This is a genomic window from bacterium, assembly GCA_035549195.1.
GTDB lineage: Bacteria > Oederibacteriota > Muellerivitia > Muellerivitales > Muellerivitaceae > DASZRK01.
The window spans coordinates 1-55,180 of the sequence record DASZRK010000069.1; the positions used below are offsets into that span (position 1 = coordinate 1).

Consider the following 55,180-nt stretch of genomic DNA (forward strand, 5'->3'; position numbering starts at 1 on the left):
GTTGGTCGGGGTGTTGGTGGGGGTGTAGGTGAACACAGGGGTCCAGGTGTCCGTGGGCGTACGGGTGGGCGTATCGCTGGCCGTTGGGGTGGGCGTGTTGGTGACGGTGTGGGTGTTCGTGGGCGTGCGGGTCGCCGTGGCTGTCGCGGTGTTCGTGGGAGTGTTCACGTAGGTATCGGTGGGGGTCGCGGTGGGCGTCCGGGTTGCCGTGGATGTCGCCGTATTCGTCGATGTTGGCGTAGCCGTCCTTGTGTTCGTCGCGGTACTGGTGGCGGTATTCGTCGCAGTCGAAGTGACCGTATGGGTATTCGTGGCTGTCGAGGTCGCGGTGGAAGTGGCGGTCGAAGTGGCGCTGTTGGTATTCGTGGGAGTACTGGTCGGGGTAAAGGTAAAGATCGGGGTCCAGGTATCCGTGGGAGTATGGGTCCGGGTCGCCGTCGCGGTCGAGGTCGTGGTGTTCGTGCTGGTCACCGTGGAAGTGGCCGTGGACGTGGTGGTATTCGTCGAAGTACTGGTCGAAGTAGCCGTCGAAGTGGTGGTATAGGTCGAAGTACTGGTGGCGGTCGCGGTCGAGGTGGTGGTATGGGTGAAAGTGCTGGTGGAGGTGCTGGTGGAAGTGGCGCTGGAGGTGGCCGTGTTGGTCTTGGTCGCCGTGGCGGTGGGGGTCTGGGTCGCGGTGGAAGTGGTGGTGTTCGTCGAAGTACTAGTGGAGGTCGCGGTCGATGTCGTGGTGTTGGTCCGGGTGGCCGTGGAAGTGGCTGTCGAAGTCGTGGTATAAGTCGAGGTACTGGTGGAGGTGGCCGAAGAGGTCGCGGTGGAGGTAGTCGTGTTCGTCCGGGTGGCCGTAGCGGTGGGGGTGGGAGTAGGGGTATTGCACCCACCGGTCACGTTCACATTGATCACCGCCGAGTTCTCGACCCCATACTCGGTCGAATAAAAGGTCGCCTGGTTGGGAATGACGCAGGTCGAGGGTGAGGCGTTCACGTTCACCCAAAACTTGATCGTCTGGGTCGTGGCACAGGACACCGAGCCCAGGTTCCAGACCAAGGGGTTCGGGCCACTCGAAGGCGCCGGCGAAGCCCCGACGTAGGTGACATTGGTACTGAGGGTATCGGTGATGGAGACGTTGGTGAGTGTGTTGCAGGCGCTCCAGCGGTATTCGTCGTAGTACATGTTGGCGTTGTAGTCGGTCTGGTAATAACCCGAATAGCCGTTGGCATAGGTGCAATCCGTCACCGTCCCCACAGTCACATAACCCGATCCCGAGTCATAGGCGATGGTGAAATTGCAGTTGGTCATGGCGACCTGGACCCAGGAAAAGGAATTGATGCTGTTGGGGATCGGATCCCCAGAGAGGGTGAAACTCTGGACCAGGGTATTGTCACGATAGAACTGCAATTGGTCGCCTCCGGACCCACCGTTAAAGACCCGCAAGGTGTAGCCGTTGGAGCCGTTCCACCGGAAGGCGATGCCATCCGCGGTCTGCCACTGGGCCTGGGAGAGGCGCACCTGCAGGAGCCCGTTGTTGCCGTAGGAGGACCCGTTCACGATGACCGAAGGGACCGTCCCGCCGACGATGGGCGACACATAACCGCCGCTCGTCTCGCTCCAACGCTGGTTCCCCATCACCTGCATCCAACCCACCGGGGGAAGGCTTCCGTCGTTGTCATTGTGCGTGTCGGTGACGCCCTTGGAGGACGGGTTGGAGTAGGTCAGGGTGTAGGTGATGGGCCCGCCGGGGGCCTGCGAGGCCCGGTCGGCGCTTTTGGAGAATGTCGGGGTAACAGGGGTCGGCGGGCAGGAAGTCTTGAAGGCCAGGACGTTCACCCAGTGGGTGGTCTTGCTGGTTTGCAGCGCGTTCCCCAGGTCATAGCTGAACTTGGTCGTTCCCGGCGTGAAAGCGGAGATCCCATAGTAGGTGTCGATATCGGCCCAAGGCGAAGGTCCCGGGGAGGTGAGCACTCCGGGGGCGCTCTGCCATTGCACCACGGGGGAAGAAACGCTGCTGGAATAATTCACGATCTGGTCCGTGAACTGGTCCAGGTGGGACTCCAGGTCCTTGGATCCGCCGATACGGGTGAAACGGGTGTCCGGGGTGCTGCAGACCGGGTTCCCCTCGCAGGTCCAGTCGATGTTGGTCTTCTGGGGCGGGAACCCGTATTCATAGGTCCCCTCGGCCACATGCCAGACATAGAGCCCATCGGCCAACGCCACGGTGGTGAGGTTGTTGTCGCTGGGATCGACGTACATCACAACGAGGGAAGAAGCGATGAAGCCGGCCCCGATGGTATAGACCCCGTTCCCCGGCGACGAGACCAGGGAGGTCACGTCATAACGGGTGGAGCAGTAAAAATCGCTCCAGCAGCTCGAGCCCGTGGTTCCGTAGACCGGATGGACCCAGGAGTGGTTGAAATCCCCTTGCCCGGTGATGGTCCCCGTGATGGGCGAACCATTGAAGGTGGTGGTGTTGGTGCAGGCGCCATAGCTGGACGTTTCCTTCACGGTCCAGAGATAGACCCGGTAAATGCTCGCGCCCGCCGGGATCCCGCCAATGGTCACCAGATTCGAGTTGCTGGTGTTGGCGGCGTAGTTCGCGCCCGTGGCCGTCCAGTTGATGAAGTGGGTCATGTTCTGAAGATTGGGATAACCTGAACCCACCGGGGGACAACCCGAAGTGACCGGTGGTGAATAAGGCCCCAGTCCTAAGCATTGGGCTTGAAGAACGGATGGAAGCGAAGCCAGGAAGAAAGAGGACAAAAGAACAACAACTCGTATCCTGCTTAGGGATCGGGAATGAGGATCGATCGATTTTTGATCCGTCTGTAAGTTCTTCATTACCATCTCGAATCGTTTCGAGAGGACTAAATGGACCTATCCCCTCGAATTCTTGACGTTAAAACAGGTATTTATTTTATTTATTAAGTATTTTTGTTCGGAAAAGGACCCTTGGCAGAGGGCCAGGCGTAGGTTCGATGCTAAAAATATAACAGAGTTTACATGTTAAACCAGTTAATTTTTGGGCTTTTTCGGTTAAAAAGCCATTTCTACCCCAAAATTAAAGGCATAGAAACTCGATCAAAAAAGTTCACTTTTTTTCCAAAAAAGCCTTATTTCTTGGCCTAAAAAAATCTGATCCTCGAGGACCTGAAAAAATAAGAGTTTTTAACCCCTCAACCACCTTTGCCTTAATGTATATGCAGAAAATATGCCCATTCAACCACCCACCCGCCTCAAAGCCACTGTACTTCAGCCCTGGACCCTCACTTGGGTAGGCACCGGCGTTCTGTTGGTCCTGCTTTCGCTCAAGAAGATCGGCTCCTACGACCTTGGTTTCCACCTCACGATCGGGGAGTGGATCTGGCGGAACCGCCAAATCCCCCACCAGGACCTTTGGACCCAAATGGGTGGGGATTACTTGGACCCCCATTCCCTCTTCCAGGTCCTTCTTTTCTTGTTCCACCAATGGGGCGGTTTCCCGCTGGTCTCCATTGTCTTGACCCTCCTGCTCTTGGGGATCTTTGGGCTCCTGGGTTCACGTCTCCGGGCCACCCAAGCCCCCTCCGGGATCCGTTGGCTCCTCTTCCTCCTTGCCCTGCTCATGACCGAACGCCGTTTCATTCCCCGCCCCGAGGTCGCGAGTTGGTTGTTCCTCAGCTGGAACCTTTGGGTCCTGGGAAACCCCCGGCAGGACCGCCGGTGGGCCTGGAGCTTGGCCCTTACCCAGTGGCTCTGGACCTGGACCGAAGGGCTTTTCATCCTGGGCTTCCTTATCCAAGCTCTCTTCTGGATCGGCGGACGGTTGGACCAAAAAAAATGGGACCCCATACTGGGAAAGGTCCTGGGCCTGGGCTTCCTGCTCTCTTTCCTGAACCCCAACGGTTGGAAGGGCCTGCTTTTCCCTCTCACCCTTTGGCAAAGGTTCCAGGACCCTCTTTACCAGGGTTCCATCTCGGAATTCCTTCCACCCCTTAAGGTCCTGGCCACCCAGAACCTCCACTATGACTCCCAACTGCATGTCTGGTTGTTCCTGGTCCTGTCCCTGGCCTGCCTGGCCGGCTTCCTTTGGACCTGGTCACGCAGGACCGCGACCGAGTTCCTACTTCTTATTCCCTTCCTTTTCCTCGGCTGGACCTCGGTACGGAACATCCCCCTCTTCACCTGGGTCGCCATTCCCCTTTTGGCCCGGATCTACCGGGACCTGGAACCCCGACCGGTCGGTCATTGGGTCCGTCACCATGGGGCCCCTTGGGTCGCGGTGTTGATCACCCTCTTCCTCGGCTTTCGTGTAATGACCGATGCCTTTTACGTGAAGGACCGCAGGTTGGACCGTTTCGGGATCGGCCTTGATCCCGAACGGCTGCCTTTAGCCGCCGCGAATTTCCTGAAGAAGGAAAAGTTGAACGGGGAGATGCTCAATTCACTGGACTGGGGCGGATGGCTTTCCTGGGAAGGGGCGGGCCAACCCTTCATCGACGGAAGGCTGGAAGTCCCTTCCCGCGACCGCTTCGCGGATTACCTCCAGAGCTTCCGTTCCGGGGGCTTGGAACCCTTCCTGGAAAAGGTCCGGCCGGACCTCCTGGTGATGGAATACAACACGGCCCGGCCCTGGGTCCAACAACTGATGGCCATGCCCGACTGGCGACTGGTCTATTTCGACGAGAATTCCGCTATTTATCTCCGCAAAGATTACGCCCCCCAGGTCCCCCGGCTGGATATGTCCCTTTGGCTTTCGGCCAGGAGATTGGCGCCCATTCCCGAAGCGGAACTATCGGAACAGGTGCGTTCGACCATTCCGTCGGGCCCCTTCGCCCGCAAGGAATACCCGATCGGGCTCGGGAGCGAGGGTCTCTTCGCCCTCAGTTTGGGGGAGTATCCGGCCTCCCAGGCGCTTTTCGCGCGCCAACTCAGGATCGCCGGCGGGGGCTTCGAGGAGATCTTCTACAACCTGGGTATCACCTGCCTGCACTTGAAACAATGGGGAACGGGCCGGGCTTGCCTGGAGAAGGTGCTCCAACTGGACCCAGGGAACGCCGAAGCCCTGCGGATGCTGGGCCAATTGCCCTGAGCCGGCTCCGCTTCCAAAGGCGGACCCTTTGGGATAAACTCGCTGCCGCCACAAACCCGAAAAGGACACCATGGAAAACCAACCATTCCCCATGGCCGAGGCCAAGAAGATCGTCGAGGACCTCTTCGAGCCCAGCCACTTCATCTACTGGACCGATCTGCTGCTGAACGCCGGCATCGGTTGGGCGGCCTTCTATGCCGCCTGCGTCCTGCCGGACCTTTCGACCCTTCAACTGCTGGCGGTGGCGGTCAGCGTCGTGACCCTCTATCGGGCCGTCATCTTCATCCACGAACTGACCCACTTGAAGAAGGACACTTTCGGGGTCTTTCGCGCGGTCTGGAACCTGATCTGCGGGTTCCCTTTCCTGGTCCCTTCCTTCACCTATATGGGGGTCCATATCGACCATCACAAGCAGAAGCTCTATGGCACCCGGGAGGACGGTGAATACCTGCCTTTCGTGCTACTGGGGCGCTGGCGCATCGTGAGCTTTTTCCTCATCATGCTCGTTGTGCCCGCGGTCTTCGCCTTGCGCTTCCTCTTGACCCCCCTTTCCTACGTCATCCCTCCCTTGCGGAAACTTTTATGGGAATACCTCTCCTCCCTTTCCATCGACCCCGAGTGGAAAAGGCCCGCACCCGCGGAACGGGACGGCAAATGGTGGCGGCTGCAGGAATTCGCGACCTTCCTCTTCATCGCGGCCTTCCTGGCGGCCCTCTGGAAGGGCTTCCTGCCTTGGAAGATCTTCATCCTCTGGTACCTGGTGGCGGCCCTCATCCTGGTCCTGAACGGGGTCCGCACCGTGGCGGCCACCCATTGCTACCGCAACCCCGCCGACCACGTGTTGGAATTCTCGGAACAGTTCCTGGACTCGGTGACCATCCCCGGTAACGACCTCGTCTCGCCCATCTGGGGCCCGGTAGGCCTGCGCTTCCATGCGGTGCACCACCTCTTTCCGGGCATGCCCTACCACCACCTGCAGGAAGCGCATAGGCGCCTGATGAAGGAATTGCCCGGGAATTCGGTCTATCGTTTGAGCCTGCGAAAGAGCCTGTGGGACGGTTTCATCCGGCTTTGGGACGAGGCTGGAAAAAAGAGGCCCGCGTAGCCGGCCCTTACGAGATGTAATAATCGAGGGAATATTCCAAGGCCAGGATCACCTGCAGCACCGTACTGGCCGCCAAAAAGATCCCCTCCCGCCCGCTCCAACGCCGGGCCAGGAACGCGAAGAACGGGAAAAGGACCAGCGCGTAGCGGGAATAGGGGATCAGGTTGCCGCTGAGGGCGGGGACCAGCACCATGACCGCCAGGTAGACCCATTCGGCCCTTCCCATGGAACGCCATCCCGCGACTAGGACCGTTAGTAACCCGAGGAACAGGACCCGGTTCAATAACGCGCACTCCAAGCCTATGTTCCCCTCTCCCAGGTTGAAGAAACCGTGCAGGAAGACCCCCCAGGGTTGGAAGAAGTGGCCCACCGAGAAATTCCCCACGAAATATTTTTGGGCCGCAAAGGACGCAAAAGGATCCCCTGTCCAATAACGCATGAGCCCCAGGTAGGTCAAGAATCCCAGGAGGATGCCACCCAAGGAAAAAGACGCGGCCCGTCGCCCGCCCGCCCGTCCCCGCTCCCAAAGGAGCACCATCAAGGGGGGTATCAACAGTATCCCCGTGGGCCGTGTCAAGGGAAGCAGGAAGGCGAAGAACAGGGCCGGCTTCCAATCCCCCCGGCGTGCATGGAACCAAAGTCCACCGATCAGGCAAAGGAACAGGGATTCCGTATAGATGAGCCCCATGAAGAACGCGGTCGGGAAGGTGAGGATGAAAAGGCAGGCCAGGAAAGCCTCCCGTGCATCAAGCGTCTCCCGGAAAATGAGGAAAAGATAAGCCATCGCCCCGAAGGTCAAAAGATGAGAAATCAGCAACGCCGCCAGAAGGTCATTCCCGCCCAAAAGGCGACCCATGATCTTGATCAAAAAGGGGAATAAGGGATAAAAAGCATTGGCCATGTGCCCAGGGCGGTAGCCTTCCTGGGACAGGTAAAGATAGATCTGGCCGTCCCAGGTCTTGTAGTGGGTCCAAAGGTCGGGAGGCGCTTGAAAGGGATAGGTGAAATTGGCGTAGTAATTGGCGCTGTTGAAGGGGAACAGGAAGGCCCCCGCCGCGATCACCAGCAGGACCAAAACCTTCAAAACCGCCGTCAAGAAGAGCAGGTTCTTCAGGTTATAGCGCGCGTCGCCCTTTATCCTTTCCAAACCACATCCTTCCAGACGGGGGCCGCGAGCCCCAAGGCTTGGACCGCTGCCGTGAGGTCCTCCGGCGGAGGGGCGAAAAAGGACAGGGCCTTCCCCGTCTTCGGATGCTGGAAACTCAGCCGGAAGGCATGGAGCATCTGGCGCCCAAAACCCCCATGGGAGGAGCCATAGACGACGTCCCCCAGGATGGGATGATGGATGAACTGGAGGTGCACCCGGATCTGGTGGGTGCGTCCGGTCTCCAACTTCAAGTGGAGCAGGCTGGCCTCGTCGTTGGCGGACAAAGGGACAAAATGGGTCTTGGCCGACTTGCCGCCTTCGGCTTGGACCGCCATCTTCTTGCGGGCCGAGACGTGCCGCCCAATGGCCGCGTCGATCAGGCCCGGTTCAGTGACCTTGCCTTTGACCAAACCCAGATATTCCCGCGACATCTGCCGGTAGCGGATCTGCTTGACCAGGGATCGGTAGGCCAGGTCGGTCTTGGCGACCGCCAGGAGCCCTGAGGTGTCCTTATCCAGGCGGTGTACCAGGCCCGGCCTTTGGACCCCGCCGACCCCCGCGATCTCGGGGCAATGGGCTACCAGGGCATTGATCAGGGTGGAATCGGGGTTCCCCGCCCCGGGATGGACCACCAGTCCCGCGGGCTTGTTGAGCACCAGCAAATGGTCGTCCTCGAACACGATATCCAGTGGCAGGGATTGAGCCGGGATCTCGGAGGGTTTGGAAGCGGGGATGACCACCCGGAAGGCTTGGCCCTCGGTGACGGGCAGGCTGGCCTTGAGCGGCTTGGCGGCGAAGAGGGGCGTTACGTGGCCTTCCTTGATGAGGTTCTGCACTTGGTTTCGAGAAAAGGAAGGCAGGTGGGAAGCCAGGAAGACATCGAGCCTTTGGCCTCCTTCGCCGGCCTGGACGGTCCAGTTATTGGATTGGGCGCTGAGGGACGAGGGTTCCATGGGTGGATTGTAACCGAATTCAGGCGAGGCTTTTGCCCTTATTGGCCTTGAACAGGATCCAAACGATGGCCAGCAGGGACAAGGCGATGAGGATGCCGCTGACCGCCTGGGACGCCGAGTTGAAGATCACCAGGTAGTGTTTGTTCCAATCGCGCCGCCAGAACTCGATGACCAGGCGTAGGGTGCCGTAAAGCAGGCCATAGAGGGCGATGGACAATCCCGGGAAGCGCATGATCCAACGACGCAGCAAGAGCAGGAGGAAGAACAAGACCAGGTCCCCCGCCAGTTCCCAAAGCTGGGTCGGCAGGTGCGGATGGTCGTCCGGGGCGCCCGGGAAGATCCATCCATGGCCCCAATCCAGGAAACCGCTGTGGGGTTCGGCCACGTTCCCGTAACAGCAACCGTTGAGGAAACAACCCACCCGACCGACGGCCTGTCCCAGGAGGATGTAGGGCGCCACCAGGTCCAGGCAACGGACCGCCGGCCACTTCTCATGGCGCACCCAGACCAAGGCCCCGGCCACCGCGCCGAAAAAGCCGCCGTAATAGACCAGCCCGCCTTCCCAGACCTTGATCGCGTCCAACCAATGGCCGTTCTGGAATTCGGTGTAGTTCTCCAGGACATAGAAGATTCGGGCGCCCACGATGGAGGAAAGGATGACCACCACTCCCAGGTCGAAGGCCTTCTGGAAACCCTGGTGGAAGGTCAGCCCCAGGTCGGGGGCGATATATTTCCCGGTGTCCCGGGCGAAGAGGTAGATGCTGAAACCCAGCGCCACCGCCAGGCAGAGGCCGTAGGAATAGAAGTGGAGGGGCCCGATCGAGCCCAGGACGGGATACATCAGCGGCTCCTTTGCGGCGGGCGTTCCCGCCAATAGGTGAGGATCAACAGGGCCAACCCGACGGTGATGCAGGAATCAGCGACATTGAAAATATACGGGAACCACTGGTGTTGATGGAAGCGCACGTCGATGAAATCCACGACCTGCCGGTAAACCACCCGGTCCACGAAATTGCCCATGGCGCCTCCCCAAATGAGCCCTAGGGCGAAACGTTGGAGCACCTTCTCCTTCGGGATGAAACGTTGGAAGGCATAGACCACGACCCCCGCCCCCAGGGTGATGATAAGAAAAAAAGGGACCCTGGCCCAGGCGGGAGTATTGGCCATGAAGCCAAAGGCCGCGCCGGGGTTCTGGATATGGGTGAAGTAAAGGTATCCGGGGATGACCGTCACGGAACGGCCCAGCTCTAAGTGGTGAAGGACAAGGAATTTGGTGAACTGGTCGGCCAGGAGGGCGGCGATGGAAACGTCCCGCAGCCTCATGCGGAGGCTTTCTGCCGCCGACTGGAAAGGAACTCGTACAGGAGATAACCCAGGCCGATGGTGATACAGGCGTCCGCCAGGTTGAAGATGTAGGGGAACCATTGATAGTCCTCGAAACGCATGTCGATGAAATCCACCACTTTGCCGTAGAGCACGCGGTCCACCAGGTTGCCCAAAGCCCCGCCCCAGACCAGCCCCAGGGCCACCCGGGTCGCCCAGCGGTCATGTGGAAGCATCCTCTGATACATATAGACGATGGCAGTAGCCCCCAAAGTGGCGACAATAAAGAGGGGGATCCGCACGAGGGCATCCATCTGGGCCATGAAGCCGAAGGCGGACCCCGGGTTCTGGGTATAGGTGAAGTAGAGGTATTTGGGCAGGAGCGGCACGGACTCGTTGAGTTCCATCGTCCGGAGGACCATGAACTTGGTCAATTGGTCCAAGGAAAGGACCAAGAGGGAGACCCCCGCCAGGGCCATCATCCCTGGGCCGCCATGGCCGGGTGGACCTTCACGACAGGCGCACAGCGGTGGCAAAGATCGGCGAGTTCCTTGTCCATCTGCCCGGCCGGATAGTAGTTCCAGCAACGGGCGCACTTAACACCATCGGATTTACGAGGATCGACATCGATTGCGCTACCCATTTCTTTTCCGCGAAATGCCGACTCTGGAGCTTGCCCAGATTTAAAATCAACTTTCGAAACCAAAAAGAAATAGCGAAGATTCTCCTTGTGCTTTTCAAGTGCGGCTCTAGTTTTCTCATGGGCAAAATCAACATAGAGATCCACCTCCGCCTCCAAAGAACTGCCGATCACTTTCGATTGACGGAGCCCTTCGAGGGACTTAGAAACAACCCTTTTTGCTTCCAATATTTGTTCCCACTCGTCCAGAAGCACACCGTCCGAATTATATTCAGCGGATGGCCATTTAGACTGAAACACGCTTTTTTCATTTTGGCCTTTGAAAGAATCCGGAAGCGATTGCCAGATTTCTTCTGCCGTGAACGAAAGTATCGGTGCAATTACAACCACATAACTTTTTAATATGTCGTACAAAACAGTTTGAGCTGCACGACGCTCTTTTGAATCAGAAGCAAAGGTATAGAGCCTATCTTTTAGAATGTCGAAATAACCAGCGCTGAGGGTCACGGAAAAAAATGCATCCACGACATGGAATACACGAGTAAAGCTGTATTCGTCATACGCCTTTTTAAGAACACCCAAATTACTTGCAGCCCATGTCCAAGCCCAACGATCAACCGAAAGAAAATCCTTTTCATTCACCCTATTTTTCGCGGGGTCGAAATCCGACAAATTCCCCAGGATGAAACGGAAGGTATTACGGATACGGCGATAGGCCTCGGACATACGATTGAGCATCTCCTCACTGATGGAGACGTCCTCGGTGTAGTCCTCGGAGGAGACCCAGAGCCTCAACACATCGGCCCCATATTTCTTGATCATGTCCTGCGGGTCGATGACGTTCCCCAGGCTCTTGTGCATGGCCTTGCCGTTCGCATCCAGGACCCAGCCATGGGTGAGCACTTGGGTGAAGGGAGCCTTGCCCTTCAGGGCCATCCCGGTCCAAAGGGCGTGTTGAAACCAACCCCGGTGCTGGTCGCCACCTTCTAAATAGAGGACCTGGGCGTCCTTCTTGGCGATGGAGGCCTTCAATTCGGGCCGTTGGTCCATGACCGCGAAGTGGGAGCTTCCGGATTCGAACCAGACGTCCAGGATGTCCTCTTCCTTCACGAACTCGGCGGAACCGCAGGAACATTGGAACCCGGAAGGCAGGACGTCGGCGGCCTGGTGTTGGAACCAGCCGTCGATCCCCTCTTTTTCGATCAGCTTGACGGTCGCGTCCAAGACCTTCGCGTCGGCCACCGGCACACCACAGGTCTTGCAATAGAGGACCGCGATAGGGACACCCCAAGCACGTTGGCGGGAAATGCACCAGTCGGTACGGCCTTCGACCATGTTCCGGATGCGGTCCTGGCCCCAGGCCGGGATCCATCCCTGGGTCTTGCCGATCTCCCCGATGGCATCCAGGCACTTCTTGCGCAGGTCCTTGTGGTCCAAAGCGATGAACCATTGGGCAGTGGCCCGGAAAATGATGGGGTTCTTGGAGCGCCAGCAATGGGGGTAGCTATGTTTGATCTTCTGAACTGAAAGCAGTCGGCCCAACCCCTTCAACTGGTCGACGATCTTTGGGTTGGCCTCCCACACGCTCTGCCCCTGGTATTCGGGCACTCGGGCGTCATAGCGTCCGGCTTCGTTCACGGGCGAATAGACCGGCAGGTTGTATTTGAGACCGATCTCATAGTCTTCCCGGCCATGCCCGGGGGCGGTATGGACCAATCCGGTCCCGGTATCGGCCGTGACATGGGTCCCGACCATGACAAGCGAGTCCTGGTCCAGGAATGGATGGCGGGCCAAGGCCCGGTCGAGCTTTTCACCCTTCACCTCTTCCAGGACCTTGTACTCCCCTTCTTTCCAGCCGCAAGCCTCGGCCACCTGGGACAAGAGCACCTTGGCCAGGATATAGACCTGGTCGCCCTTCTGGACGGTCACATATTCAAAGTCAGGATGGACTGAGATCCCCAGATTGGCGGGGAGGGTCCAAGGGGTCGTCGTCCAGATCAGGAAGGACAGGTTCGTCCGGGGCGTCTTGGGGAAAACCCCGTCTGGCAGTTGCTTGGCCGGAAAGGCAACAGTCACGGACAAGGATTCATGGTCGGCGTATTCGACCTCGGCTTCCGCCAGGGCGGTCTGACAGACCGGGCACCAGTGAATGGGCCTCAAGCGACGTTCCACATAACCTTGGGAAAGTAGTTGGGTCAGGGCCTTGACCAGGGAAAGCTCATAGGCCGGGTCCATGGTCATATAAGGATGGTCGAAGTCGCCGAAGATCCCCAGGCGCTTGAACTCGTCCCTTTGGCGGTCCAGGAACTTTTCGGCGTATTGGCGGCATTCCTTGCGGATCTCCACCTTGGACATGCTCTTGGCCTTGGAGCCGAGCTTCTCCATGACCTTATGCTCAATGGGCATCCCGTGGCAGTCCCAACCGGGAACATAGGGCGTGTCAAAGCCCTGGAGGGCCTTGTACTTCACGATGATGTCCTTGAGGACCTTGTTCAGGGCGTGGCCCATGTGGATGTCGCCATTGGCGAAAGGAGGACCGTCATGAAGGACATAGGCGGGCGCGTCCGGGCGTTTGAAGGCGCCCTTGTGGAAACCCCATTGTTCCCAAAGCTTCGCCCGTTCCGGCTCCGTCTGGGGCAGGTTGGCCTTCATGGGGAAGGAGGTCTGGGTGATGTTGAGGGTGGACTTGTATTCGGCCATTTTTCACCTAAAAGCGCGGGAAATGAAGAACCGCAAGAATATCAAAGGCAGGGGCAAATGTTGAGGGTTTTCTAGGAAAGGCTTTGCTTCTGTCGGCTTACCCGTTCACCCGCAAAATACTGTTGTCGCCGCCCACCCCATCGTGGATACGCTCGGGGTTGCTGGGGTCGGCGATCCATTCGGCATCATCCAACACGAACTTGTAATGGTAGAGGCCTGGGTTGAGGGAAATGGTGAAGAGGTAACTCCCGTCCCCTTGCTTCACCATGAGGTCCGCGTCCTTGTCCCAATTGTTGAAGTTCCCCACCAGGGCGACCTTTTGGACCCCGCGATAGGGCCAGAAATGGATCGGGATCTTGATCGGCGGGTCGAAGGAGACCACCCGGTTGCGTCCATGGTTCTTGGCCTGGTAAAGGCTCTGGTCCGCCTTCTTGATGAGGTCATCCTCGGTCCCCGCATCCACCGGGAAGGTCGCCACCCCGGCCGAAAGGGTGAGCTTACCCATGGGCTGGTGTCGCATATGGTCGAAGAGGGTCTCCTCCACCCGCTGGCGGACCCGCTCGGCGAAATCATGGGCCCTTTTCCGGGCCGTTTCGGGCAGGACCACCACCAGCTCTTCACCCCCATAGCGGGCCACGATGTCCACTTCCCGGGCCTCCTGCTTGAGGATGGTGGCAATGCGTTTCAGGACCTCGTTGCCCGCCGGATGTCCGCTGGTGTCGTTGTATTTCTTGAAGTGGTCGATATCGAAAAGCACCAGGGACAAAAGACGGTGGTAGCGGTCGGCGCGGAGCCGTTCCTCCTTCAACCGTTCCAGGAAATAACCGAAGTTATAAAGGCCGGTAAGCCGGTCGGTGATCGCCATCTGCCGGGCCCGCTCGTAGAGCAGGGCGTATTCGATGGCCAGCACGTCCTGGCCGTCCCCCTCCTCCCGCAGGCGCATGGCCCCCTCGAAGAAGACCAGTCCCAGGCGGTTCAGGAGCATGGAGACCTGATCCACCTTCTGGCTGAAGTCCTGCCCCGAGGTGCCTGGGGTCTTGACCGATTCCCGGATGACATCCCGCATGAGGAAAAGCTGGATCACGATCTCGGTGGAGGCCAGGTCGTGCTCCTCCTGGAGGCGCTTCAAGTGGACCAGGATCTCCTTGAACTGGGCGTCCACGGCCTGTTCGGGGGATCCGGAGCGCTCGACGACGGCCACCAGGTCCCACAAAAGGCCCCGCATCTCGGCGAAGACCGCCCTCTTCTCGCGGGTCCCCTCCAATTGGGCCGCTAGCTGGGTCAGGGACTTCTCCCAAAGGGCGCGCAGGGCAGACTCCTCTTGATGGAGGAATTGGGATAAGGGGTCGTGGGACATGGTCGGATTTTACGGAAAGGAAGGTGAAAAAACGATGGGTCAGCTCTTAGGAGCCGCGATCTTCCTATAAAGCTCAAGGTATTTGGCCGCGGAAGCGTCCCAGGAAAAGTCCGCCCGCATGGCCCGGTGGACCAATTCTTTCCAAAGTTTCGGCTGACGAAAGGCCTCCAGCGCCCGACGCAGGGCAAAGAAGAGTTGGTCGCCCCGGTACTCATCGAAGACGAAGCCGTTACCGGACAGGCCATCGAGGGAAAGGTTCTCGACCGAATCGGCAAGTCCCCCCGTGCGTCGCACCACCGGGATGGTGCCATATTTCATGGCGATCATCTGGCCCAAACCACAGGGCTCGAAACGCGAGGGCATGAGGAATAGGTCGCTCCCGGCGTAGATGAGCTTGGCCAGCCGGTTGTCGAACTTGAGCTCCGCCGCCACCCGGTCCGGGTGCCGGCGTTTCATATCCTCGAAGAGGGCGTGGTAACGGGGGTCGCCGGTGCCCAGCACGACCAGTTGGGCGTCCTGTTCCAGGAAACGGTCCATGATCTCCGCGATGAGGTCCAGGCCCTTCTGGTCCACCAGCCGGGAGACCAGGCCCACCACCGGCGTCTGCCCGTGGTAGGGGAGACCCACTTCGGCCAGCAGCTTGTGCTTGGACTCTTCCTTCTTATCGTGGTTCTTGGCGGTGTATTGGGCGGGGATGTCCTCGTCGGTGGCGGGGTTCCATTCCCCGTAATCGACCCCGTTGAGGATGCCGTGCAGGTCCGCCGCGCGTTCTCCCAAGACCCCCTGGAGCCCGTGGCCGAACTCGTCGGTCTGGATCTCCCGGGCATAGCGCTCGGAAACGGTATTAAGGGCGTCCGAATAGACCAGGCCGGCCTTGAGGTAGTTGATCTGGTCGTAGAACTCCATCTTCTCATGGGTGAACTCTTCCCAACCAAGCCCGGTCATGGGCAGGACATACTTCGGGAAAAGGCCCTGGTAGGCCATGTTGTGGATGGTGAAAAGGCTGCGGGCCCGGCCCAGGTATTTGTCCTTGGAATAGAGCAGCTTCAGGTAAGGGGCCACCAAGCCGGTCTGCCAGTCGTTGAGGTGGATGATATCGGGCGAAAAGCGGAGGGCCCGGCACATTTCCAGCACCGCCCGCGAGAAGAAGGCAAAACGCTCGGCGTTGTCCTGGTAGTCGCCTTCGGGGCCGCCATAGAGCCCGCTGCGGTCGAAGTAACGGTCGTTCTGGATGAAATAGACCTTGCCATGGGTGTTCCCCAGGCGGGTGGAAAGGATGTCGGCGCTCAGGTCGCCCATGCCCATGGGCACCGGGATGAGGCGTTCCTCCAGGTCGAGCTTGTAGCGTTCTTCGCTGATGGCACGGTACTTGGGAAGGACCAGGGCCACTTCGCACCCCAGCTTCACCAGGGCTTGGGGAAGGGCTCCCGCCACATCGGCCAAGCCACCGGTCTTCACGAAAGGCACCGCTTCCGAGGAGACGAAAAGGACCTTCAAGGGACGTGAATGCGAGGAACCGCGGGGCATGACCCGACCTTCCGGCAAAAGCCTATTGGAGTGCGGGCATTATAGAAGTGGCAAAAAGGGTGTCAAGCGAAGGGGTCATTTCCAGCGAACATCCATGTCCGCCTGCCCCCAACTCGGCTTGGATTTGAGCGCTTCCTCCAGCAGGGTCCGGACGGTCAGGGTGGTCTTGCGGCGGGAGTGGATCGCCCGGAAGGATTCATAGCCCGCGCCGCCGCCCGCGAGGAAATCGTTCACAGCCACCAGGTAACGATGCTTGTTGTTCAACGGCTCCCCATCGACCACGACCTTCATATCGTTCCCTTGACCCTCCACGGTCAGGCCCGATACCTGAAGGAAACCATCCTGCCCCTTCTGGGCCTGCGAGGTCGCCAGGGCGTCCCGCAGGACGTGCCCCGGAACGTCCAAGACGATCACTTCCCCTTCCGAGGGGCAGATCTCATAGAGATTCTCCCGGGTGAGCATGCCGGTCTTGAAGACCGGACGGAAGGTCTGGTTGGGCAGCAGGGCGATCTGGGTATGGGCTTCGTTGCGCAGGGCGTCGACAGCTATTTCCCCCACCAGCGAATCCCCCTGGTTCCGGCCCGTCAAATCCCCGGTCACTTTGGTCAAGGCCTCGTCCAGGGGCTTGTCGCTGAGACGATCGTGGTATTTCTGAAGGAGGGCGGTCATCTTCGGGTCCTCGGGAAGGTCGGCCGTGATGGGGATGACCTGGTAATGGTAACTGGTGATGTCATAGGCGGAGGTCCTGGTCTTCAGGTCCCGGTGGCCGTTCACCACCAGGTCCAACCGGCCCAGGTAGAGGCCGCGGGGACCAGGCTGGCAAAGGATGGGCCCCTTCAGGCTCCCGTCCCGGTTGGTGGACACGATGGGGTCCTTCGAGGGCTCGGACCCCTTCCCCGAGATGACCACATGGAGGAAGGTGTTGTCCTTGGCGAACTTCTTGGCGTCGTCCAGGCCCTGGCGGGTCAAGGCGATGAAGATGTCGGCGTCCTTTTTGAAAATGGAATGCAGGCCCTTGGCCACGAGGCCGGGCGAGTTGAAGGTCAGGCCCTGGGTCACCACCCGGCCCACCTTCGAAGGGGTCTCCGGGTCGGCAAAGCCGATGATCCCCACCCGCACCCCGGTGGACTTGAGGATATAGGCCCGCATGAAGGGCTGGCCGCCCCGGTTCACGTTGGCCGCCACCCAGGGCAGGCCGAACTGGCGGCGATATTCCACGATACTTTTGGTCCCGTAGTCGAAGTCGTTCTCGCCCAGGCAGACCGCGTCATAGCCCATCAGGTGGTAGGCCTCGCAATCGGCCGCGCCGCGGCTCAGCTCGGAAAAGGGGGTCCCATCGATCAAACCGCCGCAATCGACCAACACCACGTGGGCAGGCCCGACCTCCTGGCGGATCTTCTCGATGAGGGCCATGCGGCGGGAGACCCCGCCCACCAGGTCCGAACCCTTCGGGTCCCGGACCGGGTCCAACTGGCCGTGGTGGTCCCCGGTGAAGAGGATGGTGAGGGTCACCTCCCGGGCGGTGGCCGGGACAGGGGCCATCAGGACGGAAAGGCAGAAAGCGAAAAGGAAAGGGAGCATCTTTTTCATGGCGCACCTCGGAATGACTGGGATCGGAAAGAACGGGACATCTGGGGGTTGGGACGCTTGATCGGACGGGGTAGGCCCGGGGGCCTAAAATTCGCTCACCGCGTCCTGTTCGGTCTTGAGGATATGGAAGAGGCCCGGCAGTTCCAGTAGGTCGAACACCTTATAGATGTCAGGGCTGACGTTGGCGATCTTGATATCGCCCCGGTTCTTGCGGACGTCCTTGATGATGCTCATCAGGACCCCGAAACCGGCGCTCGAGATGTAGGTAAGCTTCTTCATATTGAGGACGATCTTGTACTGCTTCTTCTTGAAGAGGTCCTGGAGGATGGCTTCGAACTCGCCAACGGTGTTGATGTCGAGGACACCTTCGATGTCCACGACCGTCACCGATGTGTTGGACATGGCCGATCGGGAAGCCAAGACCAAACGCTCCATGAACCCCCTCCTTATGTGTTCACGACAGGATACGGCACCAGCGCTTCAGCGAACAGGGCGGGATCGAAGGGCACCAGGTCCTCCATCCCCTCCCCCACACCCAAAAAACGCACCGGAAGCCCCAACTGGTCGCCCAAGGCCACGACGATACCGCCCTTGGCGGTCCCATCCAGCTTGGTAAGGACCAGGCCGGTCAGTCCCACTTCTTTATGGAACTCCCGGGCCTGGGCCACGGCGTTCTGTCCCGTGTTGCCGTCCAGGACCAGCCACTTCTCCTGATGGATGCCGGGGGCCGCCTTTTCGCAGACCCGGGCGATCTTTTGGAGCTCTTCCATTAGATTTTGACGATTGTGGAGCCGTCCCGCGGTGTCCACCAGGAAACAGTCGGCACCCGCGGAAAGCCCCGACTTAAGCGCGTCGAAAACGACGGACGCCGGGGCGGCCCCATGGGAACCCCGAACGATCCCTACTTTAGCACGTTCGGCCCATTGCGTCAGCTGTTCTTCCGCCGCCGCGCGGAAGGTATCGCCGGCGGCAAGGAGCACCTTCCGGCCTTCGGAGGCGAAACGCGCCGCCAATTTCCCGGTGGTCGTGGTCTTGCCGGCGCCGTTCACCCCGGTCAGGAGGATGACGGCGGGCTTGGGAAGGTCGAAGGGGCTATAGGTCTTTCGAAGCTTGGCCTCCACCGCTTCCCTTAAAAGCCGGGCCAACCCATGGGCATCCTTCCCCGAGTTCGACCCCGCTTTTTCCTGGATTTCCTTCAAAAGTTCCCGGGCGGTCGGCACTCCCATGTCCACCAGGACCAGTTGCTCCTCCAATTGGCGCAACGTCTCCGGGGGAATGGAAGGACCCAAGGGAAGGACCTGGGCGAGGGGGGCCGTCAATTGTTGGGCGGTTTTGAACAGTCCCGCCTTGATCCGGTCGAATAGTCCCATATTCACCCTTTCGGGGAGGCCATCCTTTTTTCAACCGCCTGGGCGACCTCCAAGGGAGGGATGGAGTCGCAATGCCTGTCCTCGGCGCGGAAGATCCGGGCCTCCGCCCCCCCCGTCAGGGGCGCCCATTGTCCCGGGTCGCTGGGGCCGAACAGGGCCAGCACGGGCGCGGCCAAGGCCCCCCAATGCATCAGGCCGCTATCATTGCAGATCAAAAGGTCCATACGCCGGATGGACCCCAGTATAAAGAAAAGGCCGTTATCAGGCAGGGTAAAGACATGGGACCGGGGACCCATGAGCTCGAGGAATTCCTTCAAGCGTCCCTCTTCCCCTTTTCCGTGGATCACGAAGACCTGGAGCCCTTGCATCCGCGAAAGCCGCTCGATCAGTTCGAGCCATCGGTTCAAGGACCACCGGTTGTCCTCCTTCAAGAGCGTGGGATGGACCCCCAGCCGGAAACTCTTCCCCCCTCCCACCGCCCCGAAGAAATCCTCCACCTTCCGTTCGATGGTTTCGGACAGGGCTGGAGCTTGGGGGGCCGGGATACGGGCGGGCGCCGCCGCGGCCCCCAAGGGCCCCAACAAGGACCAAGCCTTCAAGCTTTCATGTTGGAAAGGCTCCGGCTCGGGCACCCCCAGGTTGAAGACCCGCCCCGACATCTCGGCGTAGTCCCCTTGGGCCCGGAACCCGACCCGCCAAGGACTGCCGGAGAGCATGGTCATGAAGGCCGAAGTGGCGGAGAAGGGAAAGGAATGGAAGTCCAGGGCCAGGTCGTATCTCCCGCGCCGGAGCTTCATGAAGAGCGAAAGACGGGAAAAAAGCGAGGACCGGAAGACCAGCACGCGGGCCTGGGGAAAAAAAGCCCGGGCCGCCTCTTCGTTATTGGGGCCCGCCACCAGGGTCCAACCCCCGCATCCGCCGGAAAGCCTCTCGAGTTCCTTCAAGGCGGGAACGGTCAGCACGAAATCGCCCAGGCGGTCCGGCCGAAGGACGAGGATGGAAAGACCGGGGCGCCATTGGAAGGGTCCGACGGAAGGGGCGGGATTAAGGCGGGCGGCCATCCAGGCCAAAAGGCCCTTGAAGGCCTTCTCGAGACGGGAGCCGAGCCTCAAGGGACGGGAGTTTCTTCGGGGGTTCCCTCACGGAAGCGGGTGGAGATGACCTTCGACACACCCGATTCCTGCATGGTGACGCCATACATCACATCGGCGGATTCCATGCTGACCTTGCTGTGGGTGATCATGATGAACTGGGTCTTCTTGGCGAACTCCCGCAAGAGATGCACGAAACGCCCCACGTTCACGTCATCCAAGGGCGCGTCGATCTCGTCCAGCAGGCAGAAGGGGCTGGGCTTCACCATGAAAAGGGAAAAGAGGAGCGCGATGGCCGTCAGGGCCTTCTCCCCCCCCGAGAGCAGCGACACGGATTGGAGGCGCTTGCCCGGGGGCCGGGCCACGATCTCGATGCCCGATTCCAGCACGTCCCCCTCGTCGATGAGGATCAGCTCGGCGCGCCCGCCCTCGAAGAGGCGCTGGAAGGTGTCCTTGAAGTTCTCCTGGACGGTGGCGAAAGTGGAGGTGAAAAGCTCCTTGGAGGTCAGGTTGATCTTGTTGATGGCCTTCTGAAGGTCGTCCTTGGCCTTGAGCAGGTCATCCCGCTGTTCGGCGAGGAACTTGTAGCGCTGGTTCAATTCGTCGTATTCCTCGACCGCCACCATGTTGACGAGCCCTAAGCGTTCGATCTTGGCGCGCAGTTCGATGGATTCCTTCTCCGCGGAGTCCCCGTCGAACTCCTTGTCCAGGGCCACCGGCGGGTTCTCCAGGTCCACTTTGTACTCCACCTGGAGCTTCTCCTCGATGTTGCGGGCCTCCACGTTCAGTTGGGCTTCCTGCACCTCGAAACCATGCACCTCGCGCTGGACCTCCTCGAACTTGGTACGGGCCACGCGGACCTTCTCCGCCCGTTCCTCGGTCTCCACCGCGATCTTCTCGCGCTTCTCCACGAAGATCTTCACGCGGGCGTCGGCCGCGTCCTTGGATTCGACCAACCCTCCGGCCTTCTTTTCCAGGTCCGTCAGGTCGAGGGAAAGCTGGCCCTCTTGCTTGTCGATCTGTTCGTTCTCTTCCTTCTTCTGGGCGACCGATTGGACCAGTTGATCCTGCTCTTTCTGGTAATGCTCGGCCTCTTCCAGCGCCCGGTTGGCCACTTCTTCCAGGGCCGACAGTTCCATATCGACCTGAAGGACCTGTTTGGACAGGTCGTCGCGGTCGGCTTGCAGGTCCTGGAGGCGTTTGCGGGCCTCGCCGATCTCTTCCTGGGTCAGCAGGTGGGCCTTTTCGCTCTGGGAAAGCATCTCTTGGAGCTCGCTCATCCTCTGGCGGTCGGTGTTCCAATGGGCCTCCAGGTCGGACTTTTCCTTCTCTTCCTGGGTCTTTTCCTGGGCCAAGCGGCGCAGGGTCTCGCCCAACTGGACGATCTCCTTCTCGTTCTCGGCCATGCGGATCCGGGATTCCTGGCGGGACTTTTCCGCCCCGACCAATTGGTCCTCATTCTCCTTGCGCTGGCGTTTGGCTTCGCCGATGGCCGACTCGGTCTGCTGGACCTGGGCTTCCAGGCCCTTGATCTTCTCGGAGAGCTCCGACATCTCGCGGTGACGGCCCAGGAGGGAAAGCCCGGTCACTTCCGACCCGGCCTTCAGGAAACCCAGGGGACCCGTCCGGTCCCCTTCCTTGGTGACGAAACGCAGGCGGGGATAACGCTCGCTCAGGGCCACGGCGGAGTCGAGGTCCTTGACCAGCAGGTCCTGCTCGAAAAGGAACCGGACGACCGGCTCCATAACGGGGTCGAATTTCATGAACCGGGCGATCGGCCCTTCCACCGCGCCCTCGGAAAGGGCCTCCGGGGACGGCCCTTGGGACGATTGCTTGTGAAGGTCCTCCAGGATGAAAAGGGAGACCTTGCCCTGGCCCTCGGCCCGGAGGTGGGCGATGACCTTGTTGGCCGTGGCGCGGTCCTTCACGACGAGCGATTGGAGCTGCCCACCCAAGAGGGCCTCGACCGCGGCCTCATGGGCCTGTTCAACGACCAATAGGTTCGCCAGGACCCCTAATACTTCCTGCCACATGAGGGGCTCGTTCTGTTTGGCCAAAAGGACGGAGCGGACGCCCGGGTCGTAGCCGGTCAATTTGTTCTGGAGCTCTTCCAGGACCCCATAACGGGAGCGGGTCTCGGACACCTGGTTGTTCAATCGTTGGAGCGCCTCCTGGGCCTCCTCGATCCGATGTTGTTGCTCGGAGAGGGCGGCTTGCAGGCGCAGGATGGCCTCCTCGGCTTGGACCCCTTGGGCTTGGGCGGCGTTCTTGGAACCCTCGGCCCGGGTCAAGCGGTCCTGGGCCTGGGCGGCCTCTTGGAGGAGCCGTTCCACTTGGGTGGTCAGGTCCTTGACCCGCCGGGAGGTCTCTTCGTCCTGGGATTGGAGGGATTCCAGTTCGGCCTTCATCTGGGCCGACTTCTTCACCAGGTCCATGACGGCGCCGTTCTTGACCTCCAGGTCCTGTGTCTGGTCCTGGAGCTGGCTTTCCAGCGCTCCCCGCTTCCCTTCCAGCTCGGCCTTGGCCCTGGTCTTTTCTTCCTTCTGGGACACGCGGTTCTCGGAGAGTTTGCGGCGTTCCGCGATCCACTCTTTCAACTGTTCGATGCGGCTCAATCCCTCGGCGATCTGGTTCTGGTTGCGCATCTTCTGGTCGGCCAACATGTCCCGGTGTCGGCGGGTGCCTTCCATGCGGCCCTGGTTGACCTCCACTTCGCTGCCCACCTTATAGGCCTGCTCCCGCACCTGGGCCAATTCCCCCTCCACCTCATTGAGGATCTGGCGCTGGTGTTTCTCGTCCACTTCCAGCTTATGGGTCTCGTGCTGGGCATCCTCGAGCTTGTGTTGGACCTGGGACATCTTGTGATGCAGGTCCTTCAACCGTCCCTTGAGCTTCTCGAACTTGTCCAGGTGGATGAGGACCTGGAGCTTGGCCAGCTCCTCCTTGTACTCCCGGTACTTCTCGGCCTGCTTGGCCTGGCGCTCCAGGGTGGAGATCTGGCGCTTGATCTCGGCGATGATGTCGGAGATGCGCACCAGGTTCTGCTCGGTGGCTTCCAGTTTGCGGGTGGCCTCGACCTTGCGGGCCTTGTAACGGGTGATGCCGGCGGCCTCCTCGAAGATCGCCCGGCGTTCGTTGGGCTTGGAGGTGATGATCTGGTCCATCTGGCCCTGGGCCATGACCGAGTAGGCGCTGGTGCCGAGGCCCGTTCCCATGAAGAGGTCCTTCACGTCCTTCAGGCGGGCCAGGGTCTTGTTGATGAGGTATTCGCCCTCGCCCGAACGATAGACCCGGCGCGTGACCGAGATCTCGTTGAACTCCAGCGGCAGGGCCTTGTCCTCGTTGGAGAGGGTCAGGGTCACCTCCGCCATGGCGGCGGGCTTGCGTTGGTCGGTACCGTTGAAGATGACGTCCGTCATGTCGGAGGCGCGCAGGCCCTTGGCCGATTGCTCGCCCATGACCCAGCGGATGCTGTCAGCCACGTTGGTCTTGCCGCAACCGTTGGGGCCCACCACCGCGGTGACACCCTGTTCAAAGAGGAGTTCGGTCTTGTCGGCGAAGGATTTGAAACCGTGGATCTCGATCTTCTTGAGGTACAAAAAAGGCTCCCAAAGAGGGTATGAAAGCCAGGAAAGAAGGGGAAAGGGGTGGGGTTGGCTTGATTTATCAGGACTTTACATCACAAGGGATGGTGACGCAAGGACTTTGAACCACCAAATGTAGAGGAGAGCGCCCTTTTCCGGGAAGGGACTTTTAGCTGAACTCCAGGAGCGAAAAGGCCAAATTGGTGCGGCGCAGGCGGCTGGAGATCAGGCTGATGAGGGTGCAGAAAACATCGTAGGCCACCTCGGGGTTCTTCTTGAGGAACTTCTTGAAATCGGCGCCCTTGATGACATGGACCTGGCAGTCCTCCCGGGCCTTGATGGAGGCGGAATAGGGGGCGTCGTCGAAAACGCTCATCTCCCCGAAAAGGGAGCCCCGGCTGATATCGGCCAGGTATTTCTTCTCGCCCGGTTCCTTGCCCGACTTGGAGACCTCCGCCCGGCCGTTGATGAGGATATGGAGGTTCCCGCCCGCCTGGCCCTCTTCGATGATCATCTTGCCGGCCTTGAATTCATGGACCTTGCCGAGCTTGAAGATCTGACTGAGGACCTTGTCCTCCATCCCGTCGAAAAGGCTGACTTCCTTCAAAAAATCGGTGACGACGGCTTCTTTGCGGGCCATATCCCATCCTTTCAGGAACAACTCTTCTTCATCAAAAACGCCTCCCAGGGCTTGCGGTCACCCTGGTCTATTTCCCTTCGGTCCCGTCCGGTCCCAGCTTTTTACGGGCGTAACCGGCGTCCTTCTTGAGCCGGGAAAGCCGTAAATAGGTACGGATCACCGTAAAGAGGATCGCGACGATCCCGATCCCATAAAAAATATCCGCCAGGAGCTTCCGGTCCAAGGCTTCCGGTCAATGATCGGCGGTGGAATCGGCGTAACGGTAAGGGGCGTCCCAACGGGGGACCACCCGGTTGGGGGAAAGCCGCCGTCCCAATTTCCGTTGGATCAAGTGGAGGGCCGCCAGGTCCTCAGTCTTGAGCTTCTTGGCCTGGGCCAATGACGTGGAAGCGGGCGGGGTGCCCTCGCCCGGGCCCACCCGGACCCAGACCTTTTTGCCCACATTGCCTAGATAGACGTTCACCTGCACCTTGGACTTGGGCGCGACGAAGGTGAATTCCCGCCATTGCTTGCCGGGCTGACCGTCGTAGTTCCCCTTTTCCGCCTTTCCCTCCGTGGGATTCACGAGGCGGTATTTATGGAAGAGCAATGCGTTCAGGACCTCTTGCGAAGCCCAGGCGATCCGCGAGGAGGAATTGCCCCCCTTGGCATGGATCCAGCCCCCGAAGATCACGTTGGGCCGGTAGTTGGAGACCTGCCACGGTTCGACCTTCTTGGCCTTCTTCTTGGACGGCTTGGCGGGCGCTTCGGCCGCTGCGGCTTCAGTGGACGGGGCCGCCAAGGCGGATTGGTCCGATCCGGGCGCGGGAAGGGCCGGGGCCTCCTCGGTGGCGGAAGGGGCCGGAAGGGCCGGAGGGGCGCTGGTGGAGGTCGTCGAAGAGGGCGCCGAAGCGTCGCCCGGCAAGGGCGGCAGTTCGGGGGAAGTGGAAGCGGGGGCGGAAGCGGCCGGTGCCGCGGGGGACTCGGGCAAGGGCGGCGGAGCGGACGTGGTGGCGGAGTTAGCGGCGCTGGACCCCTGGTCCGGCAAGGGCGGAAGGGGCGGCATGTCCTGGGCCATCACAAGGGATGCCATCGAGGCCAAGACAAGGAAGGTCCAAAAAGGTTTCATGCGGGCCGGCTCCTGGACAGGGATGTTCAAAGAGCCCTCATTTTAGCCGGAACCCCGAAAGGCCGAACAGAAATTCGTAGGTTCGTTCCTTTAACCTTCATCCTGCGGAAAGAACGCGCCCTTAAAAGCGCAGGGTGGCCACGGGCAACCGCAAGGCCAGCCGGTCCGGGCCCGGATGCGGGTCCCAGGCCGACGGAGCCGGATAAGGGTTGGTCAGGACCGACACGCAGGCGATGGTGGTGGACCCCACGCCCGTCCCGATCAAGAAAGGAAGGAAGTAATCCCCGTTCACATCGAAGGTGCCCCGGGTGGCGAGGGAGGCCAGGCCGGTCAATCCATAGCTGGCCAGGGCAGTGAAGGGCAGCGAGGTGATGAAGACCACCTGGAAATCCTCGGATTGGTTCTCTTTATATTCCACGCCCTCGGGGTCATAACCATTGGCCTGCCGCTCGTATTCATAGGGCTTCTCGAAGCCGGTCAGTTGGGGCAGGTTGGGATTCGCATCATCGGGCGGGATGGACATCTGGGCAAAAGCCAGGGAAGGCCAGGCCATGAGGAGCGCCGACAAGGCCGATAAGGATGTCCACTTCAAGGGTTTCATGCGGGCATTCTACCCCTATTTGGGTCCGGCCTTAAGCCCTGGGGTTCTTGGCCATCTCTTCCAGGATCTGCTTGGCCGAGCTCTTGGCGGTCTGCTTCTCGGTCTTCATGCGCTCGTTGTTATTGAGGATCTTCTTGCGCATGCGCAGGTTCTGGGGTGTCACTTCCAGCAGTTCGTCGTCCTGGATGTATTCCAGGCACTGCTCCAGCGAGAAGATGGTGGGCGGTTCCAGGGTCAAGGCCTCGTCCGAGGACTTGCTGCGCATATTGCTCAGGTGTTTGGTCTTGCAAGGGTTGACGGCGATGTCGTTCTCGCGGGTATGCTCGCCCACGATCATGCCTTCATAGACCTCCATTCGGGGGTTGATGAAGAACTTGCCCCGGTCGGCCAATTGGAACATCCCATAGGCGGCGGTGATGCCGGGCTCGAACGCCACCAGGACGCCACGGCCCCGGCCGCTGATCTCGCCCTTGAACTCCCCGTAACCGGCGAAAACGTGGTGCAGGACGCCCTCGCCCTTGGTGTCGGTCATGAACTCGGTGCGGAACCCCAGCAAGCAGCGGGACGGGATGTGGAACTCGATGCGGGTCGTCACCTCGGACAGGGGGGTCATGTTCTTCATTTCTCCCTTGCGGGCCCCCAGCTTTTCCATGGCCACGCCCACGCAATTGTTCGGGACGTCGACGATGAGGTTCTCATAGGGCTCTTCCAGCTTGCCTTCCGTCATCTTGAAGATGACCTGGGGACGGGAAACCTGGAACTCATAGCCTTCCCGGCGCATGGTCTCGATCAGGATCCCCAAGTGCAGTTCCCCGCGCCCCGACACCTTATAGGCGTCCGGGCTCTCGGTCTCGCTGATCTTCAACGTGGGATTGGCTTCCGCTTCCTTGAAAAGGCGGTCCCGTAAATGGCGGGAGGTGACGAACTTCCCTTCCTTGCCGGCAAAGGGACTGTTGTTGACCGAGAAGACCATGGACATGGTCGGTTCGTCGATGGTGATGGGGGGCAGGGCCTCCGGGTTGGCGGAAGAGGCCACCGTCTCGCCGATCTGGACGTCCTCCAGACCCGCCAAAAGGATGATGTCGCCGGCCGAGGCTTCCTCGCACTCCGCCTGTTTGATGCCCTGATAGGTGAAGATCTTGGTGGCGTTGCTCGTGACCTTGCGGCCGTCCAGCTTGACGAGGGTGATAGGGTCGTTGAGCTTGATCTTCCCGCGCTTGACGCGGCCGACCGCCATACGGCCCAGGTACTCGTTGTAGGAGGTGGTGGTGACCAGCATCTGGAAGGGCGAATCCAGGTCCACGTCGACGGGCTTGAAATGGCTGACGATGGTGTCGAAAAGGGGCTTCAGGTCGGTGCCGGGTTTCTCCAGGTCCAGGGTGGCCTTCCCCTCGCGGGCGATGGCATAGACCACCGGGTAGCCGATCTGATGCTCGTTGGCGCCCAGCGCGATGAAAAGGTCCAGCACATTGTCCACGACCTCGTGGGGCCGGGCATCCTTGCGGTCGATCTTGTTGATGACCACGATGGCGTCCAGGTCCTGCTCCAGGCTCTTGCGGAGCACGAACTTGGTCTGGGGCAAGGGGCCTTCGGCCGCGTCCACCAGCAGGAGCACTCCGTCCACCATCGAAAGGATGCGCTCCACTTCCCCGCCGAAATCGGCGTGGCCGGGGGTGTCCACGATATTGATGCGGGTACCGTTCCAGATGACCGAGGCGTTCTTGGAGAAGATGGTGATCCCGCGCTCTTTTTCCAGGTCATTGGAATCCATGACCCTTTCTTCCATATGTTCATTGGCGCGGAAGACCCCGGATTGTTTGAAAAGGGCGTCCACCAGGGTGGTCTTGCCATGGTCGACGTGCGCGATGATGGCGATATTGCGGAGATCGTTCCTTAGCGTCATTTCTTCCTCGTTAAAAAAATAAGAAGCCGGAAGGCTTGGGCCTAACCGGCTTCAAGGGTCCGGAAGTATAACGAAAAGGGCTTTTAAAGGAAAGGCGCCAAGGCCCCGGATCGCCGGCAACAAAGGCCCGTTCGTAGCCTTTTGGACGTCTATAATCCGACCATGAACAGACCGCTCCTGCTGGGAATCCTACTCCTTATCCCCACCCTCCTCCCGGCGGAGGAGGCCGGTTTGTCATGGTCCCAATGCCTCAAGGAAGCGACCCTGAACAACCCCGACCTGCTCTCGGCCCAAAGATCCCTGAACGCCGCCGAGAACAGCCATATGGCCAGCCTCGGCCAGTTCTTCCCCCAGATCTCCCTGAATGCCTCCGCGGGCCGGTCGGGTCCGGGCGGGCTCGACGACGCCCTCTCCGGACCCCATTCGGGTTCGGCCAACCTCAGCCTCTCGGCTTCCGAAAGCCTCTTCTCCGGATTCCGCGACTTCGCGTCGGTGGATTCCTCCAACGCCCAACTGGACATCGCCCGGGCCCAACTCACCCAAGCCAAGGCCCAGCTATCCCGGGACCTCAAGGTGGCCTTCTATACCCTGCTCTATTCCCAACAACAGATCCAGCTCCTGCAGACCATCGCCGACCGCAACAAGGCCAACCAGGACCTGGTCGAGATGAACTACAAGGGCGGCACCGACAACAAGGGCTCCCTCCTGCAGGCCCAGGCGACCTACCAGGAATCGCTCTATGAGGTGGACCAAGCCAAACGGTCCTTGAGCCTGGCCCAACGCCAGTTGGCCCTTCTTTTAGGGCGGGACCTCCCGGGGGACATCCAGGTCGCCGGTGAATTCCAGGTCCCGGCCCTCCAACCCGCCATTCCCGATTTCAAGCAATTGACCCTCCAGACCCCCGCCTATCTCCAATCCCTGGCCCAACTCCACCTTTCCGAAAGTTCCTATGTCAGCGCCCGGGGGACCTTCTTCCCCACCCTGAGCGCCAATGCCAGCCTCTCCCGCCAAGGGGACGGGTTGGACGACCTGAACACCCCGGGTTGGTCGGCCGGGCTCTCGCTCAACTTTCCGCTCTTCACCGGCGGCAAGGACCTCTTCAACTTCATGAGCGCCGAGGAATCCAAGGGCGCGGCCCAGGAGGACCTGCGAAGCACCCTGCTCAAGACCTCGGCCTCCCTGGAAAGCGCCTTCTCCTCCTACCAGAACGCGGTGGAGAACACCCAGGTGCAGTCCTCCTTCCTTTCCGCGGCCAAGACCCGCGAGGAGATCGCCAAGGCCGAGTACCTGAACGGCCTCTTGAGCTTCCAGAACTGGGACCAGCTCGAGACCAACCTGACCTCCCAGCAAAAATCACAACTATCCAGTTCCCTCACCGCCAAGACCACCGAGGCGGCCTGGGAATTGGCCCAAGGCAAAGGAGAGATACCGTGAAGAACTTGCGAACCATCCGCGGTCCACGATCGGCGGTCCTGATCTTGCTGGCCTGCTTCCTGGTCGGGGCGGGCTGTGGGAAGACGAAAAAATGGGGGAACGGCGGCGCCAACTCAGGCGGGTTCCGGCCGGTCGAGGTGACCCGGGACGACCTTCAGATCACGGTGCTGGCCACCGGCAACGTCCAGCCCAAGAACCAGCTGGATATCAAGCCGCCCATCTCGGGGCGGATCGAGAAGATCCTCATCCAAGAGGGACAATATGTGAAGAAGGGCCAGGTACTGGTGGAACTCAGCTCCACCGAGCGGGCCACCCTGCTGGACGCCGCCCGGGCCCAAGGTCCGGACGCCTTGAAGAAATGGGAGGATCTCTACCAATCCACGCCCCTTCTCTCCCCTCTCTCGGGCCAGATCGTGAACCTGCCCACCGTGCCGGGCCAAGTGGTCTCCACCGCCGACACCATCATGGTGATGTCCGACCATCTCATCGTGAACACCCAGGTGGATGAGACCGACCTCGCCCAGATCCGCCTGGGCCAGGACGCCGTCATCACGCTGGATGCCTACCCGGGCCAATCCATCCCGGCCAAGGTGCGCCGCATCGCCTACCAGTCGGTCCTTTCCAACAATGTGACCACCTATCCGGTGGAGGTCTGGCCCGACAAGGTCCCTCCCTTCATGCGAAGCGGCATGACCGCCAACGTGGTCTTCAAGGTCAGCGAGAAGGACGACGTCCTGGTGATCCCCTCCGAGGCCATCCAGCAGGGACCGGACGGCTCCTCCTACGTGCTGGAAGGCCCCGCCAAGAAGGGGGACAAACCCCAGACCGTGGCGGTCCAGACAGGGATGACCGACGGCAAGCAGACCGAGATCGTCTCCGGGCTGGCCGAGGGCGACAAGGTGTTGATCAAGTCCTTCTCCGCCGGGCAGCTGTCCGCGCCCTCCACCGGGACCAACCCCTTCATGCCCAACATGCGGGGAGGCAAGAGCAGTGGCGGCGGCAACCGGGGCGGGGGACATTGACCCCATCACCACGAAGGTACGGAGAATGCGGAGACGGATCACGCCTTTCTAAAATCCGTTCCTTTCGTTTTCTCCGTGCCCTCCGCGACTCCGTGGTAAATCTTTGACGGGAGCCTTGACGTGAATGTGATCGAGATCAAGAACCTCACCAAGGTCTACAGGATGGGCGATACCGAGGTGCGCGCCCTCAACGGGGTCTCCCTCGAGATCGAAGCGGGCGAGTTCGTGGCCATCATGGGCGCCTCGGGCTCCGGCAAGTCCACCATGCTCCAGATCCTGGGGTTGCTCGATTCCCCCACTTCGGGTTCCTATAAGCTCCTGGGCAAGGAGGTCTCCGCCCTCCAGGAGGACGAACTGGCCGCCATCCGGAGCCGGACGCTCGGCTTCATCTTCCAGATGTTCAACCTGCTGCCGCGTACGCCTTCGGTGGAGCAGGTCTCCCTGCCCCTGCTCTATTCGGACCCCGACTCCTCCCACAATGACCCCAAGGATCTTTTAAGGATGGTGGGCCTGGGCGAACGCCTCGACCATAGGCCCAACGAGCTCTCCGGAGGCCAGCAGCAACGGGTCGCCATCGCCCGGTCCCTCGTCAACCAGCCCAAGATGATCCTGGCCGACGAACCGACCGGCAACCTGGACTCCAAGAGCTCGGCGGAGATCATCGAGTTCCTGGGCAAGATGAACGCCAGCGGCATCACGGTGGTGCTCGTGACCCACGAACCCGACATCGCCGCCCACGCCCGGCGCGTCATCACCATGAAGGACGGTAAGGTCCTTTCCGACCGGTCCAACCGTTCCTCCGCGCCAGCCCCCAGCGCCGCCAAGACCCGGGAGATCCTCAAGGACGCCGGAAAGGCCTCTTCGGCCGGTTTCAGCTTGCGCCAGTCCAAGGAATATTTCCGCCAGGCCCTCCGGGCCCTTTTGGCCAACAAGGTCCGTTCCGGACTGTCCGTGCTCGGCATCCTGATCGGGGTGGCGGCGGTCATCGCCATGTTGGCGGTGGGCACCGGCGCCCAGAAATCCATGGAACAAAGGCTGGCCTCCCTGGGCACGAACCTGCTGATGTTGCGCCCCGGTTCCCTCTCGGTGGGAGGCGTCCAGCAAGGGACCGGTGGCACCAGCCGCATCACCCTCCAGGACGCGGAGGCGGTGGCCAAGGTGCCCATGGTCAAGCGGACCGCCCCCGAGATCTCCGGAAGGGTCCAGGTGACCTACGCGGACAAGAACTGGAACACCCAGGTGACCGGCACCACCCCCAGCTACGCCGAGATGCGGGCCGCCGTCCCCGTCGCCGGGCGTTTCGTCTCCAACGACGACGTCCAGAAGCGGAATCGGGTCGCCGTCGTGGGGCTCACCGTCGTCAAGAACCTCTTCGGGGACAACGCCAACCCCATCGGGGAATGGATCAAGATCAACCGCACCAGCTTCCAGGTCATCGGGGTTCTGCCGGTCAAGGGCTCCAACGGGTTCCAGGACCAGGACGACGCCATCGTGGTCCCCGTGACCACCGCCATGTACCGGCTCTTCGGGAAGGAATACGTGAACATGGTGGACATCGAAGCGGACAGCCCGCAGAACACCGGGACGGTGGCGGACGCCGTCCAGTCCTACATGATGAAACTCAAACACATCCCCGATACCCCGGAAAACGAGGGAGCCTTCCAGGTCAGGAACATGGCCGACATCCAAGCCACCTTGAGCGCCACCACGGAGATCATGACGGTGCTGCTCTCCTCCATCGCGGCCATCTCCCTTTTGGTCGGGGGCATCGGCATCATGAACATCATGCTGGTCTCGGTGACGGAGCGGACCCGGGAGATCGGCCTGCGCAAGGCCATCGGGGCCCGGCGGTTCGACATCCTGTCCCAGTTCCTTATCGAATCCATGGCCGTGGGCATCGTGGGCGGGGCCATGGGCGTTCTCTTGGGTTGGGGGATCGTATTTGGGATCTCCAAGTTCGCCGGATGGGCGGCCATCGTCACGCCCGGCGCCGTGCTCCTGGCCTCCGTTTTTTCCGCCTTGGTCGGGGTCCTGGCCGGCCTCTGGCCCGCCATCAAGGCCTCCAAGCTGAGTCCCATCCTCGCCCTGCGATACGAATGATCCTTAGCCGTTCTCTTTGAGGAAGGTAGCCAGGACCCGAAGGAACCCTTCCGGGTTGTCGCGGAACACCGCGTGCTCGGCCTTTTCCACCACCACGAAATGCCCATGGGTCATCAGGCTTTCGATCTTTTCCCGTTCCCCCGCCTCCATGTAACGGCTGTCCCCGCCCTGGATATAGAGGATGGGGCATTTCACCTGCGGCAGCCAGGGATAGCCTTCCTTCTCCCGGCCCAAGCGCTGGGTCTCACTGGCCCCGAAGGAGGAGAAATTCCAGTCCCATTCCCCGTTCTCCTTCTTCCAGAACTGCCCTTTGTAATAGTCGAAGCGGAGCTTGTCCCCGGGGAATTTCCCGCGCAGGAAATCGTCCAGGGCCTTCTCGTCGGCGAATGGGGCCGGATATTCGCCCCGGCGGTCCCGGTATTTCTTCCAGCTCTCCAGGTCCTTGGTCAGGGTCTGGTCGATGACGGTCAGGGAACGGACCAGGTCCGGGAAAAGGGCCGCGAAGACCAGGGCGTTGCGTCCGCCGGTGGAATGGCCAATGACATGGAGCCCGCTATGGCCCAACGCCTTGGCGCAGGCCTCCAGGTCCTTGGCGTGACCTTCCGGGGTGAAGTCCTGTCCCTTTTCGTCCTCGTTACGGCTTTCCCAGTAGGTACGTCCATGGCCCCGCATGTCGAAGGCGAAGACGTGGTAACCCAACTTGGCCAACATGTCGGGGGTCGAGGACCAATCCTGGTGCTTGGCGGTCAGACCGTGCAGGAGATAGACCGGGGGCCCCTCGGAACGATATTCCTCGTAGAAGAACTTCCCACGGTCGGTCAGGACGAAAGGCATTCCCTCTCCTCGCTATGCCGGGATGAAGCAAAAGGTGAATTGGATGGGCTTTCGCCATTACAATGCCCGCCATGAAAAAAAGCCAAAGGAAAAAGGGCCACGACCCCTACGCGTCCCTTCGATCCCGGGACTTCCGCCTCTATATCATCACCAATTTCCTGCTCATTTTCGGGAACCAGATGGTCATCGTCGCCCTGGGCTGGGAGCTTTATATGAAGACCGGACAGGTACTGGACTTGGGCCTGATGGGTCTCTTCACCTTCCTGCCGGCCATCGGCTTGGCGCTCTTGGGCGGGAACGTGGCCGACCGTTACGACCGGCGCCGGATCCTGATCGTCTCGACCTTGGCCTATCTGGCCGGGCTGGCGGGGCTTTGTTGGGCCTCCTCCCTCCATGACGAGTCGGCGAACTTCCGGTGGGTCGTTTTCGGCTTCCTTTTCCTCATGGGAACCTGCAATGCCTTCTATAACCCGGCCAAGCAGGCCATGATCCGCCAATTGGTGGCGCCCAAGGACCTGACCAACGCCATCACCTGGGGCAGCTCGGCCTTCCAATTGGCCTCCGTGACCGGTCCGGCGGCCTGCGGATTCCTCCTGGAAAGGGTCCCCTATCCCTACATCTATGGCACGAGCATCGTTTTCGAGGTCCTATTCCTGTTCGCGTTGATGGGTTTTGACCTGCGGAAGCAAGCCCGGAACCGGGCCTCGATCAACATCACTTCCCTCATGGAAGGGGCCCGTTTCGTCTGGAACACCAAGCCGATCCTGGCCACCATCACCATGGACCTCTTCGCAGTGCTGTTGGGCGGTTGCACGGCCCTCATGCCCAGCTTCGTGAAGGACATCCTCCACTCCGGGCCCTTCAGCCTGGGCTGGCTCCAGGCTGCGCCTTCCATCGGGGCCTTCCTCATGGCCCTGACCATCGCCCAAAGACCCATGAAGCGTCCCGGGTTGCTCCTGCTCTGGGCGGTCGCCGGTTTCGGCGCCGCCACCATCGTCTTCGGACTCTCCCGCAACCTCTGGCTGTCGCTGGCCATGATGTTCCTGATCGGGGCCTTGGACAACATCAGCGTCATCGTGCGGGGAAGCCTGGTGCAGGTCCTCACCCCCGACCGGCTCCTGGGCCGTGTCCAAGCCGTGAACTACCTTTTCATCAATTCTTCCAACCAACTGGGCGCCTTCGAATCGGGAACGGTCGCCGCCCTGGTCGGGACCGTTCCCTCGGTCGTCCTGGGGGGCATCGGAAGCATCGCCATCGTGCTGGGTGTCGCCTACCTTTGGCCCCAGGTCGCCCGCTTGAGATCCCTTCAGGCCACGCGTTAGGCATTTCCCGTTCCATCGTGGGTCCCCGCAACGGACATCCCCTTCCCCCTTTCATCACTTTCAAACTCCCGGAAAACGATGTAAGTCCGTCCCCTCCCACGGTCTTCCGTCCCGCATCTTCCGGTCTTCATCCGCCCGATCATCAAAATGACCGCGGGGGATTGTAAAGGTCCAATAACGGAGGGTTAATTGAATTAAGACCCGTCGAGCCCGACAACGGGGGCATCCTTTCCCCGCTCCGGGCCGGCGCCTTCGAAAAAGGAGGTCGAAAATGACCCACCATCTCAAGGCAAGATTTTGGTGGATCCTCGTGGGACGTGGGGCCCTGGGGATCCTCTTGGGAGCCGCCGCTCTCGGCTGGTTCCTCCACCTCGAACTTTCCCCCCGCAGTCCCTTCGGTTCGGCCCTTCTCATGGACCCTTTCACCACGCTGGCCGTCCTCCTTTTTTTCCTGGGCCTTTACGCCCTGACAGACGGGATCTTTTCCGTCCTGCTGGGGTTCCAGGATTTCGGGGATGGGCACCATTGGTGGGGCCTGGTCGCCTGTGGAGTGCTGACCTTGGGCCTGGGGTCCTGGGCTTGGATCCATCCCGACACCGGTGTGTTGTTCCTTTTCTATTGGATCGCCCTATGGGCCTTGATCACGGGGACGGCGGAGGTCCTCCAGGGCCTTCACAAGACGGAATATCAGGACCGTAAGAAACAGTTCCTTTTCGCAGGGCTTTGTTCCCTGGCCTTCGGCCTCGTGGTGATCCTTCTTCATGCCGGGGGGAGCTTCCTGCTCTTCCTTTACGGGGCCTATGCCCTTCTGCTGGGGATCCCCATGCTGGTCTTGGGAACAAGGCTGAGGGATCACCTCAAACGGACCGTCCATTGACCCGCAAAAAGGACCGACGGGGACGGACCCCGATGGCGATCCCCCAGCCGGGTACCGGGAAGCGATCCTATCCCCGGGGAGGGCCCAAGGATCGCCCCCGGGTAGGCCGTATCCAATGGACGCCGGCGGACCCCGCCGCGGGGGAGGATATTTGGGAGGATTGGTTCGAGGTGGAAAGCCATTGGCGGGAAGGCCTCGGCCGATGGCGCCCAAAACCCGGCCCAAAGCCTTGAGCCCTGTCGGCCCATCCCCAATATCCTTGTTTGCCTGACTTAAGTCATACCTTCCAGGAACCTACCGACCGACACTGAGATCGGAAACCCTCTTCCTTAAAGAGAGGATTCCGAGGCTCCCATGTCCGTCTGGATCAAGTGGTTCAACGAGATCGGCATCACCGATATCCCCCAAGTCGGCGGGAAGAACGCCTCTTTGGGCGAAATGGTCCGCAACCTCTCCACCGCCGGCGTGAGGGTCCCCGACGGCTTCGCCGTCACTTCCGATGCCTATTGGCGTTTCCTATCGGAGAACGGCCTGGAAGACCAACTCGAAAAGCTGGCCCAGGAAGCGGAAAAGTCCCCCCGGAAATTGAGGGCCGTCGGCATCAAGACACGCGGGTTCCTTCTGAAAGGGTCCTTCCCTTCGGAATTATCGCAGGCCATCCGGACCGCCTACCGGGGCCTCGCCCAGAAAACCGGGGAAAAGGAACCGTCCGTCGCCGTTCGTTCCTCGGCCACCGCCGAGGACCTCCCCGATGCCTCCTTCGCCGGACAACAAGAGACCTTCCTGAACATCCGGGGCGAGGAGCCGTTGCTCGCCGCCTGCCGCAAATGCTACGCCTCCCTCTTCACCGACCGGGCCATCAGCTATCGCATCGAAAAAGGCTATTCCCATAAGAAGGTCGCCCTTTCCATCGGGGTCCAACGGATGGTGCGCTCGGACATCGGGGCCTCCGGCGTGATGTTCTCCATCGATACCGACAGCGGTTTCCCCCGGGTGGCCCTCCTCAATGCGGCCTTCGGCCTGGGGGAGACGGTGGTCCAAGGTGAAGTGGACCCGGACGAATACATGGTCTTCAAACCCCTGCTCGACCAACCCGGCCTGACGCCCATCCTCGAGAAGAAAAAGGGATCCAAGAGGATCAAGCTGATCTACGGCCCCCAGGGCGGGACCCGGCTGGTCAGGACCAGCAAATCCGAGCAGGCCCGTTACGTCCTTTCCGACCCCGAGATCATGGAACTGGCCCGATGGGCGGCGCTGGTGGAAAAACATTATGGGAAGCCCATGGACATGGAATGGGCGAAGGACGGGAGAACAGGGGAACTCTTCATGGTGCAGGCCCGGCCGGAAACGGTCCAATCCCGGAAAGCCCTCGGGATCCTCAAAAGCTTCCGGCTTTTGAAGACCGGCACCCCCATCCTCACCGGGATGGCGGTCGGCGAAGGGGTGGCCGTCGGTCCGGTCTGCCGGGTCAAGAGCGCCAAGGACATCGGAAAATTCAAGGAAGGGTCCATCCTGGCGGCCGAAATGACCGACCCCGACTGGGTCCCCATCATGAAGAAGGCCAAAGGCATCGTGACCGATCACGGGGGACGCACCTGTCACGCCGCCATCGTCAGCCGGGAACTGGGGATCCCCGCCGTGGTGGGTACGGGGCGGGCCACCCGCCTCCTGAAGAACGGGCAGATGGTCACCCTCTCCTGCGCCGAAGGGCTCCAGGGTTCCATTTATCCCGGCGCTCTTCCCTTCGAGGAAAAAGAGATCCGACTGGACCAGGCTCCCAAGACCCGCACCCAGATCCTCATGAACATCGCCAGCCCCGACGCCGCCTTCCAATGGTGGCATCTGCCGGTCCAAGGCATCGGCCTGGCCCGCATGGAATTCCTGGTGAGCGAGTCCATCAAGGTCCATCCCATGGCCCTGGTGAACTTCCGGGCCCTCAAGGACAAGAAGGCGAAGGCCCTCATCGCCCGCCTCACCGAAGGTTATGCCGACAAGAAGGAATATTTCGTGGATAAGCTCTCCCGGGGGCTGGCCCAGATCGCCGCCACCCAATACCCCAAACCCGTCATCGTGCGCCTCAGCGACTTCAAGACCAACGAATACGCCAACCTGGTCGGCGGCGCGGCCTTTGAACCGAAGGAAGAGAACCCCATGATCGGCTGGCGGGGGGCATCGCGCTATTACTCCCCCGGTTACCAGCCCGGTTTCGAACTGGAATGCGCGGCCCTGAAGCGGGCCCGGGAGACCTTGGGGCTCGACAACATCGTGGTCATGGTCCCCTTTTGCCGCACGCTGGGCGAGGCGGATAAGGTGCTCGCCGTCATGGCCACCCAAGGCCTGAAACGGGGAGAGAAGGGCCTGCAGGTCTACATGATGTGCGAGATCCCCGCCAACGTGATCCTGGCCGAGGAATTCGCGGAACGTTTCGACGGCTTCTCCATCGGCTCCAATGACCTGACCCAATTGACCCTGGGGGTGGACCGGGACTCGGGCATCCTCACCAAACTCTTCGATGAACGGGACGAAGCGGTGACCCGCTCCATCGCCGAGGTGATCCGCCGGGCCAAGGCCTCCGGCGCCAAGATCGGCATCTGCGGACAGGCCCCCAGCGACCATCCCGAATTCGCGGCCTTCCTGGTGCGCTGCGGGATCGATTCCATCTCCCTCAACCCCGATTCGGTGCTCAAAGGGCTGGAGACCGTGGCGGCCCAAGAGGCCGGGACGGCCCGGGCACCCGTTCCCCAACCTCAGTCCCAGGAGGCGTGACATGCGGCACCACATCATGGCGAAATTCTGGTGGATCCTCTCCGGACGGGGCGTCTTAGGCATCCTCTTCGGGGCCGGTTCCCTGTTCTGGGCGGTCCGCCTCGAGGAAGGTCCCAACGATCTTTTCGGGCTTTCCATCTTCCTCAGGCCCGTCTCCATCCTGGCGACCCTGTTGCTCATGCTGGGCTGTTACGCCTTCCTGGACGGCCTTTTTTCCTTGGTCCTCGGAGCCCAGGACTTCGGCGGCGGGAAGCGGTGGAACAGCCTGCTGGTCGAGGGGTCCCTCAGCATCGCCTTGGGGATCTGGACCTGGATCCAACCGGAGAAGGGGGCCCTGGTGCTCTTCTACTGGATCGCGTCCTGGTCGCTCCTGACCGGGGCCCTGGAGATCCACCAATCCCTCGACCTGACCGAATACAGGGACCGCAAAAGGTCCTTGTTGATGGCCGGGGCCGTGTCGATGCTCTACGGAACCTCCATTTTCCTGTTCCACCCCAGCGGCATCCGGTTGGTGGTGCTGACCGGGCTCTTCGCCCTGCTGTTCGGGATCCCGCTTTTGGTCCTTGGACTGCGGCTCCGGCGCTTCACCCACGGAAAATACCAACCGGGGGCGCACCGGCCCGTTCCGGAACGTTGAAAGGAGGACCGTCATGACCGGCCAAGACAAGGAAGCGAAAAAGGACCGTTCCCTGGTCTCCGAGGTGATCTCCAAGATCTTCGAGGTCCTCGCCACCCTGCGCCTTTTGATCGGGCAGGTCCAGGACCATTGGGACGACCAAGTGGAAAATTTCCTGAGGCGGATCGGCGTCCTGCTCCTCCTTTACCTATGGATCTCCTTGGGCCTCCTTTTCATGGTCCTGGGGATCTTCGACGGCCTCATCGAATATGCCAAGGTCCCCCAACCTCTCGTCCTGTTGGTCGGGGGGCTCCTGGTGCTCTTGACGTCCGTGATCCTCCTGCAGTCAACCCGGCTCAGGAGAAAAAGGAACCGTTGAGGACCCATCACCCAAAAACCGAAAGGAGCCTGTCATGGCACTCAAGGAAAAGTTGAAGGAAGCGAAGGAAAAATTCTCCGATCCGGCGGAGATCCGGAAGATCCGGGAAAAGATCGAAAAGGTCCTGAAGGAGGGTAAAGCGACCTTGATCGAGCTCGAGAAGAAATACAACACCCCGGAGAACCGGGCCAAGGTCGAGGCCAAGATCAAGGAAGGCCGGGCGAAGATCCTCAAGGCCAAGGAGGAATTCAAGAAGCGGCAAAAACAAGCGGTGGATTACACCCAAAAGAACCCCGAGAAGGCCTTGGTGGCCGCCCTGGCGGCCGGTGCGGTGGCCGGGGCCCTTTGGAAGACCTTCCACCGTAAAAAGTAGTCTCCCTCCCGAAAGGAGGCCCGTCATGAGGAAGTTATTCCTGCTGTTCCCTTTCATTCTCGCCCTGGCCGGCCCGGTCCGGCCCGCCGATCCCATGCCCGAGAACCAACGTTGGATCGAGGCCATCGACGGGGGTTTCATCTTCCCGGTCAGTTCGGCCGCCGGCCGGGACTATGACCGGGGGGTGGGAGGGGACATCCTGATCGGCTACCGTTTCGACCGGTCCTTCAGCCTTTCCGCCGACCTGGGCTATTACGACTGCGACCAGAAAGGGACGGGGGCTTCGGCCGGGGAATGGATCTATGTTCCCATGCTGGCGGTGGCCCGTTGGACCTTCGGAGATGGCTGGGTCCGGCCCTATGCCCTGGCCGGGGCCGGCGTGGCCGTCAACAACTACAACCTCACCCAGGGCGTTTGGGGCCACGTTTCCAACCGGGAAACGAACCTACTGCTCGCGCCCGGGGCGGGGGCGCTCTTCATCATCGCCCCCGGCACCGCCCTTTATCTCCAGGCCCGTTTGGACCTGAACTTCACCACGCCCGGCGGCCCTTGGACCGACAATCCTTCCCTTTTCATGCCGGTCAAGGGCGGCTTGAGCCTTTTCGTCCTGTGAACTGACCCAAAAAGGAGGAACCCCATGTTGACCATCGTCAAAAGGCTCCAGCAACATCCCTTCCTGCGGCAGGTCTCCGCCGAGAACATCCTGACACTGGCCGAGGCCACCCACCCGGTGGTCTTCCAGCCCGGTGAATGGATCGTTCGGCAAGGCCGAAAAGCCAGGTCCCTCTATCTCATCGAAAAGGGTGTGGTCGAACTGGGCCTTTTGACGAAAGGACCCGGGACCCCCTTGGTCATCTCCCACATCCACAAGGGGGGCAGCCTGGGCTGGTCCTGGGCCTTCCCGCCTTTCAAATGGAAATTCGACGCGCGGGCCAAGACCCGGGTGGAAGCCTTGGCCTTGGACGGACGCCCGGTCATGGACAAATGTGGCCTTTATCCCCTGTTGGGCTATGAGGTCATGAAGAAATTGGCCGAATCCCTTGCCAAGCGCCTGGAGGGCACCCGGCATCAGCTCGTCCATATGGCGCGAAAGCATCCGGATCTTCCGCCCGCGATCCTTTATTACCCATCCCCCATCGTGTGATCCAAAGGAGGCCGCCATGAAAAAGTATTTTGTCCCTCTCCTCCTCGCCGGAGCCTTGGCCGCCCTGGTCCAGGGCCGGGCCATCATGGACCTGAACCCCGGGCTCTCCCCCACCCCCACCGCCACCCCGGAGGACCCCAAGGTCGTCCAGGGCCGGCGCCTCTACACCCAACTGAATTGTTCCTATTGCCACCGGATCCAAGGGGTCGGCGGCAGGGTCGGTCCCGCGCTGGACAATGTGGGGTTCCGGCGGGTGCCCGAATGGCTTTTCGCCCATTTCCGGGAACCCCAAAAAACGGTCGCCGATTCGAAGATGGTCCAGATCCCTATTTCCGATCAACAGGCCCTGGCCCTCACCGCCTATCTCCGGACCCTGGGCGGACGGACCTTCAGCCCGGAAGCGCCGGTGCTTTTCAAGGAACACTGTTCCTCATGCCATTCCATGGAGCCTGGCAATGGGGATCATCCCCTGGAACTCGGCGCCGAGGGACGCTACCGGGACCTCGACTTCATCCGGAACTACATCCGCAACCCGCGCAAGATGAACCCCAAGGCCCTGATGAAGCCCTACGAAAAGGTCCTGACCCAAGCCCAGGTCCATGACCTGGCGGTCTATATCTTCCACGGGGGGCAATGAACCTTCACCGGTCCATAGCCCCGGGTGGAGTCGCCCGTCGCATCGGGAGCCTTCCGCCATCCACGATGACCAGGGCCCCCGTCCTATAGGCCGAGGTGTCGGACGCCAGGAATTGGGCGACCTTCTTGGACCGACCACATCCCTCAAGCCCCATCAGGCTTTCAAGACCACCTTCAAGGCCTTTTCCTTGGCGGCGTTGCCGAAGATCTCGTAGGCCGCGAGGATGTCGGACAAGGCGAACTGATGGGTCCCCATCTTTTTCGCGTCCAACTTCCCCGACCGCAATACCTTCAAGAGCATGGGCGTGGTCTCCGTATCCACCAAGCGGGTCGTGAGCGTGATGTTCCGGTCCCAAAGGGATTCCAGGTGCAGGGGCGCCGGCTTCCCATGGACCCCGATGTTGGCGATGTGGCCGCCGGGGGCGATGATGGCCTGGCAGGTCTCGATGGCGGAGGGCACTCCCACGGCCTCGATAGCCACGTCCACCCCCTCGCCTCCCGTGATCGCCCGCACCTTCTCCTCCACTTTTTCCTTCTCGAAATTCACCGTATGGGTGGCCCCAAAGGCCTTGGCCACGGCGAGCCGGTTGTCGTCCCGGTCGATCAGGACCAGGAGCGCCGGGGAATAGAATTGGGCGGTCAAAAGGGCCGCCAGCCCGATGGGGCCGGCCCCCACGATGGCCACTGTATCCCCGGGCTTCACCTGGCCGTTCAGCACCCCACACTCGAAACCCGTCGGGAAAATGTCCGAGAGCATCACCAAGGCGTCCTCATCGACCCCGGCCGGGGCCGGATAGAGGCTGTTGTCCGCGTGGGGGATCCGGACATATTCGGCTTGGGTGCCGTCGATCTTGTTCCCCAGGATCCATCCGCCGTCGCGGCAGTGGGAATACATCCCCTTCTTGCACTTGTCGCAACGCCCGCAGGAGGTGATGCAGGAGATGAGGACCTTGTCCCCCGCCTTGAAGTTGCGGACCCCCGTCCCGACCGATTCCACGATCCCGACGCCCTCATGCCCCAGGATCCGCCCGTCGGTCACGGTCGGGACGTCGCCCTTGAGGATGTGCAGGTCGGTGCCGCAGATGGTGGAGGTGGTGATCCGGACGACAGCATCCGTCGCTTCCCGGACCACCGGTTTGGGCTTTTCTTCCCAGGATTTTTTCCCGGGCCCGTGGTAAACCAGCGCTTTCATCACCCCTGTTTTTTTCGCTTCCTGTGTCATCGTTGCCATGATCCCCTCCTGCTTTTCGTGAACTTGGTTCCTTGTCTTAAGAATGGCCCTATTTCACGCAAGAAGGTATGACCCCGGTCATTCACTCCGTCCCCCACCGGACCTAGGATTAAATCGAGGGAAAGAAGGTGTCCCATGGGACTCTTCGACGGCAAGGTGGCGTTGGTGACGGGGGCCGGATCGGGCATCGGTCGGGCTTGTGCCCTTCTTTTCGCCCAGGAGGGCGCCAAGGTCGTGGTCTCCAACCGCCGGGAACAGAACGGCAAGGAGACCATCCGGCGCATCTACCAGGAAGGCGGCGAGGCCGTTTATATCCACGCCGACGTCTCCAAACCCGCCGAAGTGGAAACTTTGGTAAAGGAAACGGTCAAGACCTTCGGCCGGCTGGACATGGCCCTCAACAACGCGGGCATCGCGGGTGAGCTGGCCCCGACCGCGGACCAAACCCTCCGGAATTGGGATGAGGTGATCGCCATCAACCTGTCCGGTGTTTTCTACTGCATGAAATACGAGATCCCCGCCCTTCTGAAGGCCGGGGGCGGGGCCATCGTGAACATGGCCTCCATCCTCGGCCAGGTGGGGTTCGCCGGAGCCCCCGCCTACGTGGCCGCCAAGCACGGGGTCCTCGGACTGACGAAGAACGCGGCCTTGGAATACGGCGCCCGGAACATCCGGGTGAACGCCGTGGGCCCCGCCTTCATCGAGACCCCCATGATCGCCCCCGTCACCTCGGACCAAGCCGCCCGGGACGGGATCGTGGGCCTTCATCCCATGGCCCGATTGGGCCAGCCATCGGAGGTGGCCGAATTGGTCGCCTTCCTCTGTTCCACCAAAGCATCCTTCATCACCGGGGCCTATTACCCGGTGGATGGGGGCTATCTGGCCCGATAAGGAGGAGGTCATGAAAAAGACGAAGGGGAAAAAAGCGCATGAAGATATGAAGCCCGAAACCCGGGCGGAGATGGAGGAAACCCTCCGTAAGGCCGCCTATTACCGGTGGCTGGAACGGGGCGCGCCCCTGGGGGACGATCTGAATGACTGGTATGAGGTCGAGAACCGTTGGCGGGACAATATCGTCCCGGCCAACAACAACTGAGGATCACCCATGGAATACAGCAAGGGACCAGGACCCAAGACGGCCGATCTCCTGGAAGGAGGCTCTTCGATGCCCATCTTGAGCGATATGAAGTGGCGGATGGCGAAATGGCTTTGGACCGCGCCCGATGATATGCCCCTCTCGGACCCGGAATACGCCGAATGGATCAAACCTCCGGGACAACCGGTGAAGAACAAGACCTGGCGGGTCTATAAGACCGGGCGCGGGGCCAAGGCGGCTTCGCCCAAACGTATCGACGAGTTCCACCACCGGGGGAGCTACGAACGGCACGAGATCTCGGAACGCCATACGCCCAAAGCGGTCATGACCTTCAGGGGAAAGGGCTCCAAGGTCGAGCGCCGGGGCAAAAAGAGGGGTAAATGACCGGGAACCCCTGAACGGGGCGGGAGGTGACACATGACCATAATCCAACATTCAAAACCAGCCTGGGTCAGCGATTCGGACCCCTCCAGCGAGGTTTCCATGGACCTCCGGCGCTACCTGCGCCACGGCATGGAACCGCTTCCGGACATCGAGGCCGTCCTCCAGGAACTGCGTCCCTGCCAGGTCTTCCATTTGAGGACCGAACGGGAACCGATCCTGCTTTATCCGATGTTCATGCGGATGAACTTCGAGCGCTTTTCGAATGGATCCGCGGACGGCTGGGACGTTTATTTAAGGAAATGCCCGGCCGGGAAGGTCTGACCGCTCTTTCTCACAGTTGATCGACGCGGTATCCCTTGGCCTTGAGCAGTCTGGGGACCCCGTCGTCCCCCACTAAGTGCCCCGACCCTACCACCACGAAATAGACGGCCCGGGTCCCCAGCATGCGTTCGAACTGGGGCACCCACTTTTGGTTGCGGTCCACGATGATCTTGTCCATTTCCCGTTTCTCAGGGGGCGAAATGTCCCGGTTCATGAGCGCCTCCAGCCCCGCCGTGTCCCCCGTCTTCCAGAGCCTGAGGGCCTGGTTGAGGAACTTCAGCGCATTGTGCTCGCTCAGGACCGATCCGATCAGGTTATAGACCTGGTCGTGGTCGCTGAGGCTGGCGAGTTCCTCCAGGGGCTTCCACCAGAACTCCATGCCGAAGACCGGTTTTTTGTCCACCTGGGCCCGGCGGTAGAAGATCTGGTCGATTCCCATGCCATGGTCCAGGCCCTCCTTCTGCAGGGCCAGGTCATCGAGGACCATCCCCAGCAGGATCGGCTTCATCCGCACCGCCTTTTCCTCTTCAAGACCGTCCATGACCAGGATGCTTTGGACCGCGTTCCATTCCCCGGGTTCCAGGTGTTTCAGGAGGTTGTCCTCCGGCGGATAGACGAAATGCTTCTTCATATAGGCGGCCTGCTCGGCCTGGTTCTTCTCGTCCTGGGAGATGTCGTATTCAAAACCCACGAAGTTGGCCGAACGGTAGCACCGGTCGATGGCGTCCGGGAGCAGCAGGGGGCTTTCGGGCCGTATATGGATGGACCCCAGCAGATAGACGGTGGCGGTGGGGCTTTGGACCCGCCAAAGGAAGTGTTTGGTCCCGGGCATCTCCGATTCGGCGGGAAGCACCTGGTAATCCTGGCCCGGGGGCAGGACCTTCCCCTCGTGGGCCATATGGAGCTCGTAATTGGAGAGTGCGAACCGGAAGCGCACCTCGTGCGCGTCCGAATGGGTCACGACGGTGAAATCCGTGGGAACTTGGAGACCCTGCAACCGCCCATACTTGATCTCGCAGGCCACCTCCCCTTCCTTTTTGTGGCCCGAGACCTCGATGATCTCCAGCCGGTCCAGCAGCGGGCCCTTGGCCGTGGCCATGAAGGACAACTTCATGGTCACCTTATCGGTGGCGCTGTCCCATTCGACCCTTTCGGCCATCCCTTTCGGGTCGAACCAAAGGGTGTAGGCGCCGTCCGAACCGGTCCCGGTCACCTGGAAGGCCTGGTCCGGGTCCCTTGAAAAACGGTAGGAATAGACATCGGTCTCGAACAAGGGTTGGGTCGTGAACATGCCCCACAATTTGACGAAGTTGTAGGAAAGGTTCGAGAGATTGGCCAGCTTCTTGACGGTGTAGGCCGTTTCCCCCGGTTTTTGCATGGGGGACATGACCGGCATGGTCCCGTTCCCCAGATAAGAAAAATGGAACGGGAGACCGGATTCACCCGGCTTAGGAGCGGCGCCATCCACCGAAATATCGCAGGTCACGTCGGCCTGGAGGCTGGAGAGTCCTTCCCGGGCGAGGGAATAGTAATAAAGGTTCATCTTGTCGAGGAATTCGAGGACCTTCGGGTCGGTGTCGGCGGGACAAGATGGAACGCCCAAGGACCAAAGACCCAGGATCAAAAGAAGGCGTCTTCCCGTGGGCATTTTCATGGGCATGCGGTCCGATAAGGGGAAAGATATATGACGGCTTCCCATGATAAACCCAAATTTGGATCGGGCCCCCGCCTTATCGGCCCAATTCCCATCGGAGGGCGCTTTCCAGGTCGGAATGAAGGAAAGGGAACCCGGCTTCCTGGAGCCTTTGGGGCAGGACCCTTTGACCTTCCAAAAGCAGGGCCTCCCCCATCTCCCCGAAAAGGGCCTTCACCATGAACCCGGGCAGGGGGAACAGGGTCGGACGCCCGAGGACCTTTCCCAGGACCTTCGTGAGATCCCGGTTGGTCATGGGGGTCGGCGCGACGGCATTGACCGGCCCCTGGAGGCCTTTCGCGTGGAGGGCGTAGTGGAAGATGCCCACGAGATCCTCGAGCGAGATCCAGCTCATCCATTGGCGGCCGCTGCCGATGATCCCGCCGCCGCCCATGCGGAACGGGGGAAGCATCTTGGCCAGGGCGCCCCCGAGGGGCGTGAGCACGATCCCCGTGCGGAGGTTCACCACCCGGATGCCCGCGTCCCGTGCCGGCCCACAGGCCGTTTCCCATTCCTGGCAGACGTCCGGGAGGAAACCTTGACCCGGGGCACTCTTTTCGTCCAAAGCCTCATCGCCCCGGTTGCCGTAGAAACCGATGGCCGAAGAACAGATCAAGGTTCGGGGAGGGTTCTTCAACGAGGCTAGTGTTTCCGAGAGGAACCGGGTGCCTTCCACCCGGCTCCGGCGGATGGATTCCTTGCGGGAAGCGCTCCAGCGGCCCACCCCGATGTTCTCCCCCGCCAAATGGACGACCGCATCCACCCCTTCCAGGGCGTCCTGATCCATTTCCATCCGTACCGGGTCCCAATGGACGGCCTTTTCACCGGGCCGCGGCTTGCGGCGGACCATCGGCAGGATCTCGTGCCCGCCGCAGGCGAGGAATTGGGAAAGGGCGGTCCCGACCAGGCCCGAAGCCCCGGTCATGGCGATGCGCAGGGGCTTTTGGGAGGCGAAGGGGTGGAGCCGCTCCAGGTCCTGGCGGGTGCGGTCATGCCGGAAGCGGAAGGTCCTTTCGATCTTGGAACGCAGATAGCCGGACGCCAAGGCCCCCAGGGGCCCGAAGGGCGGCTGGTATTCGATATGGTCCTTGAGGATGCTCGCCTGCGGGCCGTCGGAACGGGTTTGATGGGTATGGATCCACCGGGCGAAAGGTCCCCGGACCTGCTCATCGACGAACTGCTTCCCCTCTATATAGTCACGGTGGACCGCCGTCCATTCCAGCGCAACGGGGCCCTGGCGCACCTGAAGGACCACTTTCCCGCCGTCCTGGAGCCCTCCGGTCCTTTCCAACACATGGACCTTCTCCCAGGGTGGGGCCAGTCTTTCAAAGGCGGGTCCCTGGGTATGCCAGCGGAAAAGTTCCTCGACGGGCACTTCGATCCTGGATTCTTTCTCGAAAAGGGGCATGGGTCCATCATACCTCCTTTAAAAACAAAAAGCCGTCCCGGCCGCAAGGTCGGGACGGCTTATCGTCCGGTGTTGTTACATACCTTTGGTATCGCTCTCCTGGTCCACGCCATGGCGATGGCCCTTCATCTTCTTCATCCCCTTGGCCCGGTCCCCCATGGCCAGCACCATCTTGGCCTGCTGGGTGGGCGTCAGGATGCCCCGCATTTTGTCGGCCATCCGCTGACGGGCGGCCTGGAGGTCCTGACGGTCCTGGGAAAGGGAATCCAGGACGCTCTTGAGGTCCGAGTCGGAAGCTTTGGCATCCACCTTGTCCCGGAGGGATTTCATGTCGGCCTTCAGGCGTTCCCGCAAGGATTTGTTGGCGTCCTTCTGGCCCTGATAAAGTTCCTTCAGCTTGGAGACCTGGTCGTCGGTCAGGTCCAGTTTCTTTTGCATCATCTCCAGCTTTTTTCCACCGTCCTTCCCCCAGGAAGGATGGTCTTGGCCGCCCCCCATGGTCCCGTCCGCCAAGGCCAACCCGGCCCCCAGCATTCCCAGCAAAGCCAAACCCGAAATCAGGGTCTTTTTCATGGTCTTCCTCCGTCCATTCCATTTGTTTTGAGACTAGGGGCTTTTGTGAGCCTCGAAGGATTGGACGAACGGGCGGGAAAAAAGTGACGGAGAACGGCGGGACTATTCGGCGATGTACTTGCCGATGTGGACCTCGTTGGCGAGGGCCCCTTCCACGTATTCCTTGGCCAGTTTGGCCTTGGGTGAATCGGACGGAGCCAGCTCCACGTACTTGCGCCAGCACTCGACGGCCTTGTCCTTGTGGCCTCGGTTGTAATAGATGCCGCCCATGGCGAAATGCACGTCGATGTGGTCCGGGTCCAGTTCGAAGACCCGTTCGTACTCGACCAAAGCTTCTTCCCACCACATCTTGGCGTAATAGGCGTTGCCCAGGTGGAAATGGGCGCTGGGATGGTCGGGCCTTAGGGAAACCGCCTTGGTGCATTCCTTGATGGCGTCGTCGTAACGGCCCGATTTGAAGTAAAGGATGCCCAGGTTCAACTGGGAGGGGAAATAGGCGGGATCGGCCTGGATGGCCTGATGATAAAGCTCCTCGGCACCGGCCAAGTCCTGGTTCCGGTAGAGGCTCACCGCTTCTTTATTGAGTTCCTCGGCTGAAGACATTCCCACCTCAAGCGACGGAAAGAATGGACCGCGAAGTCGCGAAGAAACGAATGAAACCTGGCCTATCGCCTTGTACGGTCCGATCCGCTCCCTCGTGGTGAACGGTCTTTTAGGGGATGACCTTATTCAGGGGATATTCCACGATGCCTTCGGCACCCGCGTCCTTGAGCTTGGGGATCATGCCCCGGACCGTTTTCTCGTCCACCACCGTGTCCACGTCCACCCAATCCTTGTCGTGCAGGGCCGCGACCGTGGGCGAATTCATCGAGGGGAGGACCTTCAGGACCGCGTCCAGCTTAGCCCGGGGAACGTTCATCTTGAGGCCCACCTTCTCCTCGGCCGCCAGGGCCCCTTTTAATAGGAGGACCATGTCCTCGATCTTCTTTTTCTTCCAAGGGTCGCCCCAGGCCGCCTGGTTGGCGATGACCAGGGTATTGGATTCCATCAGGGTCTCCAGGATGACCAGGTTGTTGGCCCGTAACGACGAACCGCTCTCGGTCACCTCGATGATGGCGTCCGCCAGCTCGGGCGGCTTGGCCTCGGTGGCGCCCCAGGAGAATTCCACATGGGCTTTGACCCCGTTCTTCTTGAGGTATTGCTTGGAGACGTTCACCAGTTCGGTGGCGATCTTCTTGCCTTCCAGGTCCTTGACCGACTTGATGGGGGAATTAGCGGGGGCCGCCAGCACCCAGCGCACGGGCCGAAGGCCCGCCTTGGCGTAGATGAGCTCGGCCACTTCCTGGACCTGGGAGCCGTTCTCCATCACCCAGTCCCGGCCGGTCAACCCCACGTCCAGCGTCCCATCCTCGACGTAGCGGCTCATTTCCTGGGCGCGGATCAGCATGGCCTTCATCTCGGGATCGTCGATGTTCGGGAAATAAGAACGGGAGGTCGAGGAGATCTTGAAGCCAGCCTTGGCGAAAAGATGGAAGGTGGATTCCTGGAGACTGCCTTTGGGAAGCCCCAGCTTGAGCACGTTGGACATGGTATTTCCTTTGAGAGGTCCGCATTGACCGCGAAGAATAAGAAGGGCGCCCCGAAAGACCTGGATGCCGGGAAAAAGACCTGGCCCAAACGGCCCGCTTCGTGGACTTCGCGCCTTCGTGGTCCGAACATCCTGGGTTGAAATCGTGCTTATTTAACAACCCGTCTTTGCCTTTGGCAAGGCCCGGTTTATGCCTTTAAAGGGTTTTTGAAAAGGGCTAGACTACCCGCTCCAAAAAAGGGGAAACTTTAGTCGTGGAAAAGATGATCCACCTTTACGAATACACGCGCGATGAACTGACCCGAATGTTCACCGATTGGGGACAGCCCCGCCACGTCGGGGCCCAGGTCTTCCAATGGCTCCACCGGAAGAGGACCGGAACCTTCTCCGAGATGACCGACCTGTCCAAGGAATTCCGGGAACAACTGGCCCAGCGCGCTTCCCTCTCCTCCTTGGTGCTCCACACGCGCCAAGCCTCCCAGGACGGCACCGTCAAGTACCTTTGGAAGGTCCCCGGCGAGGAAGGCTCGGCCGACGCCTTCGTCGAGAGCGTGCTCATCCCCATGGCCCGCGACGAAGAGGGCAATCCCGGCCGTTTCACCGCCTGCCTTTCCACCCAGGCGGGCTGCAAGATGAAGTGCACCTTCTGCGCCACCGGGGTGCCCAAGTTCCAGCGGGACCTGACCGCCGCCCAGATCGTGGCCCAGATCCTGGGCATGGAACGCGATTCGGGGGTAAGGTTCAACAACGTGGTGGTCATGGGCATGGGCGAGCCCATGGACAATTACGAGAACACCGAGAAGGCCATGCGCATCCTCCACGAGCCCGAGGGGCTCAACCTGGGGCGGCGCCGCATCACCCTTTCCACCTCGGGACTCATCGAGAAGATCGAGCGTTTCACCAAGGACGACTGGCCGGTCTCCCTGGCGGTGTCGCTCCACAGCGCCGACGACGAGATCCGCAGCCGCCTCATGCCCATCAACCGCTCCAACCCCCTGGACCGGCTCTGGAAGGCCATGCGCAAATACACCTATGCCCGCCGCCTGCCGGTCACCCTGGAATACATCCTCTTGAAGGGGGTCAACGACCGGCCCGCGGACGCCCAAAAGCTGGCTTCCTACTGCAAGGACCTGCTCTGCAAGGTGAACCTTATCCGTTACAATCCGGTGCCCACCCTGCCCTTCGAGGCCCCCGAGGAAAGCGACGTGGAGGCCTTCAAGGGGATGCTCAAGGCCAAAAAGATGCGGGTTTTCCTGAGGGAGCGCAAGGGCGTGGACATCGCCGCCGCCTGCGGCCAACTGGGGTTCGAGAACACCACGTCCCTGGGAAAGGCCTGAGATGACCTGGCTCGAAAACCGATTCCAACTCCCGCCCGAAGAAAGGAAATTGACCCTCCGGGCCCTCCGCCTGCTGGGGCTCTTTACCCTGGTGATGTTCCTGGCCGCCTCCGCGGCCAAGCTCTACACCCAGTTCCATCAGCCCCTCATCGTGCCCAAGGTCATCGGGATGGACCAGTCCCAGGCCCAAAGCGCCCTTTCGGCCAAGGGCCTCACCGCCAAGGTCATCAAGAGCATCTACGACGAGCACGTTCCCAAGGGCCTGGTCTGTTTCCAGAACCCCAAGGCCAATTCTTATATGAAGCGGGGACAAGCGGTGGAACTGGTCCTGAGTAAGGGCAACCCCATGGTGAAGGTGCCGGCCCTGTCCGGCATGTCCTTGCCCCAGGCCGTGATCGCCCTGGCCGGGGCCCATCTGCGGTTGGGCAAGGAGTCGCTCATGAACTCCCCGGAAGCCCGTGACCAGGTGCTGGGACAATACCCGGCGCCGGGCGAGGTGGTGGACTCCTATACGAACGTCAACGCCCTGGTCTCCAACGGGATCCCGGACCCGGCCTATGTGATGCCCAACCTGGAGAAGAAACCCCTGGAGCGGGCCTTCAAGATCCTCCGGCCGGCCGGCATCATCATCGACAAGATCACCACCGAGGTTCACGACGATATGGAGACGGAGATCATCCTGTCCCAGACCCCCGCCCCCGGGACCAAGGTCCAACGCAAGGGCATGGTCTCCTTCGTCATCAGCGGCAAGAGCGATGCCGGAACGCCCCGCTACGCCAAGGTGGCCTTCGACATGCCCGAGGGGAGCCCCAAACGGCTCCAGATCGACATCCTGGACATCTCGGGGACGAGGACCATCTACAACCGCATGGAGTCGCCCAAGGACCACGTGGAGCTCGGTGTCAGCGTCAAGGGCAAGGCCAGCGCCCAGATCTACCTGAACCAGGAATTCGTCAAAGAGATCCCCATTGAATAGGTCCCGCCTCTTCTCTTTCGCCTTTCTCTTGGCCGCCTTTTCAACTGTCCAGCCGTCCCACGCCCAATCCGCCGTGAAACGCGGGTTGGAATCCATGGACTTCCGCCCCGAAACTTCCGGCGAAGGGCTCTTGGGTCCCAGTGTTCCCCAAACGGAAGCCTTTTACGCGCTGCGGCCGCCCGCCGGTTGGCGGAAAAAGACCTACAAGGGCGCGGACAGGTCCCTTCAGTTCCCGCTCTCCTTCCAGGACCCCAAGAACGCCGATTCCCTGACCATCGGCCTCATCCAAGGGGGACCGGCCGTCCTGACCTTGGAAAGCCTCAGCCGGTTCCGGGGTGACTACCTGGGAGCGGTCCGGAAGAAAGGCATGGGCCGGATCATCGGGACCGATATGTTCCGGTTCCGGAACTACGTCTGCCTTCAACTACTGGCCGAGCGGGGGCGGGATGTGGTGCTCCAACTGCTGGTCTTCGACCAACCGGGGTCCTTCCTCCAAGTGGCCTATTCCTTGGACAAGGACCATTACCATGAGAAGGCCAGGACCTTGGAAGCCTCCATCGCCTCCCTGGAGTGGCCCATCTTTCCTGACAAATAATCCCTACCGTTCCCCGGGTCCGCTCCTATAATGACGTCGTCTCGGAAACCCCTGAACGGAGGAAGCATGAAAAAGACCTTTCGGATGCTCGCCTGCCTCGCCTTTTTGTCCATTTCCCTGGACGGTTGCATGACCCTGGAACATACGGTGGGGAACGGCGGCTCGGGCTCTCAGGTCACCGCCAACCGCCAATGGTACATCCTCTGGGGTTTGGTGCCCTTGAACCAAGTGGACGGCGAGAAGATGGCGCTGGAAAAGGGCCTGACCAACAACTACACGGTCAAGTCCCAGATGTCCTTCATCGACGTGCTCCTGAACATCATCACCGGCACGGTCTCGGTCTACGGGCAGACGGTCAGCGTCTCCAAGTAAACCTGCCTCTTCGCAAAACAAAAAAGCCCGGCCAAAAGCCGGGCTTTTTTGTTTCCGGAAGGTTCGGGCTCTATCAGTCCTTCTTCAGCTTCCTCAAGTTCCGCTCACGCTCCTCGGCCGCCTTCTCCCTCAGCCTCTCCCGGTTCCCGACCGCATCGACCCGCGAGTGGACCGACTCGTCCAGGATCCGGCGGCGGTCTCTCAGGTTGCCCTCCCGCATGATCCGCCGCAGGATCATGAACCGGTCGCGGGCCCGCACCTGGTCCAGCCCTTCCCACAATTGGTCCCGTTCGGGCTTGTCGAGCGACTCGAAGGACCGCAAGGCCTGTTCCCTTTCCTTCTGGCGGCGGACCGCTAGGTCCCGGAACCTCTTCCAATTCTGGTAACGTTCCCGCTCCCGGTCGGTGACGAGCCGTTGCCGGAGGAATTCCTTCCGGTCCCCGTCGAACTCCGAGTGATGGTCCGCGTCCACCATCCGGGACTGGGGGCCGTTCTTCATCTCCACCGAGCCCTCAAAGGTGCTGTCCGTGACCTGGCTGCCTTCCACCGAGACCTCGAAGGCGGTCCCGCGCACGCCGCAAACCACGCCTCCCGCCTCGATCTCGAAGGACGAGTGGCTGGTCGCCAATTTCTCCACCTGGGAAAGGATCTTTCCGAAGGACAGCTTTAAGCGGCTCAGGAAGCCGGAAGTCCCCTTTTTCACCAGTTTCCCCACCGTGACCTGGCTTTTCTCGCCGATCTGGGTCATGGTCATGGTATTGAGCACGAGGGAAACCTTGGAGTCGGGACCCGTCAGGATCGTGTCCCCTTCCAGCACGACCTGGTCCTCCTTGGCGTCCTCCAGGACCGTGACGCCTTTCGAGCGCACCTGGACCTTGCCTTGGATGCTATCCAGGATGTATTGGGCGGGGAAACGGGAAGCGGTGTCCGTGTGGGTGTCCGCCAGGATGCGGACCGGGAGCCCGAGGAGGATGCCGAGAAGAATGGAGCGAAGGAACATGGCAACATTCTAGGCTTGGCCCGACCGGTTGGACAGACCCTAGGTTATAAGGTCGTTTTTGTTTAATATGAACGGACTTTCAAAGGAAGAGGCGTCATGAAACCCATCAAGGTCTCCGCATCCATCCTTTCCGCCGATTTCGGCAATCTTTTGGACGCCTGCCGCAAAGCCGAGGCCGCGGGCGTGGACATGCTCCACATGGACGTCATGGACGGCCACTTCGTGCCCAACATCACCTTCGGGGCCCCGGTCCTGGCCTCCCTCAAGGGCAAGGTCAAGGTCCCCATGGACGCCCACCTCATGATCGAGAACGCGGACAAGTACATCCCCGACTTCATCAAGGCGGGCGCCGGTTACATCCTCTTCCACGCCGAGGCCATCGAGAACCCGGTCTCCACCATCCACCTCATCCGCCAGGACGGCTGCAAGGCCGGCATGGTCCTGAACCCGGGCACTTCCGAGGAGGTGATCAAGCCCTTCGTGAAGGACCTGGACTACGTGCTCTTCATGTCCGTTTGGCCCGGTTTTTCCGGCCAATCTTTCATCCCGGATGTGGTGCCCAAGATCGCCCGCTTCTCAAAATGGTGCGGGGAGCAGGGTTTCTCGCCCGAGATCGCGGTGGACGGGGGCATCTCCCCCAAAACGGCGCCCCAGGTGGTCGAGGCCGGGGCCAACCTCCTCATCGCCGCCACCGCCATCTTCAAGGCGCCCGACATGGCCGAGGCGGTGCGCCAGCTCAAGACCGCCGGGAACAAGAACTAAAGAATGTTTTACCGCGAAGACGCGAAGACCGCGAAAAAGGGCCATCTCATTATCGATCACAAAAACTTCTCAAATGAACTTTCAAGGTTCCTCTTCGCCCCCTTCGTTTCTTCGTGGTGGATCCTCTTGGGTGTCCTTCTGATTTCCGGCTGCGCGACGGAACCTTCGGTCAAGCCCGGCGCCGGATCCACTCCCACGGACCCCATGGAGGCCATGCTTTCCAGGGCCGCCAGCCAGTTCGCCGCGCCCAATGGCCCCAAAGACCTGGACTTGATGGACAAGGCGGACGTGGAATGGCGCCCCGACAAGGGCCTCCGGGTCAAGATCCACCTGCTTTACGCCACCCGGGTCAAACCGGACCATCCCCTGCCCCTGCTCGCCACCATCAACAAGGACTCCCAGGTCCTGAACGTGGATACCCTCAAGCTCTACCACATGGACGACACCGGGAACTTCAAGCCGGTGGATCCCCAACCCCGGGCCCAATGGGTCCCGCCCCTGGAGAACCTGCCCAAGAGCCTTTCCTCCATCACCTCCTTGAAGCTGCCCGACCTGGAAGCGGGGGAAGCCTTGGAGATCGGTTACACCCTCGAGAACAGGATCTCTTCCCTGCTGGTGGACAAGGACATCCACGATA

Annotated in this window: 51 protein-coding genes; 24 read left to right on the plus strand and 27 right to left on the minus strand. The window is 60.9% G+C overall.

Annotation, left to right across the window (positions count from 1 at the left end; genetic code table 11):
* Positions 1 to 2,628: hypothetical protein (locus VHE12_12050; GenBank protein ID HVZ81511.1), on the minus strand; the 2,628-nt coding region annotated here is incomplete at its 3' end.
* A gap of 577 nt (positions 2,629 to 3,205) precedes the next feature.
* Here VHE12_12050 and VHE12_12055 point away from each other — a divergent pair.
* Together VHE12_12055 and VHE12_12060 are read left to right on the plus strand one after the other, a co-directional pair.
* Positions 3,206 to 5,065 (plus strand): tetratricopeptide repeat protein, encoded by a 1,860-nt coding sequence (locus VHE12_12055; GenBank protein HVZ81512.1) that lies wholly within the window; start codon positions 3,206 to 3,208, stop codon positions 5,063 to 5,065.
* 70 nt (positions 5,066 to 5,135) lie between these two features.
* Entirely contained in the window at positions 5,136 to 6,170 is a 1,035-nt protein-coding gene (locus tag VHE12_12060) for a fatty acid desaturase (GenBank protein ID HVZ81513.1), read from the plus strand.
* A gap of 7 nt (positions 6,171 to 6,177) precedes the next feature.
* Here VHE12_12060 and VHE12_12065 read toward each other — a convergent pair whose 3' ends face one another.
* The 18 genes from VHE12_12065 to typA form a co-directional block, all read right to left on the minus strand.
* Entirely contained in the window at positions 6,178 to 7,317 is a 1,140-nt protein-coding gene (locus VHE12_12065; protein ID HVZ81514.1) for a glycosyltransferase family 39 protein, read from the minus strand.
* Entirely contained in the window at positions 7,305 to 8,270 is a 966-nt protein-coding gene (locus VHE12_12070; protein ID HVZ81515.1) for an RluA family pseudouridine synthase, read from the minus strand. The genes VHE12_12065 and VHE12_12070 overlap by 13 nt, the downstream gene beginning before the upstream one ends.
* Positions 8,271 to 8,289: 19 nt before the next feature.
* Positions 8,290 to 9,111, minus strand: coding sequence for a prolipoprotein diacylglyceryl transferase (lgt, locus tag VHE12_12075; protein ID HVZ81516.1), 822 nt, complete (start codon positions 9,109 to 9,111; stop codon positions 8,290 to 8,292).
* Positions 9,111 to 9,593 (minus strand): signal peptidase II, encoded by a 483-nt coding sequence (gene lspA, locus VHE12_12080; protein ID HVZ81517.1) that lies wholly within the window; start codon positions 9,591 to 9,593, stop codon positions 9,111 to 9,113. Before lspA (VHE12_12080) ends, lgt begins: the two co-directional genes overlap by 1 nt.
* A complete protein-coding gene (gene lspA, locus VHE12_12085; protein HVZ81518.1) occupies positions 9,590 to 10,075 on the minus strand; it encodes a signal peptidase II in 486 nt (161 codons plus the stop codon). The genes lspA (VHE12_12080) and lspA (VHE12_12085) overlap by 4 nt, the downstream gene beginning before the upstream one ends.
* Positions 10,072 to 12,933, minus strand: coding sequence for an isoleucine--tRNA ligase (ileS, locus tag VHE12_12090; protein ID HVZ81519.1), 2,862 nt, complete (start codon positions 12,931 to 12,933; stop codon positions 10,072 to 10,074). The genes lspA (VHE12_12085) and ileS overlap by 4 nt, the downstream gene beginning before the upstream one ends.
* Positions 12,934 to 13,030: 97 nt before the next feature.
* Positions 13,031 to 14,290: a diguanylate cyclase gene (locus tag VHE12_12095; protein ID HVZ81520.1), complete on the minus strand. Its 1,260-nt coding sequence runs from the start codon at positions 14,288 to 14,290 to the stop codon at positions 13,031 to 13,033.
* A gap of 39 nt (positions 14,291 to 14,329) precedes the next feature.
* Positions 14,330 to 15,817: a glycogen synthase GlgA gene (gene glgA, locus VHE12_12100; GenBank protein HVZ81521.1), complete on the minus strand. Its 1,488-nt coding sequence runs from the start codon at positions 15,815 to 15,817 to the stop codon at positions 14,330 to 14,332.
* A 75-nt stretch (positions 15,818 to 15,892) separates the two neighbouring features.
* A complete protein-coding gene (locus VHE12_12105) occupies positions 15,893 to 17,407 on the minus strand; it encodes a bifunctional UDP-sugar hydrolase/5'-nucleotidase (GenBank protein HVZ81522.1) in 1,515 nt (504 codons plus the stop codon).
* Positions 17,408 to 17,491: 84 nt separating this feature from the next.
* Positions 17,492 to 17,842, minus strand: a complete 351-nt coding sequence (locus VHE12_12110) for an STAS domain-containing protein (protein ID HVZ81523.1) — start codon at positions 17,840 to 17,842, stop codon at positions 17,492 to 17,494.
* 11 nt (positions 17,843 to 17,853) lie between these two features.
* On the minus strand, positions 17,854 to 18,777 hold the full coding sequence (ftsY, locus tag VHE12_12115) for a signal recognition particle-docking protein FtsY (protein ID HVZ81524.1): 924 nt from the start codon (positions 18,775 to 18,777) through the stop codon (positions 17,854 to 17,856).
* A gap of 2 nt (positions 18,778 to 18,779) precedes the next feature.
* Positions 18,780 to 19,889: a glycosyltransferase family 9 protein gene (locus VHE12_12120; protein HVZ81525.1), complete on the minus strand. Its 1,110-nt coding sequence runs from the start codon at positions 19,887 to 19,889 to the stop codon at positions 18,780 to 18,782.
* Positions 19,886 to 23,467 carry a chromosome segregation protein SMC gene (smc, locus tag VHE12_12125; GenBank protein ID HVZ81526.1) on the minus strand — a complete coding sequence of 1,194 codons (3,582 nt, stop codon included), beginning with the start codon at positions 23,465 to 23,467 and terminating at the stop codon, positions 19,886 to 19,888. The genes VHE12_12120 and smc overlap by 4 nt, the downstream gene beginning before the upstream one ends.
* A 154-nt stretch (positions 23,468 to 23,621) precedes the next feature.
* Positions 23,622 to 24,092 (minus strand): cyclic nucleotide-binding domain-containing protein, encoded by a 471-nt coding sequence (locus tag VHE12_12130; protein HVZ81527.1) that lies wholly within the window; start codon positions 24,090 to 24,092, stop codon positions 23,622 to 23,624.
* A gap of 67 nt (positions 24,093 to 24,159) precedes the next feature.
* A complete protein-coding gene (locus tag VHE12_12135) occupies positions 24,160 to 24,315 on the minus strand; it encodes a hypothetical protein (GenBank protein ID HVZ81528.1) in 156 nt (51 codons plus the stop codon).
* 9 nt (positions 24,316 to 24,324) lie between these two features.
* Positions 24,325 to 25,230: a hypothetical protein gene (locus tag VHE12_12140; GenBank protein HVZ81529.1), complete on the minus strand. Its 906-nt coding sequence runs from the start codon at positions 25,228 to 25,230 to the stop codon at positions 24,325 to 24,327.
* Between the two features lie 91 nt (positions 25,231 to 25,321).
* Positions 25,322 to 25,801 (minus strand): hypothetical protein, encoded by a 480-nt coding sequence (locus VHE12_12145; GenBank protein ID HVZ81530.1) that lies wholly within the window; start codon positions 25,799 to 25,801, stop codon positions 25,322 to 25,324.
* 31 nt (positions 25,802 to 25,832) lie between these two features.
* A complete protein-coding gene (gene typA / locus VHE12_12150; protein ID HVZ81531.1) occupies positions 25,833 to 27,704 on the minus strand; it encodes a translational GTPase TypA in 1,872 nt (623 codons plus the stop codon).
* 162 nt (positions 27,705 to 27,866) lie between these two features.
* On the opposite strand from typA, the gene VHE12_12155 reads away from it, so the two are divergent.
* From VHE12_12155 to VHE12_12165, 3 genes are all read left to right on the plus strand, one after another.
* Entirely contained in the window at positions 27,867 to 29,138 is a 1,272-nt protein-coding gene (locus tag VHE12_12155; protein HVZ81532.1) for a TolC family protein, read from the plus strand.
* Positions 29,135 to 30,160, plus strand: a complete 1,026-nt coding sequence (locus VHE12_12160) for an HlyD family efflux transporter periplasmic adaptor subunit (protein ID HVZ81533.1) — start codon at positions 29,135 to 29,137, stop codon at positions 30,158 to 30,160. The genes VHE12_12155 and VHE12_12160 overlap by 4 nt, the downstream gene beginning before the upstream one ends.
* Before the next feature lie 120 nt (positions 30,161 to 30,280).
* Complete coding sequence (locus tag VHE12_12165) at positions 30,281 to 32,260, plus strand: ABC transporter permease (GenBank protein ID HVZ81534.1); 1,980 nt, start codon at positions 30,281 to 30,283, stop codon at positions 32,258 to 32,260.
* A 3-nt stretch (positions 32,261 to 32,263) separates the two neighbouring features.
* On the opposite strand, the gene VHE12_12170 is transcribed toward VHE12_12165, so the two are convergent.
* Positions 32,264 to 33,094, minus strand: coding sequence for an alpha/beta hydrolase (locus tag VHE12_12170; protein ID HVZ81535.1), 831 nt, complete (start codon positions 33,092 to 33,094; stop codon positions 32,264 to 32,266).
* Between the two features lie 71 nt (positions 33,095 to 33,165).
* Here VHE12_12170 and VHE12_12175 point away from each other — a divergent pair, with 71 nt between their 5' ends.
* The 9 genes from VHE12_12175 (at position 33,166) to VHE12_12215 (ending at position 41,208) form a co-directional block, all read left to right on the plus strand.
* Complete coding sequence (locus VHE12_12175; protein ID HVZ81536.1) at positions 33,166 to 34,416, plus strand: MFS transporter; 1,251 nt, start codon at positions 33,166 to 33,168, stop codon at positions 34,414 to 34,416.
* Between the two features lie 271 nt (positions 34,417 to 34,687).
* On the plus strand, positions 34,688 to 35,293 hold the full coding sequence (locus VHE12_12180; protein HVZ81537.1) for a DUF308 domain-containing protein: 606 nt from the start codon (positions 34,688 to 34,690) through the stop codon (positions 35,291 to 35,293).
* A gap of 354 nt (positions 35,294 to 35,647) precedes the next feature.
* On the plus strand, positions 35,648 to 38,059 hold the full coding sequence (gene ppsA / locus VHE12_12185; GenBank protein ID HVZ81538.1) for a phosphoenolpyruvate synthase: 2,412 nt from the start codon (positions 35,648 to 35,650) through the stop codon (positions 38,057 to 38,059).
* A 1-nt stretch (position 38,060) separates the two neighbouring features.
* Positions 38,061 to 38,696, plus strand: a complete 636-nt coding sequence (locus VHE12_12190; GenBank protein ID HVZ81539.1) for a DUF308 domain-containing protein — start codon at positions 38,061 to 38,063, stop codon at positions 38,694 to 38,696.
* 13 nt (positions 38,697 to 38,709) lie between these two features.
* Positions 38,710 to 39,054 carry a hypothetical protein gene (locus tag VHE12_12195; protein ID HVZ81540.1) on the plus strand — a complete coding sequence of 115 codons (345 nt, stop codon included), beginning with the start codon at positions 38,710 to 38,712 and terminating at the stop codon, positions 39,052 to 39,054.
* 34 nt (positions 39,055 to 39,088) lie between these two features.
* Positions 39,089 to 39,427, plus strand: a complete 339-nt coding sequence (locus VHE12_12200; protein HVZ81541.1) for a hypothetical protein — start codon at positions 39,089 to 39,091, stop codon at positions 39,425 to 39,427.
* A gap of 25 nt (positions 39,428 to 39,452) precedes the next feature.
* The gene (locus VHE12_12205) at positions 39,453 to 40,040 is read left to right on the plus strand and encodes an outer membrane beta-barrel protein (protein HVZ81542.1); all 588 of its coding nucleotides are present in this window, start codon (positions 39,453 to 39,455) and stop codon (positions 40,038 to 40,040) included.
* A gap of 24 nt (positions 40,041 to 40,064) precedes the next feature.
* A complete protein-coding gene (locus VHE12_12210) occupies positions 40,065 to 40,571 on the plus strand; it encodes a cyclic nucleotide-binding domain-containing protein (protein HVZ81543.1) in 507 nt (168 codons plus the stop codon).
* Between the two features lie 16 nt (positions 40,572 to 40,587).
* A complete protein-coding gene (locus tag VHE12_12215; GenBank protein HVZ81544.1) occupies positions 40,588 to 41,208 on the plus strand; it encodes a c-type cytochrome in 621 nt (206 codons plus the stop codon).
* A gap of 153 nt (positions 41,209 to 41,361) precedes the next feature.
* Here the strand turns inward: VHE12_12215 and VHE12_12220 are convergent, their stop codons facing one another.
* Positions 41,362 to 42,399 (minus strand): zinc-dependent alcohol dehydrogenase family protein, encoded by a 1,038-nt coding sequence (locus VHE12_12220; protein ID HVZ81545.1) that lies wholly within the window; start codon positions 42,397 to 42,399, stop codon positions 41,362 to 41,364.
* A gap of 174 nt (positions 42,400 to 42,573) precedes the next feature.
* Between VHE12_12220 and VHE12_12225 the strand changes: the two genes are divergently transcribed.
* The 4 genes from VHE12_12225 to VHE12_12240 all read left to right on the plus strand — a co-directional run bounded on the left by VHE12_12225 (position 42,574) and on the right by VHE12_12240 (position 44,239).
* Positions 42,574 to 43,329 carry an SDR family oxidoreductase gene (locus tag VHE12_12225; protein ID HVZ81546.1) on the plus strand — a complete coding sequence of 252 codons (756 nt, stop codon included), beginning with the start codon at positions 42,574 to 42,576 and terminating at the stop codon, positions 43,327 to 43,329.
* A gap of 10 nt (positions 43,330 to 43,339) precedes the next feature.
* Complete coding sequence (locus VHE12_12230; protein ID HVZ81547.1) at positions 43,340 to 43,534, plus strand: DUF2934 domain-containing protein; 195 nt, start codon at positions 43,340 to 43,342, stop codon at positions 43,532 to 43,534.
* 69 nt (positions 43,535 to 43,603) lie between these two features.
* Positions 43,604 to 43,918: a hypothetical protein gene (locus VHE12_12235; GenBank protein HVZ81548.1), complete on the plus strand. Its 315-nt coding sequence runs from the start codon at positions 43,604 to 43,606 to the stop codon at positions 43,916 to 43,918.
* Between the two features lie 33 nt (positions 43,919 to 43,951).
* Complete coding sequence (locus VHE12_12240) at positions 43,952 to 44,239, plus strand: hypothetical protein (protein ID HVZ81549.1); 288 nt, start codon at positions 43,952 to 43,954, stop codon at positions 44,237 to 44,239.
* 10 nt (positions 44,240 to 44,249) lie between these two features.
* Here the strand turns inward: VHE12_12240 and VHE12_12245 are convergent, their stop codons facing one another.
* The 5 genes from VHE12_12245 to hisG all read right to left on the minus strand — a co-directional run bounded on the left by VHE12_12245 (position 44,250) and on the right by hisG (position 49,501).
* Complete coding sequence (locus tag VHE12_12245) at positions 44,250 to 45,899, minus strand: TraB/GumN family protein (protein HVZ81550.1); 1,650 nt, start codon at positions 45,897 to 45,899, stop codon at positions 44,250 to 44,252.
* A gap of 70 nt (positions 45,900 to 45,969) precedes the next feature.
* Positions 45,970 to 47,340, minus strand: a complete 1,371-nt coding sequence (locus VHE12_12250) for a TIGR01777 family oxidoreductase (protein HVZ81551.1) — start codon at positions 47,338 to 47,340, stop codon at positions 45,970 to 45,972.
* A 75-nt stretch (positions 47,341 to 47,415) separates the two neighbouring features.
* Positions 47,416 to 47,913, minus strand: a complete 498-nt coding sequence (locus VHE12_12255; protein ID HVZ81552.1) for a Spy/CpxP family protein refolding chaperone — start codon at positions 47,911 to 47,913, stop codon at positions 47,416 to 47,418.
* A gap of 102 nt (positions 47,914 to 48,015) precedes the next feature.
* Complete coding sequence (locus VHE12_12260) at positions 48,016 to 48,516, minus strand: tetratricopeptide repeat protein (GenBank protein ID HVZ81553.1); 501 nt, start codon at positions 48,514 to 48,516, stop codon at positions 48,016 to 48,018.
* A 109-nt stretch (positions 48,517 to 48,625) separates the two neighbouring features.
* Positions 48,626 to 49,501, minus strand: a complete 876-nt coding sequence (gene hisG / locus VHE12_12265; protein ID HVZ81554.1) for an ATP phosphoribosyltransferase — start codon at positions 49,499 to 49,501, stop codon at positions 48,626 to 48,628.
* Between the two features lie 263 nt (positions 49,502 to 49,764).
* Between hisG and rlmN the strand changes: the two genes are divergently transcribed.
* From rlmN to VHE12_12285, 4 genes are all read left to right on the plus strand, one after another.
* Positions 49,765 to 50,838, plus strand: a complete 1,074-nt coding sequence (gene rlmN / locus VHE12_12270; protein ID HVZ81555.1) for a 23S rRNA (adenine(2503)-C(2))-methyltransferase RlmN — start codon at positions 49,765 to 49,767, stop codon at positions 50,836 to 50,838.
* A 1-nt stretch (position 50,839) separates the two neighbouring features.
* A complete protein-coding gene (locus VHE12_12275; GenBank protein HVZ81556.1) occupies positions 50,840 to 51,814 on the plus strand; it encodes a PASTA domain-containing protein in 975 nt (324 codons plus the stop codon).
* Positions 51,807 to 52,409, plus strand: a complete 603-nt coding sequence (locus VHE12_12280; GenBank protein HVZ81557.1) for a hypothetical protein — start codon at positions 51,807 to 51,809, stop codon at positions 52,407 to 52,409. The genes VHE12_12275 and VHE12_12280 overlap by 8 nt, the downstream gene beginning before the upstream one ends.
* Before the next feature lie 66 nt (positions 52,410 to 52,475).
* Positions 52,476 to 52,781 (plus strand): hypothetical protein, encoded by a 306-nt coding sequence (locus VHE12_12285; protein ID HVZ81558.1) that lies wholly within the window; start codon positions 52,476 to 52,478, stop codon positions 52,779 to 52,781.
* A 73-nt stretch (positions 52,782 to 52,854) separates the two neighbouring features.
* On the opposite strand, the gene VHE12_12290 is transcribed toward VHE12_12285, so the two are convergent.
* Entirely contained in the window at positions 52,855 to 53,781 is a 927-nt protein-coding gene (locus tag VHE12_12290) for a FecR family protein (GenBank protein HVZ81559.1), read from the minus strand.
* 96 nt (positions 53,782 to 53,877) lie between these two features.
* On the opposite strand from VHE12_12290, the gene rpe reads away from it, so the two are divergent.
* Both rpe and VHE12_12300 read left to right on the plus strand, forming a co-directional pair.
* Positions 53,878 to 54,543 (plus strand): ribulose-phosphate 3-epimerase, encoded by a 666-nt coding sequence (gene rpe, locus VHE12_12295; GenBank protein HVZ81560.1) that lies wholly within the window; start codon positions 53,878 to 53,880, stop codon positions 54,541 to 54,543.
* Between the two features lie 126 nt (positions 54,544 to 54,669).
* The coding region (locus tag VHE12_12300; protein ID HVZ81561.1) for a hypothetical protein at positions 54,670 to 55,180 on the plus strand (511 nt) is incomplete at its 3' end.

Excerpts from the sequence above, each read along its gene's own strand:
- VHE12_12060 (HVZ81513.1), top strand. The coding sequence starts at position 5,136 with ATGGAAAACCAACCATTCCCCATGGCCGAGGCCAAGAAGATCGTCGAG.
- VHE12_12220 (HVZ81545.1), bottom strand. The coding sequence starts at position 42,399 with ATGAAAGCGCTGGTTTACCACGGGCCCGGGAAAAAATCCTGGGAAGAA.
- VHE12_12175 (HVZ81536.1), top strand. The coding sequence starts at position 33,166 with ATGAAAAAAAGCCAAAGGAAAAAGGGCCACGACCCCTACGCGTCCCTT.
- VHE12_12205 (HVZ81542.1), top strand. The coding sequence starts at position 39,453 with ATGAGGAAGTTATTCCTGCTGTTCCCTTTCATTCTCGCCCTGGCCGGC.
- VHE12_12070 (HVZ81515.1), bottom strand. The coding sequence starts at position 8,270 with ATGGAACCCTCGTCCCTCAGCGCCCAATCCAATAACTGGACCGTCCAG.
- ftsY (HVZ81524.1), bottom strand. The coding sequence starts at position 18,777 with ATGGGACTATTCGACCGGATCAAGGCGGGACTGTTCAAAACCGCCCAA.
- ileS (HVZ81519.1), bottom strand. The coding sequence starts at position 12,933 with ATGGCCGAATACAAGTCCACCCTCAACATCACCCAGACCTCCTTCCCC.
- VHE12_12145 (HVZ81530.1), bottom strand. The coding sequence starts at position 25,801 with ATGAAACCCTTGAAGTGGACATCCTTATCGGCCTTGTCGGCGCTCCTC.
- lspA (HVZ81518.1), bottom strand. The coding sequence starts at position 10,075 with ATGATGGCCCTGGCGGGGGTCTCCCTCTTGGTCCTTTCCTTGGACCAA.
- VHE12_12110 (HVZ81523.1), bottom strand. The coding sequence starts at position 17,842 with ATGGAGCGTTTGGTCTTGGCTTCCCGATCGGCCATGTCCAACACATCG.
- VHE12_12240 (HVZ81549.1), top strand. The coding sequence starts at position 43,952 with ATGACCATAATCCAACATTCAAAACCAGCCTGGGTCAGCGATTCGGAC.
- VHE12_12055 (HVZ81512.1), top strand. The coding sequence starts at position 3,206 with ATGCCCATTCAACCACCCACCCGCCTCAAAGCCACTGTACTTCAGCCC.
- VHE12_12180 (HVZ81537.1), top strand. The coding sequence starts at position 34,688 with ATGACCCACCATCTCAAGGCAAGATTTTGGTGGATCCTCGTGGGACGT.
- glgA (HVZ81521.1), bottom strand. The coding sequence starts at position 15,817 with ATGCCCCGCGGTTCCTCGCATTCACGTCCCTTGAAGGTCCTTTTCGTC.
- ppsA (HVZ81538.1), top strand. The coding sequence starts at position 35,648 with ATGTCCGTCTGGATCAAGTGGTTCAACGAGATCGGCATCACCGATATC.
- VHE12_12225 (HVZ81546.1), top strand. The coding sequence starts at position 42,574 with ATGGGACTCTTCGACGGCAAGGTGGCGTTGGTGACGGGGGCCGGATCG.
- VHE12_12215 (HVZ81544.1), top strand. The coding sequence starts at position 40,588 with ATGAAAAAGTATTTTGTCCCTCTCCTCCTCGCCGGAGCCTTGGCCGCC.
- VHE12_12200 (HVZ81541.1), top strand. The coding sequence starts at position 39,089 with ATGGCACTCAAGGAAAAGTTGAAGGAAGCGAAGGAAAAATTCTCCGAT.
- VHE12_12255 (HVZ81552.1), bottom strand. The coding sequence starts at position 47,913 with ATGAAAAAGACCCTGATTTCGGGTTTGGCTTTGCTGGGAATGCTGGGG.
- VHE12_12285 (HVZ81558.1), top strand. The coding sequence starts at position 52,476 with ATGAAAAAGACCTTTCGGATGCTCGCCTGCCTCGCCTTTTTGTCCATT.
- VHE12_12230 (HVZ81547.1), top strand. The coding sequence starts at position 43,340 with ATGAAAAAGACGAAGGGGAAAAAAGCGCATGAAGATATGAAGCCCGAA.
- VHE12_12290 (HVZ81559.1), bottom strand. The coding sequence starts at position 53,781 with ATGTTCCTTCGCTCCATTCTTCTCGGCATCCTCCTCGGGCTCCCGGTC.
- VHE12_12235 (HVZ81548.1), top strand. The coding sequence starts at position 43,604 with ATGCCCATCTTGAGCGATATGAAGTGGCGGATGGCGAAATGGCTTTGG.
- lspA (HVZ81517.1), bottom strand. The coding sequence starts at position 9,593 with ATGAGGCTGCGGGACGTTTCCATCGCCGCCCTCCTGGCCGACCAGTTC.
- VHE12_12095 (HVZ81520.1), bottom strand. The coding sequence starts at position 14,290 with ATGTCCCACGACCCCTTATCCCAATTCCTCCATCAAGAGGAGTCTGCC.
- VHE12_12170 (HVZ81535.1), bottom strand. The coding sequence starts at position 33,094 with ATGCCTTTCGTCCTGACCGACCGTGGGAAGTTCTTCTACGAGGAATAT.
- lgt (HVZ81516.1), bottom strand. The coding sequence starts at position 9,111 with ATGTATCCCGTCCTGGGCTCGATCGGGCCCCTCCACTTCTATTCCTAC.
- VHE12_12210 (HVZ81543.1), top strand. The coding sequence starts at position 40,065 with ATGTTGACCATCGTCAAAAGGCTCCAGCAACATCCCTTCCTGCGGCAG.
- VHE12_12195 (HVZ81540.1), top strand. The coding sequence starts at position 38,710 with ATGACCGGCCAAGACAAGGAAGCGAAAAAGGACCGTTCCCTGGTCTCC.
- VHE12_12260 (HVZ81553.1), bottom strand. The coding sequence starts at position 48,516 with ATGTCTTCAGCCGAGGAACTCAATAAAGAAGCGGTGAGCCTCTACCGG.
- VHE12_12250 (HVZ81551.1), bottom strand. The coding sequence starts at position 47,340 with ATGCCCCTTTTCGAGAAAGAATCCAGGATCGAAGTGCCCGTCGAGGAA.
- VHE12_12245 (HVZ81550.1), bottom strand. The coding sequence starts at position 45,899 with ATGCCCATGAAAATGCCCACGGGAAGACGCCTTCTTTTGATCCTGGGT.
- rpe (HVZ81560.1), top strand. The coding sequence starts at position 53,878 with ATGAAACCCATCAAGGTCTCCGCATCCATCCTTTCCGCCGATTTCGGC.
- VHE12_12130 (HVZ81527.1), bottom strand. The coding sequence starts at position 24,092 with ATGGCCCGCAAAGAAGCCGTCGTCACCGATTTTTTGAAGGAAGTCAGC.
- VHE12_12155 (HVZ81532.1), top strand. The coding sequence starts at position 27,867 with ATGAACAGACCGCTCCTGCTGGGAATCCTACTCCTTATCCCCACCCTC.
- rlmN (HVZ81555.1), top strand. The coding sequence starts at position 49,765 with ATGATCCACCTTTACGAATACACGCGCGATGAACTGACCCGAATGTTC.
- VHE12_12275 (HVZ81556.1), top strand. The coding sequence starts at position 50,840 with ATGACCTGGCTCGAAAACCGATTCCAACTCCCGCCCGAAGAAAGGAAA.
- VHE12_12190 (HVZ81539.1), top strand. The coding sequence starts at position 38,061 with ATGCGGCACCACATCATGGCGAAATTCTGGTGGATCCTCTCCGGACGG.
- VHE12_12105 (HVZ81522.1), bottom strand. The coding sequence starts at position 17,407 with ATGAAAAAGATGCTCCCTTTCCTTTTCGCTTTCTGCCTTTCCGTCCTG.
- hisG (HVZ81554.1), bottom strand. The coding sequence starts at position 49,501 with ATGTCCAACGTGCTCAAGCTGGGGCTTCCCAAAGGCAGTCTCCAGGAA.
- typA (HVZ81531.1), bottom strand. The coding sequence starts at position 27,704 with ATGACGCTAAGGAACGATCTCCGCAATATCGCCATCATCGCGCACGTC.